This window comes from Paraburkholderia sp. XV (genome assembly GCF_020177535.1).
GTDB lineage: Bacteria > Pseudomonadota > Gammaproteobacteria > Burkholderiales > Burkholderiaceae > Paraburkholderia > Paraburkholderia caribensis.
In genome coordinates this window covers 1-57014 of the sequence record NZ_JAGUUD010000025.1, presented here as the reverse complement: position 1 = coordinate 57014, position 57014 = coordinate 1, and the positions used below count along the sequence as shown (strand labels likewise).

Sequence of the window (57014 nt, the reverse complement as noted above, 5' to 3'; positions counted from 1 at the left end):
GCTCATCTATCTGATCGAACGCGGCACGCCCGAGCAGGCGGCGCTTGCGCGCGAGGCAATCGAACAAGGCGGCACGGACCGCTTCGACGAAATTTTCGAGGCCATCACGCATTCCGGCGCGCTGGATCACACGCTCGAATGCGCGAAGCAGGAAGCGCAGGCCGCAGCCGCAGCAATTTCTTCGTTTCCCGATTCCATTTACAAAGAAAGCCTGCTAGAATTATGTTCTTACTCGACGACGAGGCAGTCTTAATCGAGACTGACACGCCGGATTAGTCCGGATCGAGTGATCTGCAGTACCAAATCGGGGTGTAGCTTAGCCTGGTAGAGCGCTACGTTCGGGACGTAGAGGCCGGAGGTTCGAATCCTCTCACCCCGACCAGAATTTAAGGCTCGTAAGTAACTGATTGAATTGGGAAACCAAGCCAGTCAGGGACTTACGAGCCTTTGTCTTTTTCGACATCGTCAATCTACCTTGTCAATTCGCGTGTCAAAATGTGCGGATGGACGACATGACGAAGCTGCCTCCTGGACTAGAACCGCATCCCCAAAGCGGTATCTATCAACTCCGTATCGGCATCCCCAAGCACCTTCGACACCTGTTTCCTCGCACGCGTAGCGGCAAGCTGGCGACCGATGCTTATAGAGCCAGCCTCAAGACCCGCAACCGCGCTGAAGCGATCACCATCGCACACCGGCTGATAGCCGAACACCGAGTCCGGTTTCAGGCGCTGGAGGACAGTACGCGCCCCGCGCCATTCGTCCCGCTGTCAGAAGAGCTAGAGGCCTATATCGCCCAGGCCGTACAAAACTTGGTCTTGGCGCTGGATGAACAAACCCGTGTCAATCCGCTATTGGTTGGCGCCTACAGAGGCCAACGCTCCAATACCGCTGTGACGACATGGGATCAAACGGGGGACTTCCTGACCCAAGAGCAGGCTGTAGCAGCGCAACGGTTTGACCAGGAACAGGCCTGGGCTTGGAAGGCAGCGTTAGCTCGAGGAGACTTCTCGGCCACCCGTGAGTACGCAGACTTCGTTTGTGACCCTCTGTCTATTCGCGTGGAATGGGACACGACCGACGGTCGGCTGGCACTTCAGCGCATCACGCGGACTTTGGTTAGGGCCATGGATGCAGTGGCACAAAGAAGCCATGGTGAACCCGTAGATACGCCGCCTGCCCCCGTTATCCCCAAGGGACTCACTCCCGACGACGAGCCCGCAAAGAAGACTCGGGAAGCACCCAAAACCGTTTGGGACATGGTGCCGTCCTGGCAGCAGTGGAACGGGTATGCCGAGACAGACAACCCTGTAAAGCGCACCCGGAAGGCGCTAGAGTTATTCGAGGAAGCGTGCGGCACAGTCCCCTTGAGCGATCTGACGCGAGCGACCGGAGCAGCCTTTGTCAAGTTCCTGTTGGACAGCAAGGCGCGGGGCTTCGGAGCCAAGACCGCTCACAATCACTACACGTCCGTAAATGCTCTAGTGAACACGGCGGTAAAGGATGGCATCCTCGACCGCAACCAGTTCACGGTTTCGTTCGATAAGACCAAGGGCGCGAAGAAACGCGAAGGATGGACCGATAACGAACTGGAGCTATTGTTCGGGGCGCCTCTGTTCTCCGACCGTATGGAGCAGGTACACCACTGGGAAAATGTAACCCCCGAAGATGGTCGAGCTGCCGTGCTGCTGCTTCTGCATACCGGGGCTCGCATAGGTGAGATAGCGCAATTGCGTCGCGAGGACTTCCAAACTCGCCACGGCATCAAAACCGTTCGTATCACCGCTGAGGCCGGGACTGTCAAGACCGACGAATCGGAGCGTATCGTCGCGCTAGCTTCTCACTTGCTCGCGGACCCATGGTTCTCCGCGTGGCATGAGAGGATCGCGGGTAGTGCGGGCGGTGCGTTCCCGTCATTGAGCGGTCGAGCAACCGCACCGGGTGACACCTTGGGTAGATGGTTCTTGGAGCTTAGGCGCTCCCTCGGGTTGCCGACTGGTCGCCTTCACGGATCGCACAAATTTCGTCATTGGATACGCGGGGCGCTGGCCGATAAGGGAATCGGCACCGAAACGGCTGACTCAATCACGGGCCACGCCGCGCACGGCTCTAGCGGTCGAGTGGACTACACCAAGGCAGCAAGCCCCAAGACCATGCGCGAGGCTCTAGACAGTCTTGAATGGCCTAGGATCACGGCAACACCTCGACCTTAACCCATGCCTGAGCACCCCTTTACCACGTAAGCGCCCGCGTCGGCGTGTGTCAGTGCATCAGCCCCGGCCGATACGGCGGCACTCAACACACCGGCTCGCATCGCCATCCCTGAAAAAATGGTTCGGCCACGCTGCGTTGGTCGAACCCGGCATCATTTAATGGTTGTAAAAACCGGACGAATCCCTCTTAACGAGCGACAGCCGTGTCGGCGCCAAGGCGCTTCAGGCCATCGACGAAACCGCCCACGTAATCCGGGCTGAATTCGAATATCAAACCTTTGCGGACCTCCTGCGCGACCGTCACCGGCTTGTAGCCATCGCTCGTCGATTCGTATTTCGTCAGCGCACGGCCCGCGAAAATCCGGATCGGGCGATTCTGGCTATAGGCTGCCTTGACCTCCTGAACGGGCAAGGCAATCATCTGGGTCCACGAGGCCCCGCTACCGGTGCTTTTGAAGCATTCTAGGTTTTTGATCGTTTCACCGTTCATGTCGGACACGTGGTCTAGCGACTCGTAGGTGCCATCGTCCGTAACCAGCCAGAACTCAATGCCCTGGCCCGCATGGAATCCGTGATAGCCGTGCTCGACCTCGTTGTCGGTCGGGCAGCGCTCCTCCGGATGGTTCGTGCGCCATGCATTCACGAAACCACCGTTCACGATCACGCCAGCGACGATCCGGTATGCCTGTGCATGCCCGGCCGTGTTGTAGTTCGTCGAGACCAATTGCAGATTCAGATCGAGCCAGCCGTGGAAATCCGGATCATTGATGAACTGCTGTCGGTAAAACTGTGGTGCCGCATACGTCCGAACCATGTTGCAGCCGTTGCAGCCGGGATACCCCGTCTTGACCGCGACCTTCGCGGCGACTTGTTCCCGAGTGAGAGGTGTCGTATTGACTGCGCAGCCCGACAGCGCAATGACGCCCGTGAGCGACGCGGCAAGCAGAAGCTTCTTCATTGTTGATCCACGAAATAAAAAGCGATGCGCAGCGGCGGACAGCATCCTGTCCGCGGCATGGATGACAACAAATGGATGGGGAGCTTGAGCCTGACGCGCGATTCAGGTCAGGCGCGTGAGCAGTGCGTCACGGCGAAATATTTCGACTTTGACTTCTCAATTTCTTTAGCCCCGAGGTGCTGTTTAGTTCTTCCGGTGCAAATTCCCATCGGAAAATTCCGTTATTTGTAGCTCTTATTGAGATAGATTGCTACGATATTCGTAGCGTGTCAACCGGCGGCACGGCGACGCCTGTGGACACCGTCCAGATCAGTCGATGTCTGTGGCAAGTCAGCTTCCCGCACGACGACCCAGAGACTCAAAGCATGCGAGGAACGATATGAAGTCGCTGATACTTTCCTATGGCCGATTGACCCGGGCTCCATTCATGGCGCGTGCGCTGGTGGGCCTGCTGACGTTTGCAGCAGCGGTTCTGATCGAGGTTTTTCTTGATGTTGTCTGGACGCATTTCCACATCAACCCCGCTATCGCTGACCGCTTCGTGCAGGCGATAGCCGCGCCCGTCGTAGGCCTGATGATTGCGCCCATGCTGTCTTTCCTCGCCCAGTTCTTTGATGGAGAGCGATCAGTCGGGCCACAGCCAAGCTGGCAATATGATCACTTCAGCAGGTGGGATGACGACGAAATATTGGATTTATATAAAGATCATGACAATCCAACGTATTCATGGATTCCGGGAAACCTTCACCATGACGACTCATGACGCTTGCGACACGATGTGGACCGCCTCTCACCAAAAAAGGATCAGCCATGAATGCCCTCATGCGAGAAATCGTCGAGGCAGCGAAGGAAAGCCCAAAGCTGTTTTTTGCACCGTTGGTCGGTGCCATTAAGGCCGTCCGTCGCGAGATGGATCATCTAAGTGGCGGCAACCTGCGCGAACCAAGGACCACCAGTTCCCGCTCGACCACCGACGATCAGCGCTGAAGCGAATTTCAGACGCGCACGGGCCGGTTTGCGCCAATTTTACGGCCACCAGCCCCTAAAACGCTACGATATTTGCAGTATGCAAAAGGACACATAGCTACGACATTCGTAACTCCGCTCACAGGGTTACGCAATGGCCGCAGCAGGACGTACCGTTTTCGGAGGCAGGCTCAAGGAAGCCCGCCTGCGCGCGGGCCTGTCGCAGAAAAAGCTCGGCATCGTCGCCGGCCTCGATCCCTCGGTCGCTAGCACCCGCATCAATCGCTACGAACTGGGTCTCCACAAGGTGGAGTATGTGTTTGCCTGCCAGCTTGCCGCCGCTCTATCAGTGCCCACCGCCTACTTCTATGCTGAGGACGATCAGCTCGCCGAATTGATTTTGCTTTATGGACAGGCCACTACGAAAGCACGATCGATATTGCTGACTATTGCTCGCGAATTGTAGATTATGGATATCTGCATTTCGCGGTCGGTTCGCTATTGTGCGGCACAACAATTCTGCGGGGATGGCAGGACTGCCAGATCTCTCAGAACCGACCATCATGCGACGGTCGAAAATTGCAGGTTGGACACTCAGGTGTCTGTGCTCAGCGGAAAGCAGTGTCGCGGGGTCGCCAAGCCGATGAATTCGATCGATGCCTAAGAAGTGAATGCCCTTCTGCCGAGAGAAAGGTGTTCGACGACGCGAATCCCGAATCGGACCTTACGGCAGTGTAGTGGGCCAGTCCCCCGAGTTTCTCGCAGTGTCCGTCAAACGGTGGTTTTCTGAACACCCATAGTGTCCTTTTTGGGGGCGCCGAAGCCGTTGATGAGTGTTAATATACGCGTCAACTTTTCAGTGTCCTGATCGCGTCAATGAATCAACGCATTGGGTACGCCCGCGTATCGACCGATGACCAGAGCCTAGATTTGCAGCGCGATGCCCTCATGCAGGCTGGGTGCGCGACGATCTACGAGGAAGCAGCCAACGGTAAAAGCGCGATCCGTCCAGAGTTAGAGCAATGCCGAAAGGCGCTGCGGGCTGGGGACATGCTTGTCGTCTGGCGGCTAGATCGACTTGGCCGCAGTTTGCCAGACTTGGTACAGATCGTCGCCGATCTTGAGCGGCAAGGTGTGGGCTTTGAGAGCTTGACGGAGAAAATCGAAACAAGCAGCGCGGCGGGCAAGTTGGTTTTCCACGTGTTTGCGGCGCTGGCTGAGTTCGAGCGTGGCTTGATCCGGGAGCGCGCGCAGGCCGGACTAGCGGCTGCTCGTGCGAGAGGCCGGTCCGGAGGCAGGAAGCCGAAACTGGACGAGCAGCAGGTGCGTGAAATCAAGGCGCTGTTGCGCGATCCAAGTATTCAGGTAGCCGATGTCGCTCGTCGTTATGGCGTGTCTCGAACAACCTTGTATAAGCACGTCGGTGTCGTAGCGCCAAGGCAATGAAGACACAGGATGCCCACAAAGAAACGCCCGGCTCAGGTGGGGGAATGAAAATCCACAGCACAGCGCAACTTTCTGCCTTGACTCGGCTGTTTTCCGCCGCGGTTTTCCGTGAAATGGCGACGAAAGGCCGATCCGGATTGTTCCGTCGACTGTTGGAACAAACCGATCTGATCGAGCATGTTGGCCCGTACGCGACTGTTGGCGACACCTTCGATTCCGCGTTCGATATTTTGAAAATCGCGGGGCACCGTGACGAATACATCTATCGAGCAGCGATCAGTCAGAAAGTGTTGATGGGAACACACTCGCTCCGTACTGCCTCAATGCTCAATGAGTTTCGTGTCGGTAGCTGCAAGGCTGACCTCGTCATCTTGAATGGCACTGCGACCGTCTATGAGATCAAGTCGGAGCGGGATTCGCTTGCGCGGCTTGCTAATCAGATCGAGAACTACAAGCGAGTTTTCGCCAAAGTAAATGTAATCGCGAGCGAAAGCCATATCGAAGGCGTTCTAGACACGATTCCCGACGATGTGGGGGTGATGTGCCTTTCCAAGCGCTATCAGATTACGCCGGTGCGCGAAGCGGTAGACTGTCCGGCGCGAATTTGTCCTGTGACTGTGTTCGAATCTCTGCGCCTGGCCGAAGGGATCGCAATCTTGCAGGCGATGGGCGTGGCAGCACCCGAGCTTCCCAATACGCAGAAGCATGCCGCGGTGCGTGACCTCTTCGCCAAGCTCGACCCCGTTGCGCTACATGCAGAGATGGTTCGGACGCTTAAGCGGACGCGTGATCTTGCGCCGCTCGGCGACCTTGTCGATCGTTTGCCGAGGTCCTTGCACGCTGCGGCGTTGTCGGTATCGGTGCGCCGTTCTGATCATTCGAGACTGATTGATGCTATAGCGACCCCGCTGCGCGCGGCCACGACTTGGAGCTGATCGACGTATGTACCATCCCTATTTCCGCGGAAAGCAATTTGAGCTCATCACGATCCGCGAGATGGCGAAGTTGCTCGCTCAAAAGAACTTCATACCTGTAATTGAGCCGGTACGCGAATCGCTCGGCGGCCTTAAGAAGACCTTGAGTACGGTATGCGACGCAGGCGGACAAGCAATTGTTATCGTGAACCCCTATCACGGCGACCATCAGGACGACGGCGCGAGCATCACTGGCCTCCTACAAAAAGACTTTAAGGGCGTGGACAAGATCTCCGCTGGAATCCTGTTGCGTAGCGACACGACGGTCGACGAAGTAATGGCCTGCTATGGTCAACACGCTGATCATCATCCTGTTCTGATCCATGCGGGCTTCACTGAGCCCAAGGCGTTGGCGGCCAAGTTGGAAGTCGACATGCCCGGTCTCACCAACGTCTTCATCGAAGACCATGCCAAGCTGCTCTATCGGAAACATTTCGATCAGAGCACACGCATTCTCGTGCGTGACGGATTTAAGCGGCTGCGCAATGCCGATTATCCGGCGATGGAGGAGTTCTCCGATCTCCATGTTACCTACGGCGATCTCGGCATGACGGGTTTTGGCGATTTCCTGATCGTCGGCGACGTCTACAGCGAAGGTGGCGGTCCGGCCTATGCCGTAGCAATCCACCTGACCTTCATAGATCCTGAAAAGGACGATGTCATGTACATCTACCACTTCGTCTCGGACACGAAGGACACGCCGACTGACCCCGCTGGCAAATTCGCCCAGGCGTTGGCCAAGTTGATAGCGAAGTTGGACAGCGGAACCTCGCATATTCTTGAGACTGATGCGATTAAGGAGTTCCGTGAGTTTCACGCTAAGGGTCATTTCCCGGGTCTTGGCTACGTCAAAAAGCTTTCGATGAAACATCACATCGAGACGCTTGCCGACTATCTCAGTTGAGCTACATGGCAACGCGTTTTTGCTGCCCGGAATGCTTTGATGATCGCGCCCTGCGCGATCAGCTTTTCCCTTCGCTCGATCCTCGTCATGGGACATGCGATTTTTGCGGGACCACGGATACCCAGCTCGTTGAGCCAAGCAAGCTCGCCAACTATTTCGAGCTGCTAGTGAATGTCTATGAGCCGAGTGCGGAAGGGAAGTCGCTGGTCGAATGGATGAAGGATGACTGGCAGCTCTTCAGCCATCAACGCATGGACATTGCCCACGCTAAAGAGCTTCTCGGTGAGATTCTCGATGACGGAGAGATCGTCCGGAACAGCTTTGCCCCGTCGGCAAGCTATATCAGCGAAGGCCTTGCGCAGTGGGACAAACTGCGCGACGAGATGATGTATGCAAATCGCTGGTTTCTCGATGTCGCCATCGACCTAGATCGTCTCCGCCAACTGCTTGACATGCTCCTTGCACCGAAATTGCCCCAGCAGTGGTATCGCGCGCGAATTCGTACCGAGGATCGGGTTTTCCCGGTCGAGGAGATGGGCGCACCGCCGAAGCGGCGCTCGTCACATGGCAGGGCCAATCCGGCGGGTATTCCTTACCTTTATCTGGGATCGCTTCCGGACACGGCTGTTGCCGAGATAAGGCCCCATACTGGCGAGTTTGCTTGTGTCGCGGATTTCATAGTCCCCGAAATCAAGGCTGTGGACTTGCGCAATCCGCGTAAGCTCGTGTCGCCTTTCATCCTTACCGACGCGAGCGAGATCGGCCAGCTGCGTGCCGATTTACCTTTTCTTGAACGTCTAGGTGAGGAGTTGACGCGACCGGTTCAGCCGGCGGGGGCGGCGATCGACTATATTCCGAGCCAGTATCTTTGCGAATTCATTAAGAAGAGCGGCTTTGACGGCGTCGTTTATCGCAGTTCCGTTAGCGAGGGCATCAATCTCGCGTTGTTCAATCCAGCAAAGGCGGTTGGTGGGAGCGTGGCGCTCTACAACGTGACCAAGGTGTCGGTCCAGGTGGCTACCGCCTAAGAATCTCTGCGCATAAGCACATGGTTGACGCTGGTTACGCTTAGCGGCAGTTCGTCCCCATGACGACTTACACGTTCGTGTTGCGTTCACGCCCACCCGCCTCATCGCGATTTCCGCGTCTATGGCGAACTCATTAGGCACGTGACTTTGAATGAATGCGTGTTGGTTGGAACGACCAAGAGACGACGGTTTGGTTGCGAACCCGAAGCGCGTGCAATCGGCTCCGAGCGTTGAACTGCCGCTAGCGCAGCCATACCCACGCAAGATGGTTTCTCGGCGAGCTACTCACACCAGACGATGTGTCCCGCGCGAATCCAAAAATGCGAGCGGCAACCGTCGTTGAGATATACCGAAGGATGTAAAGTTGGCCGTTGGCGAGCGTCGACCGTTAGGTCCCACCTTGGCTTTGCTTCCCTGATCAGCAATAGCTCGATTTTCCTCCCGCATCCGCAGGGGCACAGAAAGCCTACGCACCAGTCTTCGCCGTCTTCGCGAGCGAGAAACACCGTGCGCTGAGAGAAATTGCGCGGCAGACTATCGCCCTGCACGGTCCTAAGGCGCCATCCCGTTCCGGCCGCGTCGAAATAGCGAAAAAAATCGCGAATTCGTGCGCCAATAGCGCGAATCTGTCCACCGATGAAACTAAGGAAATTCACTTTGCCAGCCTCCGCCTTGGCAACGCGAGCTCCGGCAGGCCAAGGAGAGGCTCCCTTGAGCCGCGGATCGCGGTGCTGTTTTTCGTCCATTGGAAACAATCTTCGGAAAAGTGATCCTCGTCGCCTTCCGCAATGCTAAAAAGCGTTCTTGCGAACGCGTGATTGCCGTCGGTGCGAATCGTATAAACGCGAGCGAGGAACTCCATCACGGCGAAAGAGCCGGCGCGCATGTTCAAGCTGATTACAGCAGGCGCTTCCTCTTGAACACCCTTGATATAGCCCGCGTGAACCTCGTGACGATGATCGTCAGGGGCTGTGCTGCGAAGATATTCGGCCCGCAGTGTTTCGGGCGAATAGACACCTCGGTCCCGCAAAGTCGGGCCACCGGGGCGTACGTAGTCAACCCGGCCAAGAACGTCGACTATCGACTGCTGCGTGCCGTCGGATCTCGTTGGGATCGATACGCCGACGTCGACTAACGGGATCGCATAGGCCGATGCTATTCGATCCGCATAGTGTCTTGCCTCGTGCGTATCGGTACAGGAGAAAAGCACGTCACTTTCTGCTGCCGAAAGGACGGCCCGGCGCGACCCGATTTTTGCATCGATAGGGATTGCAACACCGACGCCTCGGTGCAGTTCGATCGAACGCGCGAAGGAGTCGACTTTGCTCTGATGCGTATTCGCGTCGTCAAGTGTCGAGTTGAGGATTCGGTTTAAGTTTTTGTGCTCGACCGTGTCATAGTCGATCAAGATCACATGTCCGAAGCCGAGCCGCGCGAGTTGTTCTGCGACAATCGAACCAGTACCGGAGACGCCAATCACGCATGCCGTTAGTCGGCTGAGTTCGCGGGCCATATCGCTCGTGAATGCCAGCGCGCGTTTGCCGCTCGAGCGATCTGCCCACCAATACCGGATGTCGTCGCTCGCGCAGGTAACGAACTCCACTGGGCGGGGTACCAGATCGGGCGAATAGAGACGCGCAAGCACGGCACCGTCGGGCGTCATGATGGCGCTTCCGTGCAGTTCACCGAGCGCCTGAAAGAGCCCGGGCATCGTCGAACGATCGCTTGCATCGTCGAGCGAGGAAAACGCAAACAAGCCGCCGGGATGCGAATGCAGGAGGATGAGTGCGAGGTCTTCACTTTCGGCTCGGTCGATCGCGTCTTCGATATACGATCCCGGCCACGTTATGAAGTCCTTTTCGCGCCGGCACGCCGAATGCGAAATGAGTAAGGCTTCGCGGGCAATCAAGCGAGTCCGTTCCGTCCCAGTTTTGACGCAAAACAGGATCGCGGCCGACTCGAGATCATCGCCGGGAAATAGATGACGTCGCACCTGGTGATAGACGTCATCCGTAATCGCCAGTGTAGAAGCCGCGTTCATGCGCCCACCTCGCGCCGCAATGACGACTCAACCAGGGCCAGATGCGTGATCACATTGTCGGTCGCCGGCAGCCACGGTGCAGCGTTTCCGCGGTGGCGAGACCACCGTTGAAACTCCTGCTGCCCGATCGTCACGCGGGCCTCCGTATTGGGGATCGGTGCCTTCGACTCGAGTTCGACAATAGGGCACAGATAAAACATGTCGAGTTGGGCCGCTGGATACGTAGGAGGCACTTCGATCGCCAACGTGACTCGAGCGGCCGAGTAGCCGTCAGGCATCGGGTATCCCTGGATCAGTAACCAGCGACGCTCCCCGTCCTTAACCGTTTCCCAGTTGACGAAGTGCGCGTCGAGAAATGTTTCGTCGATTTCCAGAAGTGCGAAGTCTGTGCGCAGTTCGGCCTGTGCTTCGCCGTTCGACACGTCTTTCGGAGTCAGCCGCAGTTTTTCAACTCCCGGCGTGCGCATATCGATGACAGTATCGAGCTGAACTTCGCGCTTTTGTTCGCCCTTTACCTTGAGATAGATGTGCCAGCCCTGTGTGACGTCGAAACCTGCGTCAATCATGGCTTGCCGAACGGTGATCTCGGGCACATGCAGGGCGAGGCGCACACCCTGCACATTCAGCAGCCAGGTTGCCTCACGACTGTAAAAGACCTCGATCCCCGGCATTGCGAGATCAATCAACTCTCGGCGACCGACTTCTCGATCCGCTGCATCTGTCCGTTCGAGAAAGAGCGATTGCTCGTGCGGGATTTCGCCCAGAGCGCGAACTTGAGCTCCTGAAATCACGCGGCACGGCCAGTCGAACCGATTGCCGTTAATGCGGATGCGATAGGAAGCATCGGCGTCAACGACGATAAAGCGCGCCCCAGATTGGATTTCAAGGACTCGATCCAAGCCCACGTCTTCGAGGATTCCGTCCTCCCCAAACAAGAGCACCGAAGCGTCCTCAACGCTTGCGACATGCGCAGCCGAGGCAATTTCGCGCCCCGTCGCGGCAGTGCTCGCCAAATATGCAGATCGAAACTCGAAGTCCAGCCCAGAGACCAAGATCTCCACCCCACCGTGATCGGGGTGAGCCCGGTGTTGCTCGACAGCGATACCTTCGTTCGGGTGGTTCATCGTGGCCTCCGATAAGCCAAAAGTGATGTTGAAATCAACAATAACACATTATTTTCTGTTGTGTAAACATGTATCAAATCATGTTTTTTTGTTTCTCAGCGTTGACTTAGGGGACGAAAACCCATAAATTCAAGGCATTCCGGAGCCTTTCCGGGCGTTAGAAGCAGTCACTTTTCGAATCGAGGCCATCATGTCAACCGCTACCCGTACGTCTGCAGCCAGCAAAAAAACGCTCACGCTCGTCCTAAACGACGCTGAGATGGATGTGCTCGAGTCGCTCTCGAGCGCGCGTTCGCTGAGCAAGGTAGCGGTGCTTCGGCAGGCTCTTCGCCTGTACCAGACGGTTGATCTGCGGCAGCAAAGAGGGGAAAAGCTTTTTTTCGAGAACGAGAGCAGTAAGGAAAAGGCCGAGTTGATGCTTCTGTGAGGTAGCGGTGATCCTCCTTCGAAATCGCATCACCGGCGCCGAAGTGGTTGGCGAAATCGCGAGTCCAATCAACGCAAGTGACGTGGAGTGCTATGTCACGCAGTGGAAGCCGATTTCGGACAGGAAGATCGAAGAACTGAAGGCCGCGGGAAATTACACGCGAGAAGGTGTCGCTGAACACAACGTGGAGGACGCTCACTGGGAGTGGCCCGAGAAGGTGCGAGATCGCGCCGGGCAGCTACAGTGGAACTCCTATGCGCTTCGCTGCGAAGGCCGCACGCAAGGACTAATGTTCGTAAACATGGTCCATCGCTGCCGCTTGGAATCGCAGAAGAATATGCATATGGTGTACATCGATCTTCTTGCCACAGCCCCTTGGAATAGAAGGCGCTTGTCTCCGGCACCGCTATATCGCGGAGTCGGCGACACACTGATGCTTGAAGCCATTCTGTTAAGCAGCGAACAGGAATTTGGCGGACGCATCGGTCTACATGCGTTGCCGAATGCAGTGGACTTCTACCAGAATCAGTGGGGCATGGTGTGCCTGGGGCCGGACCCTAACTATCACGAGCTACACTACTTTGAGTTGACGACGGAGCAAGCGACCGAGATTCTTCGCTCGTGAACGCTGCGATAAACCGGAGAACGACATGACTGTTCGTAGTCGTCCGTCACTAGACTGGTATCGCCGTAAGGTTTTTGCGATCGAGGACCATGACTACATAATTGGTCCCCCACTTTTGCAGGAAAATTCGGTCGAACCAGAGGTTTCGGACCCACCCTTATCCATAGCATTCGGTTCGCTGCTGCGCCTCGAGCGTCGCGGACGCGAGCTGTCTGTGGCAGCACTAGCCCAGCAACTCGACGTAGACGAAGACGAAATACGCAGTATCGAACATGATCCGCGCTACAAGGCCCGGCCTCGTACGATCCAACAGATAGCAAGCTTCTTCAAACTGCCCGCGAAGGAAGTGATGAAGCTGGCTGGCGCCGCGTCAGCTAATGATGAGCGTTTCGTCGAACACGCTATGCTTTTCGCGGCGCATTCTGACGACATGGGCGCATTGACTGCGGAAGAGAGGCATCTGCTGCAATCGTTCGTAGCGTTCTTGCGAGACAACAAATAAAGGGGGCGTCTTGAGGGAGCTTGTCGGGGGGAAGGAGCAGCGAGACATTGAAAAACTCGTTATCAAAATACTCCGTGATCTAGGCAACCCTGAGCCCCCGCTCAGTCTTGACAACGTGCGCGCCCTGTTGACGCTGGACTTGAAATACTATTCCTCGATGGACGTGACTCCATTGGCAGAGTTTGCGCATCGTATCAAGGTGGCCGGAAAGCAATTGGTAGCGCGTCCTTCGCTCATCCTGGAAGTCGTGCAGAAGGCGAAGCTCAGTGGCCTTTGGTTGCCTGACAATCGACGCATATTCATCGACAAAGAACAGCCCAAACTCAAACACCGTTGGATCGAAGCGCATGAGATCGCACATAGCTTTATCCCGTGGCATCGCGAGTTTCTGTTGGGGGACGACGAATTAACGCTCGATCCGACGTGCCGGGAAACGATCGAAGCAGAAGCCAATTTCGGCGCTGGCAGGCTCATTTTTCTCGGTGAGCAGTTTGCTTCCGAAGCGAGAGACCTTAACCCGACTTTCAACAGCATTCAGTCCATACAGGGTCGGTACAAGAATTCGTTAACGTCCACGTTTTGGCGGTTCGTCGAGGATCGGGACCCTCAGGCCATGTGCTTTGGCCTCATCAGCCAGCATCCCCACCATCCCGATATTGGGCGCGGCCCCAACGGAGAGTCGGTCCAACGATTCGTCGTTTCTCATGGCTTCAAGACGCGATTTTCCAACGTGTCGGCCAACGATGTGTACGCCCTAGTTGCACAAAATACCTCGTGGAACCGCAGAGGGCCAGTAGTCCAAGGGAGCGTTCGCATGATTGACGCTAACGGCCAAGCTCTCGATTTCGTCCTCGATGGTTTTTGCAATTCCTATCAGGTTCTTACTTATGGCATCGCCATCACGTGACGTTTCAAGACTGCAACGCACTTGTGAGGTGTAAGGAATTGCATCCTGACTTGCGAGTGGAATTTGAGAAGCCGTGCTAGCGCGCTTAGGCGGCAACCAATGCAGGGGAAATGGAGATGCGGAAGGCTGATTGAGGCGATGAGCAGTCGATTCCGATCGCCGGTCAAGTGTCCGAAACGGGTCGCACCTAGCCGGTCACCCTACTTCGATACCATTTGAATGCGAAGCCTGTCAGGCGGTAGCCGGCCAGGAGAGACGGCCGCACGATCGCCCTAAATCGTTGCCATTCTGGACGAGCAAACACAGGGACGTACGATCCGAAGCAAGAACAAGCCGCGCGCCGTGCCGACGACTCGATTGCGGTATCTCTCGATACACGTTTGCATACCGATGGTTTGCCAGGGACCCGCGAAGCGGGGCGCAGGGCCAGGCGGCCCGAAGCTCTGCCCGCCTTGCGGGCAGATGGGGGAGCCGCCAGACGCTGGGCGCCCCAGCGCCCAGAGGCCGCCCTAGCGGCCGGCAGTCTGGTGGGGGCGGAGCCCGAGCGCTGGGCGAAGCCCGGCTACCTGCTTGTTTTAGGTGCCCACTTGTGGGCACCGGTGAGGTCGTCCAGACCTCAAAAACAAGCAGGTAGCCGGGCTTTGACCGGCGCTCCCCCGAGGGTCGCGAAGCGGCCCGCTGGAAGCCGCGCCAACGAGCGCGGCTGTGAAGGCAACTGGAGGGAATCGAGGCGGGCGTCCAGCCCGCCAGCAAAGGGTATCCGGCCCTCTCGGGCCGGACGCCGAAGGCGCCTTTGTGGTCGATTCCCGGAGGGCGCAGGGGCCGGCATCGGCCCCGCAGTATTGTCTGTATTATTGTGTATGATCCAGTACATGCTTCACACAAGATCGAGCACATAACGCGTATGGATAATATCGACAGACAGGCCGCGTTCCGCGAAGCCATGGCAAAAGACAAAGAGCGCCGAGAGCAGACTCAGGCCGCGCGGGCTCGGCTGGCGGAAATCGTTGAAACGACCGGGGGCAATATGCGTGCTCGCGGAAGAATCAAAGAGGAAAAAGCCTTAAATTGGGTGTACAGATGGGGCTGGTCGACGCCAGGAATTATTGATTTGTGGTGCGGCGCGGCGAATAGAAACACGTCCACAAACCTAGTGAAGAAGGGCCTTCTGAAGAACACAGAAACGGGCTGGGACGGCACCAAAAACCGGCCCAAAAAGATACTTACCCTGACCGATCTGGGCCTCAGTTTTGCAGTGGAAAAAGCCACTAACTTGGTCAAGTACAAGGGTAGCTTTAGCAGCATAAATCTGCTCCATCTGAGGCATTATTTTTATGCCCAGTTGATGACACTGAACGCCGTCTCAAACGGCGAGATTATCGACTTCCAGACCGAGGCCGAATTCAACGAAAAATCGGAGAAAAACGAGAAACGCCCCGACGTGCTGTGGCACCTGCCAAGTGGGGAAGTCACAGGGGTTGAGGTCGAGTTGACCGAAAAGCATGGCCATGACCTGCTCAAGTTCGTCGACGACTCCACCATGCAGCTGTACATGGACGAAGCCCAAACGGGCCGCGCTCCGCTGTTCACCAGGTTGATCATCGCAAGTACCAGCCAAGGCATCCTCAAACGCTATCAGGCAGCGTTTGCGCCAGGTCTGGAGACCCGGCAACCGGTAAAAAATGAAGCAGGCCGCTGGGTTTCTCGGCCAAGCGGCTGGAAAATCCCGCGCGACATCGTTGGCAAAATCTCGTACCGACTTCTCGACTAACTTGGAGGAAAACAGGCGCCTTCCGTGGTAAGCTGACGGCCAGTTACCTTGTCAATTCGACGCGCGTTTGACATTGACGAAATGCCCGGAAAGCCTTATTCCGTGGTCGATACAGAGAGGTTCGAATCCTCTCACCCCGACCAGATTTTAAAAAAACCGCGCATTGCGCGGTTTTTTTTCGTCCGCCGTACGGACAAGTGGCAATGGCGGGCTGCCGCGCGGTTAAAGATCGCGCGAGATTTCAAGCTGTCCGTCTGCCCGCTGAGGGCTCGCAGCCCCTCTGCTATATTCTCCCCATCCCTCCCCTTCTCTTATTCACGTCGCGTGGAACAACTTCCCTTATGGGCGCAAATAGGCGCCGTCGTCCTGCTTCTCATCTGCTCCAGCTTCTTCTCCATTACCGAGACAGCGATGATGGCGATCAACCGCCATCGCCTGAAACATCTCGCGACCAAGGGCGCGCTCGGCGCGAAGACCACCCAAGGCCTGCTCGCTCGCACCGATGAGTTGCTGAGCGCCGTCCTGATCGGCAACAACCTGTTCAACACGATCATCCCCGTGCTCACCACGTCGATCGCGTTGCACACATTCGGCAGCAATAACCTCGTGCTGTCGATTGCGACGGGTATCGTCGCGTTTCTCATCATCGTGTTCGCCGAAATCACGCCGAAGATAGTAGGCGCGACGTTTCCGGAAAAGATCGCGCTCCCCGCCAGCCTGCTGATCGCGCCGCTCATGCGCGTGTCAAAGCCGCTGATCTGGTTCGTGAACCTGTTCGCGAACGGCATATTGCGCGTGCTGCATATCAATACCAAGGGCGCGCACGACCAGCGGCTGTCGACGGAGGAACTGCGCACCATCGTGCTCGAGTCCGGCAGCTTCATGCCGACCAAGCACCGCAGCATCCTGCTGAACCTGTTCGACCTCGAAAACATCACCGTCGACGACGTGATGATCCCGCGCCGCCGCATCGAAGCTCTCGACTTCGACGCGCCATTCGAGCAGATCCTGCATCAGCTCGAAACCTGCTATCACAACAAGCTGATCGTCTATCAAGGCGATTTCGACCGCGTGCTCGGCGTGCTGCACGTGCGCAAGACGCTGTCTGCCCTGCACAACCAGGAACTGGAACGCGACACGTTGCGCGAACTGCTCGCGGAGCCGTACTTCGTGCCGACGGGCACGCCCGTTTTCCAGCAACTCCAGTTCTTCCAGGAAAGCCGTCATCGCACGGCACTCGTGGTCGATGAGTACGGCGAACTGCAGGGACTCGTGACGCCCGAAGACATCATCGAGGAACTGATCGGCGAATTCACGACGTCCGTGCCGCGTAGCGCCAGTTCGCGCGGCGGCTGGAACGAAGAAGGTGAATGCATCGTCGCGGGCAGCATGCCGCTGCGCGAGTTGAACCGCTGGCTGCAACTGAAGCTGCCGACGGACGGCCCGAAAACGCTGAACGGATTGATCCTCGAAATTCTCGAGGAAATTCCTGAAGGCGATGTGTGCGTGAAGATCAACGACATCAAAATCGAAGTTCTGCGCAGCGACGATCAGGCAATCAGAACAGTTAAGATTTTTCGCCCCGGTCCCGCGCCGGGTTCGAAGATCAAGCGGCTCGTCGGCCGCTGAACGCGTACCTCGCCAGCACCTACCTGGCCATTCGGCCGAATAGCGGCCCCTTGCGCGATACCGGATGATGAAGCCGTCATGTTTTACAGGCGGCTCGCAGCCGGCTTTCCATGCGCACTTCCCTCACCGCAGCGCCCGCGCCCAACGTCGTCACGAACAGGCGCGCACATCAACCCGCCACGAATGACGCGGACAGTCCGCCCGCCGTGCGGCTGCTCGCCGACACGCTACAGGAAGCCGCGCGTCTCAACGCATCGGATCTGCACATCGAACCGATGGAGCACGGCTGGCGGATGCGTCTGCGCGTCGACGGGGTGCTGCATGAGCTGGCACGACCGCCCGCGCATCTGCGCGACGCGTTTATCACACGCGTGAAAGTGCTGGCGCGCATGGATATCGCGGAGCGGCGCGTGCCGCAGGATGGCCGCTTACGCTTGCCGATCGCGACGGGTCGCGTCGAAGACTATCGCGTCAATTCGCTGCCTACGCTGTTCGGCGAAAAACTCGTGCTGCGCAGGCTCGAAGCGTTGCCTGCCGATCTCTCGCTCGACTCACTTGGACTCGCGCCAGGACAGCGCGACATCGTGGACCGGTCGATCCGCTCGCCGCACGGGCTCGTGCTCGTCACGGGTCCGACGGGCAGTGGCAAGACGATGTCGCTGTACTGCTTCCTGCAACTGCTGAATGCCGAGTCGCGCAATCTCTGCTCGGTCGAAGATCCAGCCGAAATCCAGCTTGCGGGCATCAATCAGGTCAGCGTGCGCGAGAAGGCCGGGCTGACGTTTGCCGTCGCGCTGCGCGCGTTCCTGCGACAGGACCCGGACGTCATCATGGTCGGTGAAATCCGCGACGAAGAGACAGCCGACGTCGCCGTCAAGGCAGCGCAAACAGGACACCTCGTCCTGTCGACACTGCATACGAACGATGCGCCGGCGGCCATTGCCCGTTTGATCGACATCGGCGTCGAGCCGTACAACCTGGCGGCGGCGCTGCGCCTCGTCACGGCGCAGCGGCTCGTGCGGCGTCTGTGCCCCGCATGCCGGCGCGCGTCGTCGGAAACGTCCGCCTCGCTACGCGCGGCCGGCGTGCCCGACGATCAGATCGCGCACTGGCACCCCTACGTTCCACACGGATGCGAAGCGTGCCATGGGATCGGCTTTCGCGGACGCGTCGGCATTCATCAAACCATGCCGGTTTCGGACGCGATGCGCGAACTCATCGTCGCGCGCGCCGGCACGCATGAGATCGCACGGCAGGCGCATATCGAGCGCGTGCCGACCTTGCGCGAAGCCGCGCTGGCCCGTGCTTTCGACGGCACGACGAGCCTCGCAGAAGCATTGAGCGCAACGGAGGTCGCATGACGTCTACGGCCATCCAGGAACAGCGCTTCGAGTGGCGCGCGTTCGACGCGCAAGGTATGCGCCGGCGCGGAACGGTGATCGCGCCAGACCTCTCGACGGCGCGCGCGTTGCTGAAGCAAGACGCGCTGTATGCCGTCGAATGGACTGCACGCGGGGCAGCACCTCAGCCCAAAGCACGCGCCGCCGACGTCACGTTGTTCACCCGTCAGCTATCGAGTCTGCTGCGCGCCGGCTTACCGCTTGCGCCATCGCTCGAACTGTTGGCGCATGCATCATCGAATGACCACGCGCGAAGCAAAGGCATGCCGCGCATCGTCCACGCGCTGGCGCGCGACATCACCGCGGGCGTGGGCTTTTCGGCGGCGCTTGCCCGTCACCCGACGCAGTTCGGCGCGCTGTATTGCCAGCTGGTCGAAGTCGGCGAGGCGTCGGGCGCGCTGCCAACGGTCCTTGCCCGCCTCGCCGACGACCGTGAGCGCGCCGCTGCCCAGCGCGCGAAAGTGCGCGCTGCGCTCACTTATCCCGTTGCGATCCTGTTGCTTGCGCTCGCGATCACCGCCGCGCTGCTCGTGTGGGTCGTCCCGACGTTCAAGCAGATCTTCGACGGTTTCGGCGCAAAGCTGCCCGCGCCGACGCAACTCGTACTCGCGATGTCCGCCGCGGCTGGCCGCTGGAGCGTGCCGCTCGCCTCGCTCGCGTGCGTGTTCGTATTCGCGGTGCGTCGCGTGCTGCGGCGCTCGGAAGCCGCTCGTCTGCAGTTCGCCCGCGCGGCGCTGCGTCTGCCCGTCGCCGGTGCGCTGCTCACCACGCTGTGCGCGGCGCGCTGGAGCCGCGCGCTCGGTACGTTGCTGTCGGCAGGCACGCCGCTCGCCGACGCATTCGATTCGCTCACGCACGCAACGGGCAACCCATGGTTCGATCGCGCGACCGTCGCGATCTCAGCGCAACTGAGGCGCGGCGTGCGACTCGCGCCCGCCATGCGCGAAGCGCAATGTTTCCCTGAAGAAATCGTGCAACCGGTCGCCATCGCCGAAGAATCGGGCACGCTGGATACGATGCTGCTCGATGTCGCGTCGCTGAGCGATCGTCAGGTAGACGAAAAGATCGCGGGGCTCGCGAGCCTGTGCGAGCCGCTCGTGATCGTCGTGCTGGGCGGGCTGGTCGGCGGTCTGGTCGTCGCGATGTATCTTCCCATCATCCAACTTGGCAACGTGGTGTAGTAGCATCGCAGCCGAATCCAGACAATCGATCATGCCGACCACGCTCACGTCCGTGTCAGAACCTTCCTTCAGCGGCCCGCTCGTCCGTTTCGCGGACAGCCTCGGCGCGGCTTTCGGCACGCTGCCGCCGGGCGCGCAGATCGCCTTCGCGATCGCATTCGGTCTGGTGATCGGCAGCTTCCTGAACGTCGTCGTGCACCGCTTGCCGATCATGCTCGAGCGCGCATGGCGCGCCGAAGTGAGCGAAGCGACAGACCACGCATTCGATGAAGACGGCCTGCCCGAGCGCTACAACCTCTGGTTGCCGCGCAGCGCATGTCCGCATTGCGGCCACGTGCTGCGGGCGTGGGAGAACATCCCGGTGCTCAGCTATCTGGTGTTGCGCGGCCGATGCTCGCACTGCAAGACGCGCGTGAGTTTTCGTTATCCGCTGCTCGAACTGTCGAGCGCGGCACTGGCGCTGGGCGCGCTCATCTCGTTTGGCGCAACGGGCACGGCGCTCGCTGCGTTCGCCCTATGCGCGACACTGCTGGCAATGAGCGCAATCGATATCGACACACACCTGTTGCCTGACTCGATGACCTTGCCATTGCTCTGGGCCGGCCTCATCGTCAATTTCAATAGCGTGTTCGCGAGCCTGCATGATGCCGTGATCGGCGCGATCGCAGGCTACCTGGCGCTGTGGTGCGTGCATTGGGTGTTCAAGATCGTGCGTGGCGTCGAAGGCATGGGTTATGGCGACTTCAAGCTGCTCGCCGCGCTCGGCGCGTGGCTCGGTTGGGCCGCACTGCCGCAGATCATTCTGATTGCCGCGGTGACGGGCGCCGTGGTCGGTCTGGTCGCGACATGGATCGGGCGCATGCGTTTCGAAGAGCCGCTGCCCTTCGGTCCGTTCCTCGCGGCAGGCGGCGCGGTCACGCTGTTCGTCGGCACGCCGCTTTATATGGCTTTGGGAGGCTGACGCATGTTTGCTGTTGGACTCACGGGCGGCATCGGCAGCGGCAAGTCCACGGTCGCCGATCTGTTCGCAAAACGCGGCGTGACGCTCGTCGATACCGACGTGATCGCGCATCGCATCACGGCGCCGCAGGGTCTCGCCATGCCGTCCATCGCAACGGAGTTCGGTCCGTCGTTCGTCGCCGAAGACGGCTCGCTCGATCGCGCCCGTATGCGCGCGCTCGTCTTTAGTGACGAGACGGCGCGCAAACGACTCGAAGCAATCACGCATCCGTTGATCCGCGCGGAGACCGAGCGTCAGCGTCAGCAGGCGCCCGGCCCATATGTGATCGTCGTCGTGCCGCTGCTCGTCGAGTCGGGTAGCTGGAAAACGCGTGTGAATCGCGTGCTGGCCGTCGATTGCAGCGTCGAAACCCAGATCGCTCGCGTCATGCGCCGCAATGCGTTCACGCGCGAACAGGTGCTCGCGATCATCGCGCGGCAGGCGACGCGCGAAGCGCGACTCGCCGCCGCCGACGATGTCATTGTCAACGACAACCGGTCGCTCGAAGAACTCGACGTTGACGTCGGTCAGCTTCATCGCACGTATGTTTCGCTCGCGGGCGCGTAAGCCGTGAGCGATTCTGTTCATTGTCCGTAGCGTGCGCGCATGTTGTCGGGAACGGCATTTACACGCAACGAATGCGCGCAACACCGCTCAAAAATTGACAGAAGCTCGCTAAAAAAGTGTGTGATTGCTAGGGTAGTCTCACGGCATTAGAATGTCCTGCAATTCCGTCACCGACCACGCCCGAGGCGAGCCCGCTTGATCCTTTACGAGTATCCCTTCAACGAGCGAATCCGGACGCTGCTGCGCCTCGAAGATCTGTTCGAGCGTTTCACGTTCTTTCTGACTCAGGAAGATGCCAGGGAACATCACGTCGCGCTGACTACGCTGTTCGAAATTTCGGAAGTCGCGGGCCGCGCGGATCTGAAGTCCGATTTGATGAAGGAACTGGAGCGGCAGCGTCAAACGCTCGCTCCGTTTCGCGGCAATCCCGGCATCGAGCAGAACGCCCTCGAAGCCGTCCTCGGCGAAATCGAACAGACGCTCGCCGGGCTGACGCAAATGCAGGGCAAGACTGGGCAGCATCTTGCCGATAACGAGTGGCTCGCCAGCATCCGCAGTCGCGCCATCATCCCGGGCGGCACCTGCAAGTTCGATCTTCCGTCGTACTACGCGTGGCAGCAGACGCATCCCGACCAGCGTCGCCAGGACATCGCCAAGTGGGTCATGCCGCTTCTGCCGCTGCGCGACGCAGCCGCCATCGTGCTGCGGCTCGCGCGCGAATCGGGACAGGCTTCGAAAGTGATGGCCATGCAGGGCAGTTACCAGCAGATGCTGTCGGGTCGCACGTATCAACTGATGCAGGTGCGCGTGGCGCCGGAATTGCGGGTGATCCCGGAGGCCAGTGCCAACAAGTACATGTTGTGGGTGCGCTTCACCGTGCAGGACGGCGATCTGCGTCCGCGCGCGGTCGATGTCGACGTGCCGTTCCAGTTGACGCTGTGCAGTCTTTAAACTGACGCAAACGGCCTCATTTAATTGATTTCACTGTTTGCGATTGAACGTTTGATCGAATGGTCACTGTAGTCAAATGCCCAAGCTGCGGTAGAGATGTCCGCTGGACTCCCGAGAACCGCTTCCGTCCCTTCTGTTCCGAGCGCTGCAAGCAGATCGATCTCGGCGCGTGGGCTGCCGAGAAATATAAGATCGGCGGCACCGACGAAGAGCCGCCCACCGACGACACACCCGGCGAGCACCGCTCGCACTGAACGGGAACAGCGCGCGCCGCCCTCGCCGCTATTCATGGTAAGGCGGAAGCCGCACAGGCGACTCCGCGCCTTCAACTCACTCCGCCGCGAGCCACTCCAGCACGGGGATCGTCGCGGGCAACAGCGGCGACACCTGCGCCGGCAGCGTCTGCCACGCGAACGCCTGACCTTCTCGTCCGTGCGGCTCGCCGTGCCACGCCGTCACCTTGCAGAAATAGAGACGCACATACGCGTGCGGATAGTCGTGCTCGAGCACGTGCCAGCGGTGACTCGCCTGCACGTCGATGCCGAGTTCTTCATGCAATTCGCGCGCGAGCGCGGCTTCCACCGTTTCGCCCGGCTCCAGCTTGCCGCCCGGAAATTCCCAATAACCTTCGTACGGTTTGCCGGCGGGCCGCTGCGCGAGCAGATAGCGGCCATCGGGCTGAACGAGCACGCCGACGGCCACTTCCGTGACGGGACGGCCGGCCTCGTTCACCTCGCCCGCGTGGCTTTGCGCGGCGTCGCTCATGCTTGTGCCCGCTTGCCGGACCAGTCGCGCGCGAACTGCCACGCGACGCGCCCCGAGCGCGAGCCGCGCTCCAGCGCCCAGATCAGCGCGTCACCGCGTGCCGCTTCGACGTCGGCGTCATTGCAGCCAAAGTGATGCAGCCAGTGCGCGACGATGGACAGATAGTCGTCCTGCTTGAACGGGTAGAAGCTGACCCACAAGCCAAAGCGCTCGGACAGCGAGATCTTTTCTTCGACCACTTCGCCCGGGTGAATCTCGCCGTCGGAGGTGTGCTTGTACGTCTCGTTGTCGCTCATGTACTCGGGCAGCAGATGGCGGCGGTTCGACGTCGCGTAGATCAGCACGTTGTCCGACTGCGCGGCCACTGATCCATCCAGCGCCACTTTCAGCGCCTTGTAGCCCGATTCGCCCTCTTCGAACGACAAATCGTCGCAGAACACGATGAAGCGCTCGGGGCGCGCCGAAATCAGATCGACGATATCGCCCAGGTCGTGCAGATCGTCCTTGTCGACTTCGATCAGACGCAGACCGTCCTTCGAATACGCGTTCAGGCACGCCTTGATCAGCGACGATTTGCCCGTTCCGCGCGCGCCCGTGAGCAGCACGTTGTTGGCAGGTTGCTTGCTCACGAACTGCTTCGTGTTCTGCTCGATCAGGTTTTTCTGCCGATCGATATTCTGCAGATCGTCCAGCGAAATCAGCGAGATCGCGGGCACCGGCTGCAGGTAGCCGCGCCCCTGGCGCTTGCGCCAGCGGAATGCGACAGCCGCGGACCAGTCGATTTGAGGCGCAGCCGGGGGAAGCATCGCTTCGAGGCGCACCAGCACGGCTTCGGCGCGGGTCAGGAATTGTTCGAGTTTATCCATGTCGTGATCGGCGCAATTCAGGAACGGTAGTCGGCGTTGATGCTCACGTAATCATGCGACAGATCGCACGTCCAGATCGTCGCTTGCGCATCGCCACGGCCGAGCACGACGCGAATCAGGATTTCGGCCTTCTTCATCACGCGCTGTCCGTCTTCTTCCTTGTAATCGGGGTTGCGTCCGCCCGCTTTCGCGACCAGCACATCGTCCAGATACAAGTCGATCTTGCCGACGTCGAGGTCCGTCACGCCCGCATAGCCGATCGCAGCCAGAATGCGGCCGAGGTTCGGGTCCGATGCATAGAACGCCGTCTTCACGAGCGGCGAATGGCCGATCGCATAAGCGATCTGACGGCACTCGGCGACACTCGATCCGCCTTCGACCTGCACCGTCATGAACTTCGTCGCGCCCTCGCCATCGCGCACGATCAGTTGCGAGAGCGTCTGCGCCGTCTCCGTCACGGCGTCGCGCAACGCGACATAGGCGGGCGAATCCGTGGACGTGATCGCGGGCAGGCTCGACTTGCCCGATGCGATCAGGATGAACGAGTCGTTGGTCGACGTATCGCCGTCGATCGTCACGCAGTTGAACGAGCGGTCCGCGACATACTTGACGAGTTCGTCGAGCACCGGCTGTGCGACGTTGGCGTCGAATGCGAGGAAGCCGAGCATCGTCGCCATGTTCGGCTTGATCATGCCCGCGCCCTTGCTGATGCCCGTCAGCGTGACCGTGTGGCCGTCGACCTTCACCTGACGCGACACGGCTTTCGGCAGCGTGTCCGTAGTCATGATGGCCTGCGCCGCGTCGTACCAGTGCGCAGCCTGACGGTTCGCCAGCGCGGCGGGCAACCCGGCTTTCAGACGATCGACAGGCAGCGGCTCCAGAATCACGCCCGTCGAGAACGGCAGCACCTGCTCAGGCGCAATACCCGCGAGGCGCGCGAGTTCGTCGCACGTCTCACGCGCGTGTGCCATGCCCGGCTCGCCTGTGCCCGCGTTCGCATTGCCCGTGTTCACGACCAGCGCGCGAATACCCTTGCCGCCCTTGCGCACGCGCTCCAGGTGCTCGCGGCACACCGTCACGGGCGCTGCGCAAAAGCGGTTCAACGTGAACACGCCCGCGACCGTCGCGCCTTCGTCGACGGAAATGACGAGCACGTCCTTGCGGTTCGGCTTGCGGATATTCGCCTCGGCCCAGCCTAGCGTGACGCCGGCGACGGGATGGAGTTGAGCGGGATCGATCGAGGGGAAATTGACAGCCATGTTTGCGACCTGTCGAGACTGAAATGCCGGCGGACGCCGGCATTGGGGATCAAAAGTGATGGCGCCAGATGGACCTGCGCCACCGCGAAATCACCAGCAATGCACGCTTCAAACGACGCGGCGCGCTTACCGCGCGCCGCCTTCGTGTGTCACGCAATCTTGCCGTGGCACTGCTTGTACTTCTTGCCGCTGCCGCACGGGCAGGGATCGTTGCGGCCGACCTTCGGCACGTTGTCGCCGGACAGCGGCGCCGCGGCACCCTGGCCGTGTGCCATTGCATCGCCGATCATCGCGGCCGCCGCATTCGCCGCGACGGGCGCCGCCGCCACAGCCGCGCCGCCTTCCGCGTAGTCGGCATGACGGAACTCGACGTTGTCGACCAGATGGCTGCCTTGCTCTTCCATCTGCTCGGCGGCCAGTTCCAGCTGTTCCGGCGACTGGATCTGCACATTCATCACGATGCGCGTGACTTCCAGCTTCACCGAGTCCAGCATTGCAGCAAACAGTTCGAACGCTTCGCGCTTGTACTCCTGCTTCGGATTCTTCTGCGCATAGCCGCGCAGATGAATGCCTTGACGCAGGTGGTCGAGCGCAGCGAGGTGCTCGCGCCAGCTGCGGTCCAGCGTCTGCAGCATGACCGAGCGCTCGAACGCGCTGAACGACTCGCGGCCAACCTGCTCCACCTTCGATTCGTAAGCCTCATCGGCTGCGGCCGTCACGGCTTCGAGAATCTCGTCGGCGTCGATCTGCTGCGACTCGTTGATCATCTCCTGGACGGCGAGATCGAGCTGCCAGTCGTTGCGCAGCACTTCTTCGAGTTCTGGCACGTCCCACTGCTCTTCGATGCTGCCCGCCGGCACGAACTGATGGACGATGTCGCTAATCACGCCGTGACGCATCGCGCCGATGGTTTCGGTGATGTCGTGCGCTTCGAGCAGTTCGTTGCGCTGCTGGTAGATCACCTTGCGCTGGTCGTTTGAGACGTCGTCGTATTCGAGCAGTTGCTTGCGGATATCGAAGTTGCGCGCTTCGACCTTGCGCTGCGCAGATTCGATTGAACGCGTGACGATGCCCGCTTCGATCGCCTCGCCTTCCGGCATCTTCAGGCGGTCCATGATGGCGCGCACGCGGTCGCCCGCGAAAATGCGCAGCAACGGATCTTCCAGCGACAGATAGAAACGCGACGAGCCCGGATCGCCCTGACGGCCCGCACGGCCGCGCAGCTGGTTGTCGATACGGCGCGATTCGTGACGCTCGGTGCCGATGATGTGCAGACCGCCCGCGGCCTTCACCTGATCGTGCAGCGCCTGCCACTCGTCGTGCAGTTTCTGGATGCGGCCCGCTTTTTCGTCTTCGGGGATTGAAAGATCGGCTTCGATGAACGCCGCCTGCTTTTCGGCATTGCCGCCGAGCACGATGTCGGTGCCCCGGCCCGCCATGTTGGTCGCGATCGTGACGCGCTTCGGACGGCCCGCTTCCGCGACGATTGCCGCTTCACGCGCATGCTGCTTCGCGTTCAGCACTTCGTGCGGCAAACCGGCCTTGTTCAGCAGTTGCGACAGCAGTTCGGAATTTTCGATCGACGTCGTGCCGACCAGCACCGGCTGGCCGCGCTCGTAGCATTCGCGGATGTCGCGAATCACGGCGTTGTAGCGCTCCATCGCCGTCTTGTAGATCTGGTCCTGCTTGTCGATCCGCTTGGGCGGCCGATTGGTCGGAATCACGACCGTCTCGAGCCCGTAGATCTCGTTGAACTCGTACGCTTCCGTGTCGGCCGTACCCGTCATGCCGGACAGCTTCGCATACATGCGGAAGTAGTTCTGGAACGTGATCGAGGCGAGCGTCTGGTTCTCGCTCTGGATCTTCACATGTTCCTTGGCTTCGACAGCCTGATGCAAGCCATCCGACCAACGCCGGCCCGCCATCAGACGGCCCGTGAATTCGTCGACGATCACCACTTCGTTGTTCTGCACGACGTAGTGCTGGTCTTTGTAGAACAGCGTGTGCGCGCGCAGCGCGGCGTACACGTGGTGCATCAGCGTGATGTTCTGCGGCGCGTAGAGGCTTTCGCCCTCGCCGATCAGGCCCCACTCGGCGAGCAGGCGCTCGGCCTTTTCGTGCCCTGATTCCGTCAGGAACACCTGGCGCGCCTTTTCGTCCAGCGTGTAGTCGCCCGGCTTCTCGACGCCCGTACCGTCCGCCTTCTCCTCGCCGATCTGGCGGTCGAGCAGCGGCGGCAGCGCGTTCATGCGCACGTAGAGTTCGGTGTGATCTTCAGCCTGGCCGGAAATGATGAGCGGCGTACGCGCCTCGTCGATCAGGATCGAGTCCACTTCGTCGACGACCGCGAAATTCAGCGCCCGCTGCACGCGTGCATCGGTCTCGTAGACCATGTTGTCGCGCAGGTAGTCGAAGCCGAACTCGTTGTTCGTGCCGTACGTGATGTCCGCGGCGTACGCCTCCTGCTTCATGCCGTGGTCCATCTGCGACAGATTGATGCCGACGGAAAGGCCGAGGAAGTTGTAGAGACGCGCCATCCACTCGGCGTCGCGTTGGGCGAGGTAGTCGTTCACCGTGACGACGTGCACGCCGCGCCCCGAGAGCGCGTTCAGATACACGGGCAGCGTCGCGACGAGCGTCTTGCCTTCGCCGGTGCGCATTTCCGCGATCTTGCCGTAGTGCAGGACCATGCCGCCGATCAACTGTACGTCGAAGTGCCGCATTTTCAGCACCCGCTTGCTCGCCTCGCGGCAGACAGCGAACGCCTCGGGCAGCAGCTTGTCGAGTGACTCGCCGCTGCTCACGCGTTGCCGGAATTCCGTGGTTTTCGCGCGCAGTTGATCATCCGTCAATTGCTCGATCTGCGGTTCGAGCGCATTGATCGCCGTGACGGTCTTTTGATATTGCTTGACGAGCCGCTGGTTGCGGCTGCCAAAAATCTTTTGTAGAAAACCGGTGGTCATCGGATCGTGGTTGCGTCGCGGCTTCGGCGGGGGTTGCAAGGCCGGTTTTTACACCCTTTCACCTTGTTGCAACTCGTTGTCGGAGGGGCCTCGGCGGCTTAGGTCCAAGAGTAAATTCGAATCACGGATTTTAGCACGCGCCCCCGGGTACGCCTGTGTCAGCGGCAAGATGGTTGGCCATCCGGCCAGGGCAAGCGCGCTGCGGATGTGACCATCCCGCATGCTGCGAGGGGGAAGTTACGCGCCATTGCCGCACGGTACAATCCCGACATCGAGCACGCGCGGGGCGCGGGCTGTTACCAGAACCCCAGATGAGCCGTTTCTCACCGTTTTCAAGGCAGTCGCTCAAGCCCGGCCCGAAGCTGGGCTCGAAGGCGTTCAGCGTGCGCAGGCCGCAGGCGGTAGTCGAGGTCCTGAACCGCACCGATGCGTTCGCTGCGCTGCGCGCGGGCGTCGAGCAGATCGCCGCACTGGAGCGCGACCTCACCGAATTGCTACCCGACTATCTGGCGACGAGCGTCGAGCCCGGCTTCATCAAGGACGGCGTGCTGGCGCTGTTTGCGGCCCACAATGCGCTCGCCGCGCGGCTGCGGCATCTGGAACCGCGTCTGCTATCGGATTTGCAGCAGCGCGGCTGGCCCGTCAATACGCTGAAGATTCGCGTGCGTCCGCAGGCCGTGAAAGAGCCGCCGCGCGTGAAGCAGGCGCGCATGTCGCGCGTGGGTGCGGACGCGCTGCACGAACTGAGCGAATCGCTGGAGCCGTCGCCGCTGCAGGAAGCGTTGGCGCGCATGGCGGCACGGCATCGGAAGTGACTGCGCAGATAAATCGCGCGCTGAAATGAAAAAAAGCGACCGTACAGGTCGCTTTTTTGTTTCGGCCCCGTTGTCACCGGGGCAGACTGGCCTCAGGCAAACGCCGTCTGCGTGTCGTACGCAAAACCGCGCGGCGCCTTCTGCGGATCGTCGAAGGTGACGATCTCGTACGAATCTTCATGCGCCAACAGTTCGCGCAGCAGCGCGTTGTTCAGGCCATGGCCCGACTTGTACGCGTCATAGGCCGCGAGCAACGGGTGACCGACCACGTACAGGTCGCCGATCGCGTCGAGCATCTTGTGCTTCACGAACTCGTCGTCGTAGCGCAGACCGTCGTTGTTCAGGATGCGGTACTCGTCGAGCACGATCGCGTTGTCCATGCTGCCGCCGCGCGCCAGACCCAGCTCGCGCATCATTTCGACTTCATGCGCGAAACCGAACGTACGCGCACGGGCGATTTCACGCACATACGACGTGTTCGCGAAATCCACTTCGAGCGCCTGGCCCGTCTTGTCGACGGCGGGATGGCGGAAGTCGATCGTGAACTTCAGCTTGAAGCCGAAGAACGGGTCGAGCCGCGCAAACTTGTCGCCGTCGCGGATTTCGACGGGCTTGGTGACCTTGATGAACTTCTTCGCTGCGTTCTGTTCCTCAATGCCCGCCGACTGGATCAGGAACACGAAGGACGCGGCGCTGCCGTCCATGATGGGAATTTCTTCAGCGGTGACGTCGACGTACAGGTTGTCGATACCGAGGCCCGCACACGCGGACATCAGGTGCTCGATCGTCGACACGCGCGCGCCGTCTTTCTGCAACACCGATGCGAGGCGCGTATCGCCGATCGCCATCGCGGACGCGGGGATGTCCACCGGCGTGGGCAAATCCACGCGGCAAAACACGATACCCGTGTCCGGCGCCGCCGGGCGGAGCGTCAGGTCGACCTTACGGCCCGAATGCAGGCCGATGCCAACCGTTTTGACGATCTGTTTGATAGTGCGCTGCTTCAACATGGTGGTCTTCTATTCGATTGAAAATCCCAATCAGGACTTTTTAATTCATAGCACGAATTATACTCCAATCGTTTCCGGAGCGTCGTTGCGCTGACGTTTCAATCTGTTTCTCTACGTTACCTAATCGGGAAGCGTGACGGGCCGATGCCCGGAACGGAGGCGTTTCCGGTCATCGGCCCGCGTTACGGCCTGTCACAACAGCGTCACGAAAAGCGTTGCCGCAGCGCAACAAACCACTCTGCGCGGCTGCGACGAAGCTTCAAGGCCGTGTCATGCCTGGCTCAACGTCGCGAGAATACTGGCCGCATCGCTCACTTCGAACTTGCCGGGTGCCTCGACGTGCAGCGTCTTGACCACGCCGTCGTCGATCACCATCGCATAGCGCTGGGAACGGATTCCCATGCCGCGCGCCGACAAATCCTGCTCCAGACCGAGGGCTCGGGTGAAAGCCGCGCTACCGTCCGCCATCATGCGCACCTTGCCCGAGGTGTGCTGATCGCGTGCCCACGCGCCCATCACGAACGCGTCGTTGACGGATACGCACCAGATCTCGTCGATACCCGCAGCACGCAACTTCTCTGCCTGCTCGACATAGCCCGGCACGTGCTTCGCCGAACAGGTGGGCGTGAACGCGCCCGGCAATCCGAAGATCACCACGCGCTTGCCCGCCGTCTGCTCGCGCACGTCGAAGCTGTTCGGCCCGATCGTGCAGCCCTCGCGTTCGTCTTCGATCAGTTCGTAAACGGTCGCCTGGGGAAGCTTTTCACCTACCTGAATCATGCTCGTTCCTTCGCATCGATGCGGAGCATCGCTCGCACGGTCTCGTGCCGCAGTGGAGTAATCATCTGGCGACAGTGACCCGATCCGCTTCGCAACTACGAAGAGGGCACTTGTCCATGCCGCGCGCAATCCAACGCGGCCTTTTTGCCATTCCACCCGCCACGCTCGTGCAATTCTGCTGCGCGCAATCACCCACCAGCAAGATTACGCCGCAGAAAGCCCGCTCCTGCGTGAATCTCAGTCCGCCTGCTTGCGCAGGAAGGCCGGGATGTCGTACGTGTCGACGCCCTTTTCCTGCAGCGCCTGCACGTGCGAAGCAGCCGTATCACGCGAGGTGCGCCACACTGCCGGCGTATCCAGCGAACCGTAGTCTGCCGTCGCTGCGTGATGCGGCGTGTACGCATGTTGCATTGCGCCAACCGGCTGGTTGTCCGTGCCCGTGCGCAGCAGCGTCATCGGCGCCGATTGCTGCTTCTTCGCAGCGCGGCCCAGACCCGTTGCCACCACCGTCACGCGCAGCGCATCGCCCATCGCGTCGTCGTACACCGCGCCGAAAATCACGGTCGCATCATCAGCAGCATAGCTCTTGATCGTGTTCATGACTTCGCGCGTTTCGGACAAACGCAGCGAACGGCTCGACGTAATGTTCACCAGCACGCCACGCGCGCCCGACAGATCGACGCCTTCCAGCAGCGGACTTGCAACAGCCTGTTCCGCCGCCAGACGCGCGCGATCGACGCCGGCCACCGTCGCCGTGCCCATCATCGCCTTGCCCTGCTCGCCCATCACCGTCTTCACGTCTTCGAAGTCGACGTTCACCAGACCGTCGACGTTGATGATTTCCGCGATACCGGCAACTGCGTTGTTGAGCACGTCGTCAGCGCACTGGAAGCACTTGTCCATCTCGGCGTCATCGCCCATCACCTCGAACAGCTTGTCGTTCAGGACGACGATCAGCGAGTCGACGTGATCCTCCAGTTGCTGCGAACCGGCTTCGGCGACGCGCATGCGCTTGCCGCCTTCGAACTCGAACGGCTTGCTGACGACACCAACCGTCAGAATGCCCATTTCCTTGGCGATCTGCGCGACCACGGGCGCTGCACCCGTGCCCGTGCCGCCGCCCATGCCTGCCGTGATGAACACCATGTGCGCGCCACGCAGTGCGTCCGCGATGCGCTCACGTGCTTCTTCTGCTGCCGAGCGGCCCATTTCCGGCTTGGCGCCTGCGCCCAGACCCGTGTTGCCCAACTGGATGACGTTCGGCGCGCGCGAGCGCGACAGCGCCTGAGCGTCCGTGTTCATCACGATGAAGTCGACGCCTTGCACGCCGCGATTGATCATGTGCGTGACTGCATTGCCGCCCGCACCACCGACGCCCACCACCTTGATGATGGTGCCGTTGGTTTCCGTTTCCAGCATCTGGAATTCCATGTTGCCTCCGTCAAGAAAAAAAGAACCACTTCCTCGGCCGTTATTCGGCAGGAGATCGGGCAACCTCCTGTCGCGCGCCGGCCGCCGTCACCGGCGCGAATTTCCCTTTTGCTTCGAATTCTTTTAGAAATTGCCGAGGAACCAGTCCTTCATCCTCGTGAACACCTGACCCATCGATCCCGACTGCACCGCGACCTTGCGACCACGCATGCGCTGCGAGCGTCCTTCGACGAGCAGACCCATTGCCGTCGAATAACGCGGATTGCGCACCACGTCCGCGAGACCGCCTGCATACTCCGGCACGCCGATGCGCACCGGCTTCAGGAAAATGTCCTCACCCAGCTCGACCATGCCAGGCATCATCGACGCGCCGCCCGTCAGCACGACGCCCGAGCTCAGCAGTTCTTCGTAACCCGACTCGCGCACCACCTGCTGCACGAGCGAAAACAGTTCTTCGACGCGCGGCTCGATCACGGCCGCGAGCGCCTGGCGCGACAGCGTGCGCGGACCGCGCTCCCCGAGACCCGGCACTTCGATCATCTCGTCAGGATCGGCGAGCGCCTGCTTCGCGATGCCGTAGCTGACCTTGATGTCTTCGGCATCCGGCGTCGGCGTGCGCAGCGCCATCGCGATGTCGCTGGTGATCTGGTCGCCGGCAATGGGGATCACAGCCGTGTGACGGATCGCGCCTTCGCTGAAGATCGCGATGTCCGTCGTGCCGCCGCCGATATCGACCAGCACCACGCCCAGTTCCTTCTCGTCTTCCGTCAGCACCGCGAGCGACGACGCGAGCGGCTGCAGGATCAGATCGTTCACTTCGAGTCCGCAGCGGCGCACGCACTTGACGATGTTCTGCGCCGCGCTCACCGCGCCCGTCACGATGTGCACCTTCACTTCGAGGCGAATGCCGCTCATGCCGATCGGCTCGCGCACATCTTCCTGACCGTCGATGATGAATTCCTGCGTCAGGATGTGCAGCACCTGCTGATCGGTCGGAATGTTGATCGCCTTGGCCGTCTCGATCACGCGCGCGACGTCCGTCTGCGTCACTTCCTTTTCCTTGATCGCGACCATCCCGCTCGAATTGAAGCTGCGGATATGGCTGCCGGCGATCCCGGTGAACACGTTCGTGATCTTGCAGTCGGCCATCAGCTCGGCTTCTTCGAGCGCGCGTTGAATGGACTGCACCGTGGCCTCGATGTTCACCACGACGCCTTTCTTGAGCCCCTTCGATTCGCTCTGGCCGAGTCCGATCACCTCGTAATGACCTTCGCCCTTCAACTCGGCGACGATGGCGACCACTTTCGCCGTGCCGATGTCGAGGGCTACCAGCAGATCTTTATAGTCTTTACTCATAGCGTGCTCATTGCGTGTGATGTCCTGTTACTTCTTGCCCTTGTCGGGTTCCGTAATGAAGCGCATGCCTGCTGCACGAATGGCGAAACCGTTCGGATAACGCAAGTCCGCATATTCGATGTCCTTCCCCCAACGTTGCGTCACCGCGCCCCATGCCGCGGTGAGCCGCTTGCAGCGGTCGTAGAGCGTGTCCTGATTACGCTCGCGTCCAATTTCGACCTGCATGCCGTTCGACAGCTTCACCGTCCACGCGAAACGCGGCGACAGCGTCACTTCATCCGGCGTTGCGCCGACGGGCGCAAACCACTTCCTGAAGTCCTGATAACGCGCGACAACTTCCTTCGCGGACCCGTCCGGGCCCTCGAAGGCGGGCAGCTCTTCGTCTAGCTCGCCCTGGTTCGCGGTGAACACCTCTCCGTCGGTGCTCACCAGCTGATCGGCTCCCCACGTGCCGAGCGGCTTGTACTCTTCGAGCGTCACCGCGAGCGCATTCGGCCACACGCGGCGCACGCTCGCGTGACGCACCCACGGCATCTGCTCGAACGCCTGGCGCGCCGTGTCGAGATCGACGGTGAAGAAGTTGCCCTTCAACCGGCCGACCACGCCCGCGCGCACCGTCGGCGAGTTGATGTGCTCCGTATCGCCGTCGATACGGATCTCGCGCAGCGTGAAGTTCGGGCGCTGAATCAGCCAGTAACCGCCCGCCGCCAGCAGCACGAGCAGCAACAACGCATGCAATGCGTTGGCGGCGAGATTGAGCTGGCGAACGTTGTTCCACATGATCCGGGCGCTATCCTTTAGTTCTCGATCAGTCCTTGAGCGTCAATGCAAGCACCTGCACCACCAGCTCCTGGTAGCTGATGCCGACCGCACGCGCCGCCTTCGGCGGCAACGAGTGGTCAGTCATGCCGGGCGCCGTGTTCACTTCCAGGAAATACGGCTTGCCTTCTCCGTCCAGCATGAAGTCGGCGCGGCCCCAGTCGGTGCAACCGAGCACGTCGAACGCCTGGCGCGCGATCTTCTTCAGGCGCGCTTCCTCTTCAGCCGCGATGCCGCAGGGAATCAGGTACTGCGTGTCGTTGGCGATGTACTTCGCGTGATAGTCGTAGAACTCGCCGGCGGGCACGATGCGGATGATGGGCAGATCGAGATCGCCCGCGATGCACGCCGTGTACTCACCGCCGCCTTCGATGCTCTTCTCCACCACGACGATCTTGTCGAACTTCACCGCTTCTTCGAGCGCGGGCACGAGCGCATCGGCCGTCTTCACCTTGATGACCGCGACGCTCGAGCCTTCGCTGGCCGGCTTCACGAACAGCGGCAAGCCGAGCTTCGCCACGATTTCGTTCGCGCGCGCGGCGTAGTCGTCGCCGCGCAGCACGGCTTCGAACGGCGGCGTGGGCACGCCGAGCTGTTGCCACACGAGCTTCGTGCGGAACTTGTCGAGACCGAGCGCCGAACCGAGCACGCCGCTGCCCGTATAACGGATGCCGTAGAAATCGAGCGCGCCCTGAATCTGGCCGTTCTCGCCGTAGCCGCCATGCAGCGCGTTGAACGCGCGCACGAAGCCTTCGTCCTTCAACGCCGCGAGCGGACGCTCGGACGGATCGAACGGATGCGCGTCGACACCCGCATCGCGCAGCCCTTGCAGCACGAGACGGCCGGAGTTCAGCGACACTTCGCGCTCGGCGGATACACCGCCGAGAAGGACCGCGACCTTGCCAAAAGATTTAGGATGGATACTGCTCATTTCGCACCTTCATTTCCTGCAAGCCGACCCGGCACACCGCCAATCGAACCTGCGCCCATCGTGATCACCACATCGCCGTCGCGCACGATTGCAGCGAGCGCGTCCGGCACTTCATCTACTGTTTCGACAAACACCGGCTCGACCTTGCCCGCCACACGGATCGAACGCGTGAGCGAACGGCCGTCCGCGGCGACGATGGGCGCCTCGCCCGCTGCGTAGACTTCCGTCAGCACGAGCGCATCGACCGTCGACAGCACCTTGACGAAATCCTCGAAGCAGTCGCGCGTGCGCGTGAAGCGGTGCGGCTGGAATGCGAGCACGAGGCGCTTGTCGGGGAATGCGCCACGCGCCGCCGCAATCGTCGCGGCCATTTCCACCGGGTGATGACCGTAGTCGTCGACGAGCGTGTAGGCGCCGCCGCCCGTCACGCTCACTTCGCCGTAGCGCTGGAAACGCCGGCCGACGCCGTTGAAATCCGCGAGCGCTCGCTGGATATCGGCATCTTTCACCTCGAGTTCAGTCGCAATCGCAATTGCGGCCAATGCGTTCTGCACGTTGTGCAGGCCAGGCAGATTCAAGATGATGTCGATGGGCGCCGCGTCTTCGCGCATCGCCGTGAAATGCATCTTGCCCTCGCGCGCCTCGACATTGACGGCGCGCACCTGCGCGTCGGGCGCAAAGCCGTAGCGGATGATCGGCTTCGACACGAACGGCAGGATCTCCTTCACGTTCGGATCGTCGACGCACAGCACCGCAATACCGTAGAACGGCAGACGGTGCGTAAATTCAATGAACGCCTGCTTGAGTCGCGCGAAGTCGTGGCCGTAGGTGTCCATGTGATCGGCGTCGATGTTCGTGATGACTTCGATCACCGGGAACAGGTTCAGGAACGACGCATCCGATTCGTCCGCTTCGGCGACGATGAAATCGCCCGTGCCGAGGCGCGCATTCGCGCCCGCGCTGATCAGCCGTCCGCCGATCACGAAGGTCGGATCGAGGCCGCCCGCCGCGAGCACGCTCGCCACCAGCGAAGTCGTGGTCGTCTTGCCGTGCGTGCCGGCAATCGCGATGCCCTGCTTCAGGCGCATCAGTTCCGCGAGCATCACCGCGCGCGGCACGATGGGAATACGGCGATGGCGCGCGGCCAGCACTTCAGGGTTGTCGCTGCGCACGGCCGTCGATACGACGACGGCGTTCGCGCCTTCGATGTTCTCTGCGTCGTGACCGATCGCGATGCGCGCGCCGAGCGCAGCGAGGCGCTCCGTCACCGCATTGCGCGACAGGTCCGAACCGCTCACCTGATAGCCGAGATTGACGAGCACTTCGGCGATGCCGCTCATGCCCGCGCCGCCGATCCCGACGAAGTGAATGTGTTTGACGATATGTTTCATTGCTGCTTTCCTTCCGGGCTCAGGCTCGGTGTCACGCCTGCCACCGTTGCGCAGATCTGCGCGACCTGTTCGGTGGCATCGGGTTTCGCGAGCGAGCGCGAACGCTCCGCCATGTCCGCGAGCGACGCTCGCGTCTGGCTGCGCAACCAGTCAGCGAGGTTATCCACCGACAGATCGCGCTGTTGTACGAGCAGCGCCGCGCCGTGATCGGCGAGAAACGCTGCGTTAGTTGTCTGGTGATCGTCGACGGCGTACGGGAACGGCACGAAGAATGCCGCCACGCCCACCGCCGCGATCTCGGCGACCGTCATCGCGCCCGAACGGCAGATCACGAGATCGGCATTCGCATAGGCGCTCGTCATGTCGTCGATGAACGGCACGAGTTGCACGTCGTCGCCCGTCGCGATGCCGGCTGCTTCGTAGTTCGCGCGCAATGCGTCGATGTGTTTCGCGCCCGCCTGATGCACGACGCGCGGACGCTCTTGCGGTGCGAGTCGGGCCAGCGCGCGAGGCACCGCTTCATTCAACGCCGCCGCACCCAGACTGCCGCCCACCACCAGCACGTTCAGCGGACCACTACGCGCGGCGTAGCGTGCTTTGGGTGCTGCCGTGCGCGCAAGTTCCTCACGAATAGGATTACCCGTCCACTCCGCATGCGGCAACGCGTCCGGAAACGCGACCAGCACGCGCTTTGCAAGCTTCGCGAGCACCTTGTTCGCGAGACCGGCGATCGAATTCTGTTCGTGCAGCACGAGCGGCGTGCCGCTCACTGCCGTCATCACGCCCGCCGGGAACGTGATGTAGCCGCCCATGCCGAGCACGACATCGGGCTTCACGCGACGCAGCACCGAGAGACTCTGCATGCACGCGCGCAGCAGATTCACGGGCAGCATCAGCTTGGTCTTCATACCCTTGCCGCGCAGGCCGCCGAACTGCACGTACTCCATCGGAATGCCGTGTTTCGGGACGAGCGTCGCTTCCATGCCGGCGGGATTGCCGAGCCACACGACGCGCCAGCCCCACGCCTGCATCAGGTGCGCGACGGCGAGACCCGGGAACACGTGTCCCCCGGTGCCTCCCGCCATCACCATCAGCGTGCGTTGTTGCTTCGTCATACCTTGCCCCCGCGCATGAGGACCCGGTTTTCGTAATCGACCCGCATCAGCACCGCCACCGCGACGCAGTTCAGCAAAATGCCCGAGCCGCCGTAGCTGACGAGCGGCAGCGTGAGACCCTTGGTAGGCAGCAGGCCGAGGTTCACGCCCATGTTGATGAAGGTCTGCGCGCCGAACCAGATGCCGACGCCCTTCGCGACCAGACCTGCGAACGTGCGGTCGAGCGCGAGCGCCTGACGGCCGATCTCGAACGAACGGCGCACGATCCAGTAGAACATCAGGATCACGACGAGCACGCCGACGAAACCGAGTTCCTCGCCGATCACGGCCAGGATGAAGTCGGTATGCGCTTCGGGCAGATAGTTGAGCTTTTCGACACTGCCGCCGAGGCCCACGCCGAACCACTCGCCTCGGCCAAACGCGATCAGCGAGTGCGTCAATTGATACGCCTTGCCCTGCGCATAGCGGTCGTCCCACGGATCGAGGTACGCGAAGATCCGCTCGCGGCGCCACGGCGACGCCCACACGAGCAACGTGAATGTACCGACAGCCGTCGCCACCAGTCCGCCGAAAATCTTGCCGTTCACGCCGCCGAGGAACAGCAGACCCATCGCGATCGCCGCGATCACCATGAACGCGCCCATGTCCGGCTCGAGCAGCAGCAGCATGCCGACCACGCCGACGGCGAAACCCATCGGCAGAAAGCCCTTGGCGAAGCTGTGCATGTATTCCTGCTTGCGCACCGTGTAGTTCGCCGCATAGATCGTCACGGCGAGCTTCATGATTTCCGACGGCTGCATGTTCGTGATGCCGAGCGGAATCCAGCGGCGCGCGCCGTTCACGCCCTTGCCGACGTGCGGAATCAGCACGATCACGAGCGCGACGAGCGCGATCAGGAAGAGCTTCGGCGCGTACTTGTCCCACGTCGAGATGGGAATGCGGAACGCGATCACGCCCGCGACCGAGCCCATCACGACGAAGATGAGCTGGCGCACGAGAAACGCGTAGTCGCGATACGACGCATACTTCGGCGAGTCCGGCATGGCGATCGACGCCGAGTACACCATCACGACGCCGAGACCCAGCAGCGCGACGACGACCCACAGCAGCGAGTGGTCGTAGTCGAGCATCCGCGAGCGCAGCGGACGCACACCGTTGACGGCGCTCGACAGCCCGCCCGTGCGCGACGTGCGCTCGGCCGCCGCGCCACCTGCGGAGCCGCGCTGCTTGCCGAGTTGCGACCCGAAGCGTTCCGTCCAGCTCATATCATCGTCCCCCGTTCGGCAGCGATGTCTTCGACCGCGCTCTTGAACACGGCGGCGCGGTGCGCGTAACCCTTGAACATGTCGAAGCTGGCGCACGCGGGCGACAGCAAGACGGCGTCGCCCGGCTGCGCGATCGCGCTGGCTGCGCGCGTCGCTTCTTCGAGCGTCGCGTGATCGGTCATTGCGATGCCCGTATGCGCGAGCGCCGCGCGAATCTGCGGCGCGTCGCGGCCGATCAGCATCACCGCGCGGCACCAGCGCATCACCGGCTCGGCGAGCGGATCGAACTCCTGACCCTTGCCGTCGCCGCCCGCGATCAGCACGACGCGCTGCGCGAGGCCGTCAAGCGCCGCGACCGTCGCGCCGACATTGGTGCCCTTGCTGTCGTCGACGTAATCCACACCGTCGATCGACGCAATCAGTTCGACGCGATGCGGCTCGCCGCGATACTCGCGCAAACCGTGCAGCAGCGGCGCGCCGGGCAGACCGATGGCGCGCGCGAGCGCGAATGCGGCCAGCGCATTCGTCGCGTTATGCAAGCCGCGGATACGCAGCGCGTCAGCGGGCATAAGACGCTTCAGCCCGATGTTCGGCGGCGTCGTGGATTCGCTCTTGCGACGGCGCGTGGGCGTGGGCTCGTCGGTCGCGTCGCGGTCGTGCGCATCGACGAGCCAGACCATGCCGCTTTCGCGCATCAAGCCGAGGTCGCCGTCGCGCGCCGGTTCGCCGACGCCGAACGTCACCACCTGCGCGCCGCCTGGCTGCGACGGCGCGAGCGCCATCACGCGCGCGTCGTCGCGGTTGAGCACGCGCACCGTGTTCTTGCCGAAAATCTTGCCCTTAGCCGCAGCGTAAGCATCGAGACCGCCGTGCCAGTCGAGATGATCCTGCGTGATGTTCAGGATCACGGCGGCGTCCGGCTCGAACGTGTGCGCGGTTTCCAGCTGGAAGCTCGACAGTTCGAGCACCCAGACGTCGGGCAGCGCGGTGTTGTCGATTGCTTCCGTGAGCTTGTCGAGCGCGGCCGGGCTGATGTTGCCCGCGACCGCGACCTTCTTGCCCGCGCGCTCGCACAACAGGCCCGTCAGACTCGTCGTGGTGGTCTTGCCGTTCGTCCCCGTGATCGCGATCACCTTCGGCGCGTAGCCGCTTTCGCCGAGCGTGCGCAACGCCTGCGCGAAGAATTCGAGTTCGCCCCACACGGGGATGTCGCGGTCGCGCGCGGCGGCGATTAGCGGCAGGAGATCGGCGGCGAGCGGCGACAAGCCGGGGCTGATCGCAACCAGCTCCACGCCTTCGAGCAGCACCTCGGAAAACGGCCCGCCGACGAAATTCCCCTCGATGCCATGCGCTTCGAGCGCAGACAGGTTCGGCGGCACTTCGCGCGTGTCGGCAATGCGCAGGCGGCAACCATGCCGCGCGCACCAGCGCGCCATCGCGAGGCCCGATTCACCGAGCCCCAGCACGAGCACCATCGGCTTTTGCCGATCCCGAAACTTCTCGCCAAACATCGACTGCTTCCCCTTGCTTTGCGACTTGCTTGCGACCTTAAGTACGACTCGAATGCGGCTTAACGCAACTTGAGCGTGGACAAACCGAACAGGCACAACATCAGCGTGATGATCCAGAAGCGCACCACCACTTGCGTTTCCTTCCAGCCCGACAATTCGAAGTGGTGATGCAGCGGCGCCATCTTGAAGATGCGACGGCCTTCACCAAAACGTGCCTTCGTGAACTTGAACCACGTGACCTGCAACATCACCGACACCGTCTCGGCGACGAAAATCCCGCCCATGATGAACAGCACGATTTCCTGACGCACGATCACGGCGATCGTGCCGAGCGCGCCGCCCAGTGCGAGCGCGCCGACGTCGCCCATGAACACCTGCGCCGGGTGCGTGTTGAACCAGAGGAACGCCAGGCCTGCCCCGCCCATCGCCGAGCAGAAAATCAGCATTTCGCCCGCGCCCGCAATGTGCGGGAACAGCAGGTATTTCGAATAGACCGCGCTGCCCATCACGTACGCGAACACGCCGAGCGACGAGCCGACCAGCACGACGGGCATGATGACGAGGCCGTCGAGGCCATCGGTGAGGTTCACTGCGTTGCTCGAACCGACGATCACGAAATACGTCAGCGCGATAAAGCCCCACACGCCGAGCGGATAGGTCATCGATTTGAGGAACGGCAGCAACAGGTCGGCGCGGGCGGGCAGGCCCATCGAAAGACCGCTGCGCACCCACGCCATGAACAGGTCGAACACGCGCACGTTGCTCGCTTCCGACACGCTGAACGCGAGATACACGGCTGCGAACAGGCCAATCACCGACTGCCAGAAATACTTTTCGCGCGACGACATGCCGCGCGGGTCCTTGTAGACGACCTTGCGATAGTCGTCGACCCAGCCGATCACGCCGAAGCCGAACGTGACGAGCATCACGATCCAGATGAAGCGGTTGGTCAGGTCGGCCCACAACAGCGTGGACACGGCGATACCGATCAGTATCAGCACGCCGCCCATCGTCGGCGTGCCGGATTTCACGAGGTGCGTCTGCGGGCCGTCCTTGCGCACGGCCTGGCCGACTTTCATCTGCGCGAGCTTGCGAATCACCCACGGGCCGCAGACGAGCCCGATCAGCAGTGCGGTGATCGTCGCCGCGACTGCACGAAACGTCAGATAACTGAACACGCGCAAAAAGCCTACGTCGTTCTGCAGCCATTGCGCCAGCGCCAGTAACATACTTCTGTCCTTCTCTTTCAGTGTGCGCCGGGCGCGTTGCCCGGTGCAGCGGGTTGTGGACTCGTAACGGCGTCCACCACGCGTTCCATTTTCATGAAGCGCGAGCCTTTCACGAGATACGTCGCAGCCGCGCCGTAACCGGCCTGCTGCAATTGCGCGACGAGCGCAGCCGCGTCGTCGCAATGGTGTGCTTCGCTGCCGTACGCGGCGCAGGCATCGCGCGACGCATCGCCCAGCGCATACAGCGCGTCAATGCCGCGCGCCTTCGCGTACGCGCCGACTTCGCGATGAAACGCCGGGCCGTTGTCGCCGACTTCGCCCATGTCGCCCATCACCAGCACGCGCGGCGACGGACGCTCAGCGAGCACGTCGATGGCGGCGAGCATCGAATCGGGATTGGCGTTGTACGTGTCGTCGATCACGGTTGCGCCCGCCATCGCGCCGAGTACCGCGCGCTTCACCTGCAAGCGGCCCTTCACTGCGCCGAATGCTTCGAGACCGCGCTTGATCGCTTCGAGCGAAACACCCGACGCCAGCGCAGCCGCCGTGGCTGCCAGCGCGTTGTGCGCGTTGTGCGCGCCGAGCACTTGCAGCGTGACGTCGAGATGGCCTTCGGGCGTATCGATGCTCAACTGATTGCCGTCGAGCGTGCCTTGGACTGCAGCTTCCGTCGTGCGTTCGTTCGTGTTCAACGCGAAATCGACGATGCGATTGCCCGTTGCCGCGACGCGCCAGATACCGGCGTAAGCATCGTTGGCCGGGAACACAGCGACGCCTTCCGGCTTCAGCGCGTGAATCACGCTCGCGTGTTCGAGCGCGACCGCCTCGACAGTCGCCATGAATTCCTGATGCTCGCGCTGCGCGTTATTGACGACCGCGACAGTCGGCTCGGCAATCGTGCCGAGCAGCGCCGTTTCGCCCGGATGATTCATGCCGAGTTCGACGACGGCGAGCTGATGCGCTTCGTTCAGGCGGAACAGCGTCAGCGGCAAGCCGACGTCGTTGTTGAAGTTGCCAGCCGTCGCGAGACGCGATTGTTCGCCGACAGCCGCCGCGAAGATCGACGAGATCATTTCCTTGACTGTCGTCTTGCCGTTGCTGCCCGTCACCGCGACGAGCGGCATCGTAAAGCGGCGACGCCAGCCGTTGGCCAATGCGCCCAACGCCGTGCGCGTGTCGCCCGTTACGCGCAATGCGGGCACGTTGAAGTTGTCCGGCGTGCGGGTGACGAGCACCGCGCTCACGTCGCGCGAGGCGACGTCGGCGAGAAAATCGTGCGCGTCGAAACGGTCGCCCTTTAGCGCGACGAACAGATCGCCGGGACCGCACGAACGGCTGTCCGTCGAGACGCGTTCGAATGCGACCGACTCGTCGCCTGTTACTTTGGCGCCAGGAATCAGCGCGGCGGCTTCACGCAGCGTGAACATCATGATTCGCCACCTCCGCGTGCATGCGTGACGCGAGCAGCCAGCGCGAGCCGCGCGTGATCCTGGTCCGAGAACGCGCGCTTCTTGCCCATGATTTCCTGCGTCGATTCGTGCCCCTTGCCCGCCAGCACGATGACGTCTTCGCGCGCCGCGCAACGCACGGCTTGCAGGATCGCGCTCGCGCGGTCTTCGATGCGGCGCGCCTTCGACGCGTCCTTCATGCCGGCCGCGATCTGCTCGATGATTTTCTGCGGATTTTCGCTGCGCGGGTTGTCGCTCGTCACGACCACGCTGTCGGCGCAGCGCTCCGCGATTTCACCCATCAGCGGGCGCTTGGTCGCGTCGCGGTCGCCGCCGCAGCCGAACATGCAGATCAGCTTGCCGCCGCGCGCATCCGCGATCGGGCGCAATGCCGTCAAGGTCTTTTCCAGCGCGTCCGGCGTGTGCGCGAAGTCGATCACGACGAGCGGCTCATCGTTCTGCAGGCGGCCGCCGAGGCGTTCCATCCGGCCGTTCACCGATTCGAGCTTCGCCAGTTGCGCGACAGCGGCGTCGAACGGCACGTCGGAGGCGAGCAGCGCGCCAAGCACGCCGAGCAGATTGCTCACGTTGAACGTGCCGAGCGTGTTGACTTCGATGTCGGTGTTGCCCCAGTCCGACGCGATGTGAAACGCCGTGCCCGTCGCCGTCGCACGCACCTTGGACGCGACGATCGACGCGTCGGCCTGCACGTCGGCGTGCGATTGAAGCGCGTAGGCGATGGTCTTCGCGTGGCCTTTGGTGCTCGCGATCATGCGACGGCCCGCTTCGTCATCGGCGTTGATGACGGCGGCCTTCAGTTCCGGCCACGCAAACAGGCGCGCCTTCGCCGCTTCGTAGGCTTCGAACGTGCCGTGATAGTCGAGATGATCTTGCGTGAGATTCGTGAACACGGCGACGCTGAACGCGGTGCCGTTCACGCGGCCCTGATGCAGCGCGTGCGACGACACTTCCATCGCGACCGCTTTGGCGCCCGCGGCGCGCAACTGCGCGAGGTTGCGTTGCAGTTGCGGCGCGTCGGGCGTCGTGAAGCCTGTGTACACGAGGTGGCCCGGCATGCCGCTGCCGAGCGTGCCGATAATCGCGCACGGCTGGCCAAGCGCCGTCAACGCGGCCGAAATCCAGTTCGTGCACGACGTCTTGCCGTTCGTGCCCGTCACGCCGATCACGCGCATCGCGTCGCTCGGATCGCCGTACCACGCACTCGCGATCGTGCCCGCCAGTTCGTTCAGGCGCGGCACCGCGAACGTCGTCGCGGGATCGATATCCCCCGTGAAGTCTTCTGGCTGAACGAGCACGGCAGCCGCGCCGCGCTCGATCGCGTTCGCGATGAAAGGGCGGTTGTCGGCGCCGTCAACGGCGTACGCGAGGAAAACGTCGCCGGCCGCGATTTTGCGGGTATCGGCGTGCAAATGCGCACCTGGCTGCACGCGTGCGCGCAGCCAGGCTAGCGCGTCAGCAATCTGCTGTTGCGCTGGATGAGAAGAACGCAGCGCACTCATCTGACTACTCCGGGGCGGTTCTTCGTACTGTCTGAAATCTGCAGCTTCTTCGGCGCGGCATGCGTCGAAAGTCTCTTTGCACCGTTTGCACCATTCGCGGCCGGCTGCGACGCGGCGGCGGGCTTCGCGGGATTCGTTTCGTCCGATACGACCATCTGCTTGACGGGCTGATCGGGCGGCACGTTCAGCGAGCGCAGCGTGTCGCCGACGATCGACGAAAACACCGGGCCCGACACCTGGCCGCCGAAGTGGCTGCCCGCCGTCGGTTCGTCGACGGACACGGCCACCACGATGCGCGGATTCGGCATCGGCGCCATGCCGACGAACGACGCGCGGTACTTGCTGTGGTCATAGCCACGGCCCACGTGCTTGTACGCCGTACCCGACTTGCCGCCGACGCGATAGCCGGGCACCGCTGCATCCGGCGACGTGCCGCCCGGCGAGACGACCGTTTCGAGCATCGCGCGAACTTCGCGCGCGGTGGTCGGCGCGAAGACCTGCGTGCCTGTTGCCGGCTGGTCTTTCGGCGTGCGGAAAATCGACACGGGCAGAATCCGGCCGTCGTTCGCAATGGCCGTGTAGGCGCGGCCTAACTGAAACAGCGACACGGACAGACCGTAGCCGTAAGACATCGTCGCCTGCTCGATACGGCGCCAGCTCTTCCAGGGGCGCAGACGACCCGCCGCCGCACCCGGGAAACCGACCTTCGGCGCCTGGCCGAGACCGATGCCCGTGTACATGTTCCACATCTCTTCGGGCCGGAGCTGCATGGCGATCTTCGTCGCGCCGATGTTGCTCGACTTCTGGATCACGCCGCCCACCGTCAGCACGCCGAAGCCCGAGTCGTCGGTGATGGGCGCGCCGTCCAGCACGAAACGGCCGCCACCCGTATCAACCAGTGTAGTCGGCGTAACGCGGTGCAGATCGAGCGCGAGCGACACCGTGAACGGTTTCATGATCGAGCCCGGCTCGAACGTGTCGGTCAGGATGCGGTTGCGCAACTGCTCTCCCGTCAGATGCGAGCGATCGTTCGGGTTATAGGTCGGGTAATTGACGAGCGCGAGCACTTCGCCCGTTTGCACGTCGATGACCATCGCGGCGCCAGCTTTCGCCTTGAACTTCTGCACGGCCGCTTTCAGGTTGGTGTACGCGATGTACTGGATCTTGCTGTCGATCGACAGATCGACGTCCTGACCGTTGTGCGGCACAACCTGCTCGTCCACGTCTTCAATGATGTGGCCGAGACGGTCCTTGATGACGCGACGGCTCCCCGCCATGCCCGCGAGCAGCTTCTGGTCGCCCAATTCGACGCCTTCCTGGCCCTCGTCTTCGACGTTCGTGAAGCCGATCAGGTGAGCCGTGATTTCGCCTTCCGGATAAAAGCGCTTGTACTCGTTGCGCTGATAGATGCCCGGAATGTTCAGCGCTTCCACTTTCGCGGCCACTTCGACGGGCACCTGGCGCTTCACATAGACGAAGGTCTTGTCTTCCGACAGCTTCTTGCGCAGCTCCGGCTGCGTCATGTCGAGCAGCTTGGCGAGATCGGCGAGCTTGTCCGCGCCGAGGTCGTCGGGCACCGACTCGGGAATCGCCCAGATTGCGCGCACGGGCAGGCTCGTCGCGAGCACGAGGCCGTTACGGTCGAGAATCTTGCCGCGCGTGGCGGGCAACTCCAGCCGGCGCTGATAGCGGCTTTCGCCCTGCTTCTGATAGAAACCGTTGCCCGGGCCCTGAATCCAGAACGCGCGCGCCGTCAGCGCGACGAACGCCATGAAGAGCAGGAACACGACGAGCTTCGAGCGCCACATCGGCAGGCGCACCGAGAGAATCGGATTCGCCGAGAACGCGACGCTCTTGTTCTTGTTCGACGATTTCTTCATCGCGTGGCTCCACGAGCTTTCGCGGCCGACGCCGGGGTCGGCGCCGAGACCGGGATCGGCGCGTCTTCGGCCTTGGCGGAGCCGGCTTCGAGCGTCAGATATTGCGTGCGTCCCGTGGTCGCGCCCTGCATCTTTAGAGAATCGGTCGCGATCTGCTCGATGCGCGAGGTCTTCGACAGCGCGCTCTGCTGATATTGAAGCTGCGAATAGTCCTGCTGCAGCTGGCGCTCCTGCGATTGGGCGCGCTGCAACTGGATAAAGAACTGACGCTGCTGATTGGTCGCGTTGACGACCGAAAGCGCACAACCCATCACGACGATCAGCAGGAAGATATTGAGACGGTTCATGGCGCGATCCGCTCCGCGACGCGCATCACGGCGGAACGGGCGCGCGGGTTCGCGGCGACTTCGGCGTCGCTCGCGAATACGCGGCCAATCAGTTTGAGCGGCGGGCTCGGCAGGTCGACGGCGCGGATCGGCAGACGGCGGTCGACAGCAGGCGCATTCGAGTGCGCCTGCATGAACCGCTTGACGATCCGGTCTTCGAGCGAATGAAAGCTGATCACGACCAGCCGCCCCCCTTGCTCCAGCAACGACAATGCTGCTTCTAGTACGACTTGCAGCTCCGCAAGCTCTTGATTGATGTGAATCCGTATAGCTTGAAAGGTGCGGGTTGCCGGGTCCTTACCCTTCTCACGGGTTTTGACGACGTTAGCCACGATTTGGGCAAGCTCGCCCGTGCTGACGAGAGGCCCAAGACGGTCGGACTCTGCCCGGCGAGCAGCAAGCGCCTTTGCAATCTGAAAAGCAAACCGTTCTTCCCCATAATCCCGTATCACCTCCGTCATTTCCTGCACCGTGGCCCGCGCCAGCCAATCCGCAGCGGACTCGCCGCGCGTCGGGTCCATCCGCATGTCGAGCGGGCCGTCGGCGCGGAAACTGAAACCCCGCTCCGGGTCGTCGAACTGCGGCGACGACACGCCCAGATCCAGCAACACTCCCGACACACGCCCTACCCCGCGCTCGCTCATCGCGTCGCGCAGTGATGCGAAACTTTCATGCACGATCTCGAAGCGCGGATCGGCGATCTGCTGCGCGGTGGCAATGGCGAGCGGGTCCTTGTCGAATCCGATCAGGCGCCCCGACTCGCCCAGCTTTGCCAGCACCGCGCGGCTGTGGCCGCCGCGCCCGAACGTGCCATCTATATAGATACCGTCCGCGCGCGTGACGAGCGCATTCACCGCTTCTTCGAGCAGCACCGTGCGATGCTGCAATTCGTTACTCATCGCAGGCGCCATATCTATTACCTGCGGTCAAAATGTGAAGTTCTTCAGAGACTCGGGCATGCCCTGCGACATCGCCGCCTGTTCCTGCGCGTCGTAGGTTTCCTTGTCCCAAATCTCGAACCGGCTTCCCATTCCCAGCAACATCACTTCTTTTTCCAGCTTCGCCGCCTGGCGCAGCTCGGGCGCGATCAGCACACGGCCAGCCGTGTCCAGATCGACATCCGCAGCACTGCCGAGAAAAATGCGCTGAAACCATTTGGCTTCCATCGGCAGCGCGACGATCTTGGCGCGAAAGACTTCCCACTCAGGGCGCGGAAACAGCAACAGGCAGCCGTCCGGGTGACGCGTAATCGTCACTCGGCCTTCTGCCTGTCCTTGCAGCGCATCACGATAGCGAGACGGGACGGACATCCGCCCCTTCGCATCGAGTGTCAGCGCTGACGCCCCTTGGAACACTTCACTCCCCTCTTTTCAGGGCGCTGAAAGATGTCGCCCGATTCTGGAAATTTACCGAAGAAAGCGCGTTGGATCACACAAAAATACACTTTCTCACACTGTCTCCCACTTTAGAGTAACCCCCAACACGGGTCAAGGGAGAGTCGCGGTTTTTTGACGAATTTTGTTTGCTAGAACAAGGACTTAGCGACGCCTGCTCAGGTGACGCCTAAAAATGGAAAATCGTTATAAATGAATGAACTAACGAAACTTGTGAAGGTGATACGTGAAAAGTGCGAGGGAAGAGCGTGGAATAAAAGCGTTCGTGATGGGTGAAAAGCGCGGGAAGACGGAAGATTTGGAGCGAATTTCCAAGGGCGACGCGGGGTGCGCCGCCCACTTCGAACAGTTTTGCTTTAAGCCAGGCTACACGTGATACGCCGTGCGGGTCATGATCTTCGACGCGGCCCGCATCAGCGCGCGCGCCGGGAACGGTAACTCGACGCCGCCCGCATCCGTTGCGGCCTTGCCGTGCGCGGCTTCATCGATACGCATTTGTTCGACGATCGCACGCGACTCGTGATCGCCTTCCGGCAGCGTGGTCAGATGGCCATCCAGATGTAGTTCCACCTGCCGCTCCGTTTCCGCCATGAAGCCGAGGCTCACGCGATCACCAAGTCGGCCAGCCGCAAGACCGATTGCAAGGGCGCCAGCATACCAGAGCGGATTGAGCAGGCTTGGACGCGAATTGAGCGCTTCGAGGCGCTTGTACGTCCACGCCAGATGATCTTCCTCTTCGCGCGCGGCGTGCTCGAAGGCCTGCTTGAGCGCGGGCGAGCGCGTTGCCAGTTTTTGCGCCTGATACAGCGCCTGCGCGCACACCTCGCCGACGTGATTCACGCGCATCAGTCCTGCTGCGTGCGCGCGCTCTTCATCAGTCAGCTCGACTGGCTCTGTCGAAGCGGGCGGCACGGGTAGCGGACGCGACATGCGCGACACCCCGGTCATTGAGCGTAAACCCCGATCGAACTCATTAATCAAATCATCAAGCAGCATTCTGGCCTCCACGACGCGGCGTCCGGAACGCTTCGCGCAAAGCCTTGCCCAGCGAGACTTTGCGGCCGGTGGCAAGAAAAATTCCGAAGCGTCTCCGACGGCCGATTCTGGATTTTAGATCATGTTGCGTAAACGAAACAGCGGCCGGATGGCTGCCCTGCTTTTTCTTTGTGCGCTTAGGTGTCTTTGTTACATTACGTGGCAACTTCTCGAAGAAGTTACGCAAGGTCGCGACACAGATAAATACTTGCCTTGCTTGAAAATAATTCGCAATTCCTTGGAGATCTTTCGATGAAAAAGTCGCTTCTCGCTCTTGCAGCATTGGGCGCGTTTGCTGGCGTCGCTCACGCTCAGAGCAGCGTGACGCTGTACGGCATTATTGATGAAGGTTTTAACTACACGAACCACGTGCAGGCAGCAGCCGGTGCTGGCCGCACGAACCAGAGCCTGTACAACCTGTCGAGCGGCGTTCTGCAAGGCAGCCGTTGGGGCCTGCGCGGTACTGAAGACCTCGGCGGCGGCCTGAAGGCCGTGTTCGTGCTGGAAAGCGGCTTCGACGTGAACAGCGGTAAGTCGGGTCAGGGCGGCGCGCTGTTCGGCCGTCAGGCTTACGTTGGTCTGTCGAGCCAGTTCGGTACGGTTACGCTGGGTCGCCAGTACGACTCCGTGGTCGACTATGTCGGTCCGCTGGAAGCCGGCGACCAGTGGGGCGGCTACATCGCGGCTCACCCGGACGATCTGGACAACTTCAACAACGCAAACCGCGTGAACAACGCAATCAAGTTCACGAGCGCGAACTACGCCGGCCTGACGTTCGGCGGCATGTATAGCCTCGGTGGTGTTGCAGGTGCGACGGGCCGCAACCAGATCTGGTCGGTGGGCGCTGGCTACAACAACGGCCCGCTGGTGTTGGGTGCTGGCTACTTGAACGTCCGCGATCCGAATACCTCCTTCTGGGGCAACGTGCCGAGCAGCGGCGCGAACCCGACCAACAACATCGGCAAGGTTACGGGCGTCCAGAGCAACCCGGTCATCTCGGGCTTCGCTTCGGCTAACTCGTACCAGGTCGCTGGCGCGGGTGGTGCGTACACGTTCGGCGCAGCAACGGTCGGCGTGACGTATTCGTTCATCCAGTTCGGCAACCTCGGCACGGAGAACGTCACGGCTCCGGCTTACCGCGGCTCGGCAACGTTCAACAACGGCGAAATCAACTTCAAGTATCAGTTGACGCCGGCTCTCGTTCTGGGCGCAGCATATGATTACACGCGCCTCGCTTCGTTCAACGGTCATGGCGGCGCGCACTACAACCAGGGCGCACTGGGCGCAGACTACTTCCTGTCGAAGCGCACGGACGTCTACCTGATCGGCGTGTACCAGCATGCTTCGGGTACGGACTCGACGGGCCAGCAAGCAGTTGCTTCGATCAACGGCCTGACGCCGTCGAACTCGAACAACCAGTTGACGGCTCGCGTTGGTATCCGTCACAAGTTCTAATAAGTTGTGAAAGCGTAGTTACCCTCGAGGGCGCCTTAGGGCGCCCTTTTTTATTGGTGCTTGCGATGCCTTTGGTCGCTTGCGCCAATGCAAACAAAAACGGCCCAACGGATTGCACCATTGGGCCGTCCCTGATTTGAGGCGCTGACTCTCACATCTATCTTCGCGCCACAGGTCTCCTCGCCTATAACCTTGCTCGCGCCGACGCGTTACGCCCGGCCGTCACGCAATTCGCGCCGCAAGATCTTGCCGACATTGCTCTTCGGCAGTTCCTTGCGAAACTCGACGAGCCTCGGGCGCTTGTAGCCCGTCAGCTGAGTCTTGCAGTACGCGAAGATGTCGGCGTCGGTGATCGCGTCGTCCTTCTTCACGATGTAAAGCTTCACCGCTTCGCCCGAATGCTCGTCGGGCACGCCGACAGCCGCCACTTCGAATACGCCGGGGTGCCTGGCGACCACGTCTTCGATCTCGTTCGGATAGACGTTGAAGCCCGACACGAGAATCATGTCCTTCTTCCGGTCGACGATCTTCACGAAACCATCGTCGTTGACGGTTGCGATGTCGCCTGAACGGAAGAAGCCGTCAGACGTCATCACCTTTGCCGTTTCGTCGGGCCTGTTCCAGTAGCCCGCCATCACCTGCGGACCACGGATGCACAACTCTCCCGCCTGGCCGGGCGGCAATTCGTTGCCGTCGTCGTCGCGGATCGAGACTTCCGTCGACGGTAGCGGCAGGCCGATCGTGCCACTGTATTCAGTGACTGTGGTCGGATTGCAGGTGACGCACGGCGACGTCTCCGACAATCCGTAGCCTTCGACGATCGGCGCACGCGTGCGCTCGTACCAGCGGTTCGCGACGGCTTCCTGCACGGCCATCCCGCCGGCATTTGCAACCAGCAGATTCGAGAAATCGAGCTTCCCGAAATCGGGATGATTGAGCATCGCGTTGTACAGCGTATTCACGGCGGGAAACGTCGTGATTTTGTAGCCTTGCAGCGACTGGATCATGCCGGCGATATCGCGCGGATTCGGAATCAGCACGCCGAGGCCGCCCGTGCGGATCGTCAGCAGACCGCAAACCGTCAGCGCGAACACGTGGTAAAGCGGCAGTGCTACAACGGTCACGAACTGATCGATGTCACCGCGCTTCTTGCGCGCCGGCTCCACCCACACATGCGACTGCAGCACGTTCGCGACCAGATTGCGATGCAGGAGCGTGGCGCCCTTGGCGACACCCGTCGTGCCGCCCGTGTACTGGAGAAACGCGACGTCGTCGGGACTCTGCTTCACAGGTTTGAACTTGCTGCGCGCGCCGTCGGAAATGGCATCGTTGAAGCTGACGTGGCCCGGCAGAGTCCATGCGGGGACCATCTTTTTCACGCGACGTACGACGAAATTGACGATCAATCCCTTCGCACCCATCAGATCGCCCATCGACGCGACGACGATATGTTTGATCGACGTATTGCGTACGATCGCCTGCAACGTCACCGCGAAGTTCTCGAGAAGGATGATCGCTTCCGCGCCGCTGTCCTTGAGCTGATGCTCGAGCTCGCGCGGCGTGTAAAGCGGGTTCACGTTCACGACGACGTAACCCGCGCGCAGGATCGCCGCGAGCGCGACCGGATACTGCAGGACGTTGGGCATCATGATGGCGATACGCGCACCGCGCGCAATGCCCTTCGACTGGAGCCAACCGGCAAGGCGCGTCGACAGGCTGTCGAGTTCGCCGTACGTGATCTGCTTGCCCATGCAGGCAAACGCCGGCTTTGCGCGATATTCGCGGAAGCTCTCCTCCAGCATGTCGGTGACCGACTCGTATTGCGTCGGATCGATCTCTTTTGGCACGCCGGGCGGATACGACTTCAGCCAGACTTTTTCCATACGGCGTCTCCTCCGTGATTTTCGAATGGTCGTGCTAAAAGCCGCATCGTAGCATGCGCACACGTGCCGACATTCGGGATAAGCCCCCAGTTAGACGGTGCACTCGAAAGCGCACGGACCGGGCACGAAGGCGCAGCGGTCGCGTTCCCGCCGCGCGTGCGAAAAGCCACTCAGGCTCGTTCGACCTCGACGAGACAGTCGTAGAAGGTGGCGGAGCCGCCCAGGTCGGTCAACGCCTGGCTCGTGACCTGGTTGGCGTTGCGACCGTCCGGCGCGAGCTTTTTCCACCAGATCGACAGGCCGACGACGAGTCCAACGCGTGCCTTGTCGGTCACGCGGGCGCGCGCTTGCATCGAACCGCGATCGTTGAAGATGCGGACCTGATCGCCGTCGTTGATGCCGCGTTTGCTTGCGTCGGCGGGATGGATATCGAGATGCGGCTCGCCTTCCGTCGCACGCAGGCTTTCGACGTTCACGAACGTGCTGTTGAGGAAATTGCGCGCGGGCGGCGAGATCATCGCGAGCGGATAGCGGGCCGCGAGTTCAGGTGAGCCGTCTGCCGACTCATAAGGCGGCAGATAATCCGGCACCGGTTCGAGGCCCAATTGCGCGAGTCGCTCGCTATAGAACTCGCACTTGCCCGATGGTGTGCGAAAGCCGCCATTCGCAAACGGCGCATCGGGGACATTCAGCTTTGCCCAGCCGTCGCGCTTGAGCGTCTCCCAGCTGTGGCCTTCCAGCATCGGATCGTTCCAACGAAACGCCGACGACGCCACCGCCTCATCGCTTTCATACAGCGCCGGCTCGTCGAGGCCCATCGCGCGCGCGATACCGCGAAAGATTTCCGTGTTCGGCCGCGCGTCGCCGACGGGCGCGATCGCGGGCAGGTTGACCATCACGTGCGTGTGCCCGTAAGACTTATGGACATCGAGATGCTCGAGCTGCGTCGTAGCGGGCAGCAGCAGATCGGCATAGTCGGCCGTGTCGGTCTGGAAGTGCTCGAGCACGATCGTGAACAGATCTTCGCGCGCAAAGCCGGCGGCGACGCGCTCGGAATCCGGCGCCACCGCGACAGGGTTCGAGTTGTACACGACGATCGCCTCGACCTTCGGCCCGAATGCGGCGTCACCCGAATGGCAAAGCGCGTCGCCGATAGCGTTCATATTCACGACGCGCGGCTGTTTCGAAGGCCAGCCCGGCATCAGGTCGGGCCGCGACAACGCGTGTGAATCGACAGGCGCCCAGCCGGACGACGACAACAGCGCACCGCCCGCACGCTCGCGCCAGGCGCCCGTCAACGACGGCAGGCAAGCGATTGCGCGAACGGCGTTGCCGCCGCCGCGTACACGCTGCATGCCGTAGTTCAGGCGAATCGCCGACTTTTTCGTGCTGCCGTAGAGACGCGCCAGATCCACGACCACCTGCTCGTCGATTCCACAGATCTCAGCGACGCGCGCAGGCGGATAGTCGAGAGCGCGCGCTCTCAGTTGATCGAATCCAAGCGTGTGATCAGCGATGTAGGCGCGATCGAGCATGTCTTCTTCGATCAGCACGCGCATCATGCCCAGCGCAAGCGCGCCATCCGTGCCCGGCTTGAGCGCAATGTGCTGATGGCATTTTTCAGCAGTGAGCGAGCGGTATGGGTCGATTGCGATCAGGCGCGCGCCGTTGCGCTTCGCCTCTTGCGCCCGCGTCCAGAAGTGCAGATTCGACGCGATCGGGTTTGCGCCCCAGATCAGAATCACCTCGCTCTCGGAGAAAAACTCCGTGAGCATCCCGAGGCTTGCGCCGTATGTATATTTGAGACCCGCCGCGCCAGCCGCTGCGCAAATGGTCCGGTCCAGTTGCGACGCGCCGAGCTTATGGAAAAAGCGCTGCGCGATGCTGTCGCCCTGCACGAAACCCATTGTGCCGGCGTAGCTGTACGGCACGATCGCTTCCGGCGCACGGCCGGCGATTTCCGACAGACGCTCGCCGGCGAGGCGCAGCGCTTCATCCCAACTGATCGGCTCGAAGCGCCCTTCGCCTTTTCGACCGATCCGCCGCATCGGCGTCGTGAGCCGGTGTGGATGATGCACGCGATCCGCATAACGGCTGACCTTCGTGCACAGGACGCCTTGCGTCGGCGGGTGATCCGGTTCGCCGACAACCTTGATCGCGCGGCCGTTGTCGACGGTTACGCGCATTGCGCAGGTATCGGGGCAATCGTGCGGACAGACGGCGCGGGCGAATTCAGCGGGAGCGTTCATGTTTGTATCGAGGGACTGCGCGGATGAAGGTGTTGATTTTATTACGTTCCGGCGTCCGGATCCGACACATGGCCGTCAAAAATGGGGATCGGCGTAGAATCGATTTTGATCTTCTCCGGAATCGACTGTCCGGATCAACTGCACACACAGCCAGACACTCAATCCATCATGAAACTGCTTCCTGAAATCCAAGCCGCTCGCGGCGAAATTCAGACTCTCCGACGAACAATCCACGCCAATCCGGAGTTGCGATATGAAGAGACGCAGACAGCGTCACTCGTCGCCAAGACATTGGCTGGATGGGGTATCGAGGTGCATGAAGGCATCGGAAAAACCGGCGTGGTCGGTGTGCTCAAGCGCGGAACGGGGACGAAATCAATCGGCTTGCGCGCGGATATGGACGCGCTGCCTATCCAGGAACTGAATACCTTCGATCACCGCTCGAAAAACGAAGGGAAGATGCATGCGTGCGGTCACGATGGACATACCGCGATGCTGCTGGGCGCGGCGCGCCATCTCGCAAAGCACGGCGATTTCGACGGGACGATTGTGTTCATCTTTCAACCGGCGGAGGAAGGCGGAGCCGGTGCGCAGGCGATGATCGACGATGGGCTGTTCACGCGCTTTCCGGTGGACGCCGTATTTGGCATCCATAACTGGCCGGGCATGCCCGCGGGACATTTCGGCGTCACCGAAGGTCCGATCATGGCGTCGAGCAACGAGTTCCGCATTGAAATTAAAGGCGTCGGCTCGCATGCCGCTTTGCCGCATAACGGTCGCGATCCCGTGTTCACGGCTGTGCAAATCGCGAATGGCCTGCAAAGCGTCATCACGCGCAACAAAAAGCCGCTCGATACCGCCGTCCTGTCGATCACCCAGATTCATGCCGGTGATGCTGTCAACGTCGTGCCGGATTATGCATGGCTTGCGGGGACCGTTCGAACTTTCACGACAGAGACGCTCGATCTGATCGAAACGCGGATGCGAAAGATCGTGCAGAGCACGGCTGAAGCCTACGAATGTTCGGTCGAGATGACCTTCCATCGCAACTATCCGCCGACGATCAATAGCGGGAAGGAAGCGCGGTTTGCTGCGGCGGTGATGAAGGAAGTCGTCGGAGAGGAGAAGGTTGACGATACCGTCGAACCAACGATGGGCGCAGAAGACTTTTCGTTCATGCTGTTGGCGAAGCCCGGCTGCTATGCGTTCCTCGGAAACGGCAACGGTGGACATCGCGAGGCCGGGCATGGTGCCGGTCCCTGTATGCTGCACAATGCTAGCTACGATTTCAACGATGACCTGCTGCCGGTCGGGGCCACGTACTGGGTGCGGTTGGCGCAGCGTTTTTTAGCTGAGGCTTAGGGCGTGCCAACGTAGCATGGGTATGCGAAGGGACGCGTTTACTGCTCCGCCGATGGCGTGCGGTCCGCGATGTGAGCACAAAGTGGCCGCGGGTCGGCCAAGCTGACGATCGCCCCGCCTGGTGACGGTTATGCAGGTTGATGCCGTCCGGAGATGGCGGGGATAGACAGATCTGGGCCGTTGCGGTTTGGCAGGGCCGCTGGCTCGACGTTAAAAACATGCGCCGGAAACGCCAAGACCCCGCTTTTGAGGGCGGGGTCTTGTCTTGGGTAAGGAGCCTGA

At 61.3% G+C, this 57014-nt stretch carries 53 protein-coding genes and 1 tRNA gene (1 of these 54 running past the window's edge); 25 read left to right on the top strand and 29 right to left on the bottom strand.

The window, feature by feature from the left end; all coding sequences use genetic code 11:
* From KFO72_RS15300 to KFO72_RS15290, 3 genes are all read left to right on the top strand, one after another.
* Positions 1 to 253 carry the 3' portion of a polyprenyl synthetase family protein gene (locus KFO72_RS15300; protein WP_225032492.1) on the top strand. Its footprint begins 740 nt before the window's first position, so the window shows 253 of its 993 coding nt (coding positions 741-993); the start codon falls outside the window, past its left edge; the stop codon is at positions 251 to 253.
* 52 nt (positions 254 to 305) lie between these two features.
* Positions 306 to 382 (top strand) — tRNA-Pro (locus KFO72_RS15295).
* Positions 383 to 512: 130 nt separating this feature from the next.
* Positions 513 to 2213 (top strand): DUF6538 domain-containing protein, encoded by a 1701-nt coding sequence (locus KFO72_RS15290; RefSeq protein WP_225032491.1) that lies wholly within the window; start codon positions 513 to 515, stop codon positions 2211 to 2213.
* Positions 2214 to 2400: 187 nt separating this feature from the next.
* Here the strand turns inward: KFO72_RS15290 and KFO72_RS15285 are convergent, their stop codons facing one another.
* Positions 2401 to 3216 (bottom strand): hypothetical protein, encoded by an 816-nt coding sequence (locus KFO72_RS15285; RefSeq protein WP_225032490.1) that lies wholly within the window; start codon positions 3214 to 3216, stop codon positions 2401 to 2403.
* A 334-nt stretch (positions 3217 to 3550) separates the two neighbouring features.
* On the opposite strand from KFO72_RS15285, the gene KFO72_RS15280 reads away from it, so the two are divergent.
* From KFO72_RS15280 to KFO72_RS15250, 7 genes are all read left to right on the top strand, one after another.
* On the top strand, positions 3551 to 3934 hold the full coding sequence (locus tag KFO72_RS15280) for a hypothetical protein (RefSeq protein ID WP_225032489.1): 384 nt from the start codon (positions 3551 to 3553) through the stop codon (positions 3932 to 3934).
* A gap of 47 nt (positions 3935 to 3981) precedes the next feature.
* Positions 3982 to 4158 carry a hypothetical protein gene (locus KFO72_RS15275; RefSeq protein ID WP_225032488.1) on the top strand — a complete coding sequence of 59 codons (177 nt, stop codon included), beginning with the start codon at positions 3982 to 3984 and terminating at the stop codon, positions 4156 to 4158.
* Positions 4159 to 4291: 133 nt separating this feature from the next.
* Entirely contained in the window at positions 4292 to 4603 is a 312-nt protein-coding gene (locus KFO72_RS15270; protein WP_225032487.1) for a helix-turn-helix domain-containing protein, read from the top strand.
* Between the two features lie 410 nt (positions 4604 to 5013).
* The gene (locus KFO72_RS15265) at positions 5014 to 5583 is read left to right on the top strand and encodes a recombinase family protein (RefSeq protein ID WP_225032486.1); all 570 of its coding nucleotides are present in this window, start codon (positions 5014 to 5016) and stop codon (positions 5581 to 5583) included.
* A gap of 44 nt (positions 5584 to 5627) precedes the next feature.
* The gene (locus KFO72_RS15260) at positions 5628 to 6518 is read left to right on the top strand and encodes a sce7726 family protein (protein WP_225032485.1); all 891 of its coding nucleotides are present in this window, start codon (positions 5628 to 5630) and stop codon (positions 6516 to 6518) included.
* Between the two features lie 7 nt (positions 6519 to 6525).
* The gene (locus KFO72_RS15255) at positions 6526 to 7461 is read left to right on the top strand and encodes a sce7725 family protein (protein WP_225032484.1); all 936 of its coding nucleotides are present in this window, start codon (positions 6526 to 6528) and stop codon (positions 7459 to 7461) included.
* A gap of 5 nt (positions 7462 to 7466) precedes the next feature.
* Positions 7467 to 8489, top strand: a complete 1023-nt coding sequence (locus KFO72_RS15250; protein WP_225032483.1) for an RES family NAD+ phosphorylase — start codon at positions 7467 to 7469, stop codon at positions 8487 to 8489.
* A gap of 281 nt (positions 8490 to 8770) precedes the next feature.
* On the opposite strand, the gene KFO72_RS42540 is transcribed toward KFO72_RS15250, so the two are convergent.
* From KFO72_RS42540 to KFO72_RS15235, 3 genes are read right to left on the bottom strand one after another with little or no spacing between them, the layout of a single operon-like run.
* A complete protein-coding gene (locus tag KFO72_RS42540; RefSeq protein ID WP_225032482.1) occupies positions 8771 to 9235 on the bottom strand; it encodes a DUF6527 family protein in 465 nt (154 codons plus the stop codon).
* Positions 9142 to 10530 carry a ThiF family adenylyltransferase gene (locus KFO72_RS15240; protein ID WP_225032481.1) on the bottom strand — a complete coding sequence of 463 codons (1389 nt, stop codon included), beginning with the start codon at positions 10528 to 10530 and terminating at the stop codon, positions 9142 to 9144. The genes KFO72_RS42540 and KFO72_RS15240 overlap by 94 nt, the downstream gene beginning before the upstream one ends.
* On the bottom strand, positions 10527 to 11654 hold the full coding sequence (locus tag KFO72_RS15235; RefSeq protein WP_225032480.1) for a multiubiquitin domain-containing protein: 1128 nt from the start codon (positions 11652 to 11654) through the stop codon (positions 10527 to 10529). The genes KFO72_RS15240 and KFO72_RS15235 overlap by 4 nt, the downstream gene beginning before the upstream one ends.
* 190 nt (positions 11655 to 11844) lie before the next feature.
* Between KFO72_RS15235 and KFO72_RS15230 the strand changes: the two genes are divergently transcribed.
* The 12 genes from KFO72_RS15230 (at position 11845) to KFO72_RS15175 (ending at position 22868) form a co-directional block, all read left to right on the top strand.
* A complete protein-coding gene (locus KFO72_RS15230) occupies positions 11845 to 12081 on the top strand; it encodes a transcriptional regulator (RefSeq protein ID WP_105777684.1) in 237 nt (78 codons plus the stop codon).
* 7 nt (positions 12082 to 12088) lie between these two features.
* Positions 12089 to 12706: a GNAT family N-acetyltransferase gene (locus KFO72_RS15225; RefSeq protein WP_225032479.1), complete on the top strand. Its 618-nt coding sequence runs from the start codon at positions 12089 to 12091 to the stop codon at positions 12704 to 12706.
* 25 nt (positions 12707 to 12731) lie between these two features.
* Entirely contained in the window at positions 12732 to 13208 is a 477-nt protein-coding gene (locus tag KFO72_RS15220; protein WP_225032478.1) for a helix-turn-helix domain-containing protein, read from the top strand.
* Positions 13209 to 13218: 10 nt separating this feature from the next.
* Positions 13219 to 14115, top strand: a complete 897-nt coding sequence (locus tag KFO72_RS15215; protein WP_225032477.1) for an ImmA/IrrE family metallo-endopeptidase — start codon at positions 13219 to 13221, stop codon at positions 14113 to 14115.
* Between the two features lie 904 nt (positions 14116 to 15019).
* A complete protein-coding gene (locus tag KFO72_RS15210) occupies positions 15020 to 15886 on the top strand; it encodes a hypothetical protein (protein WP_225032476.1) in 867 nt (288 codons plus the stop codon).
* Between the two features lie 324 nt (positions 15887 to 16210).
* The gene (locus KFO72_RS15205; protein ID WP_054929034.1) at positions 16211 to 17515 is read left to right on the top strand and encodes an HlyC/CorC family transporter; all 1305 of its coding nucleotides are present in this window, start codon (positions 16211 to 16213) and stop codon (positions 17513 to 17515) included.
* Positions 17516 to 17625: 110 nt separating this feature from the next.
* Positions 17626 to 18876 carry a GspE/PulE family protein gene (locus KFO72_RS15200; protein ID WP_225032475.1) on the top strand — a complete coding sequence of 417 codons (1251 nt, stop codon included), beginning with the start codon at positions 17626 to 17628 and terminating at the stop codon, positions 18874 to 18876.
* Complete coding sequence (locus tag KFO72_RS15195) at positions 18873 to 20096, top strand: type II secretion system F family protein (protein ID WP_225032474.1); 1224 nt, start codon at positions 18873 to 18875, stop codon at positions 20094 to 20096. The genes KFO72_RS15200 and KFO72_RS15195 overlap by 4 nt, the downstream gene beginning before the upstream one ends.
* 31 nt (positions 20097 to 20127) lie before the next feature.
* Entirely contained in the window at positions 20128 to 21057 is a 930-nt protein-coding gene (locus tag KFO72_RS15190) for a prepilin peptidase (protein WP_107202176.1), read from the top strand.
* A gap of 3 nt (positions 21058 to 21060) precedes the next feature.
* Positions 21061 to 21663 carry a dephospho-CoA kinase gene (gene coaE, locus KFO72_RS15185; protein WP_225032473.1) on the top strand — a complete coding sequence of 201 codons (603 nt, stop codon included), beginning with the start codon at positions 21061 to 21063 and terminating at the stop codon, positions 21661 to 21663.
* 195 nt (positions 21664 to 21858) lie between these two features.
* A complete protein-coding gene (gene zapD / locus KFO72_RS15180) occupies positions 21859 to 22614 on the top strand; it encodes a cell division protein ZapD (protein WP_007747120.1) in 756 nt (251 codons plus the stop codon).
* Between the two features lie 59 nt (positions 22615 to 22673).
* Entirely contained in the window at positions 22674 to 22868 is a 195-nt protein-coding gene (locus KFO72_RS15175) for a DNA gyrase inhibitor YacG (protein WP_054929038.1), read from the top strand.
* 76 nt (positions 22869 to 22944) lie between these two features.
* Here the strand turns inward: KFO72_RS15175 and KFO72_RS15170 are convergent, their stop codons facing one another.
* From KFO72_RS15170 to secA, 4 genes are all read right to left on the bottom strand, one after another.
* Entirely contained in the window at positions 22945 to 23379 is a 435-nt protein-coding gene (locus KFO72_RS15170) for an NUDIX domain-containing protein (protein WP_036002473.1), read from the bottom strand.
* On the bottom strand, positions 23376 to 24245 hold the full coding sequence (locus tag KFO72_RS15165) for an ATP-binding protein (protein ID WP_054929039.1): 870 nt from the start codon (positions 24243 to 24245) through the stop codon (positions 23376 to 23378). The genes KFO72_RS15170 and KFO72_RS15165 overlap by 4 nt, the downstream gene beginning before the upstream one ends.
* Before the next feature lie 17 nt (positions 24246 to 24262).
* On the bottom strand, positions 24263 to 25504 hold the full coding sequence (argJ, locus tag KFO72_RS15160) for a bifunctional glutamate N-acetyltransferase/amino-acid acetyltransferase ArgJ (protein ID WP_054929040.1): 1242 nt from the start codon (positions 25502 to 25504) through the stop codon (positions 24263 to 24265).
* Between the two features lie 149 nt (positions 25505 to 25653).
* The gene (secA, locus tag KFO72_RS15155) at positions 25654 to 28467 is read right to left on the bottom strand and encodes a preprotein translocase subunit SecA (protein WP_054929041.1); all 2814 of its coding nucleotides are present in this window, start codon (positions 28465 to 28467) and stop codon (positions 25654 to 25656) included.
* A gap of 311 nt (positions 28468 to 28778) precedes the next feature.
* Between secA and KFO72_RS15150 the strand changes: the two genes are divergently transcribed.
* A complete protein-coding gene (locus KFO72_RS15150) occupies positions 28779 to 29282 on the top strand; it encodes a DciA family protein (RefSeq protein ID WP_054929042.1) in 504 nt (167 codons plus the stop codon).
* 92 nt (positions 29283 to 29374) lie between these two features.
* Here the strand turns inward: KFO72_RS15150 and lpxC are convergent, their stop codons facing one another.
* From lpxC to KFO72_RS15055, 19 genes are all read right to left on the bottom strand, one after another.
* Complete coding sequence (gene lpxC, locus KFO72_RS15145; protein WP_054929043.1) at positions 29375 to 30292, bottom strand: UDP-3-O-acyl-N-acetylglucosamine deacetylase; 918 nt, start codon at positions 30290 to 30292, stop codon at positions 29375 to 29377.
* A gap of 270 nt (positions 30293 to 30562) precedes the next feature.
* Complete coding sequence (locus KFO72_RS15140; RefSeq protein ID WP_054929044.1) at positions 30563 to 31072, bottom strand: peroxiredoxin; 510 nt, start codon at positions 31070 to 31072, stop codon at positions 30563 to 30565.
* Positions 31073 to 31309: 237 nt separating this feature from the next.
* Positions 31310 to 32503, bottom strand: a complete 1194-nt coding sequence (ftsZ, locus tag KFO72_RS15135; RefSeq protein WP_007747082.1) for a cell division protein FtsZ — start codon at positions 32501 to 32503, stop codon at positions 31310 to 31312.
* 123 nt (positions 32504 to 32626) lie between these two features.
* Positions 32627 to 33859: a cell division protein FtsA gene (gene ftsA / locus KFO72_RS15130; RefSeq protein WP_007747080.1), complete on the bottom strand. Its 1233-nt coding sequence runs from the start codon at positions 33857 to 33859 to the stop codon at positions 32627 to 32629.
* A 27-nt stretch (positions 33860 to 33886) separates the two neighbouring features.
* Positions 33887 to 34639, bottom strand: a complete 753-nt coding sequence (locus KFO72_RS15125; protein WP_054929045.1) for a cell division protein FtsQ/DivIB — start codon at positions 34637 to 34639, stop codon at positions 33887 to 33889.
* Between the two features lie 28 nt (positions 34640 to 34667).
* Positions 34668 to 35609 (bottom strand): D-alanine--D-alanine ligase, encoded by a 942-nt coding sequence (locus KFO72_RS15120; RefSeq protein ID WP_225032472.1) that lies wholly within the window; start codon positions 35607 to 35609, stop codon positions 34668 to 34670.
* On the bottom strand, positions 35606 to 37000 hold the full coding sequence (gene murC, locus KFO72_RS15115) for a UDP-N-acetylmuramate--L-alanine ligase (RefSeq protein WP_225032471.1): 1395 nt from the start codon (positions 36998 to 37000) through the stop codon (positions 35606 to 35608). The genes KFO72_RS15120 and murC overlap by 4 nt, the downstream gene beginning before the upstream one ends.
* Positions 36997 to 38115, bottom strand: coding sequence for an undecaprenyldiphospho-muramoylpentapeptide beta-N-acetylglucosaminyltransferase (murG, locus tag KFO72_RS15110; RefSeq protein WP_054929048.1), 1119 nt, complete (start codon positions 38113 to 38115; stop codon positions 36997 to 36999). The genes murC and murG overlap by 4 nt, the downstream gene beginning before the upstream one ends.
* Positions 38112 to 39380 (bottom strand): putative lipid II flippase FtsW, encoded by a 1269-nt coding sequence (gene ftsW / locus KFO72_RS15105; RefSeq protein ID WP_054929049.1) that lies wholly within the window; start codon positions 39378 to 39380, stop codon positions 38112 to 38114. Before ftsW ends, murG begins: the two co-directional genes overlap by 4 nt.
* Entirely contained in the window at positions 39377 to 40891 is a 1515-nt protein-coding gene (gene murD, locus KFO72_RS15100; protein ID WP_225032470.1) for a UDP-N-acetylmuramoyl-L-alanine--D-glutamate ligase, read from the bottom strand. Before murD ends, ftsW begins: the two co-directional genes overlap by 4 nt.
* 59 nt (positions 40892 to 40950) lie before the next feature.
* Positions 40951 to 42120 (bottom strand): phospho-N-acetylmuramoyl-pentapeptide-transferase, encoded by a 1170-nt coding sequence (gene mraY / locus KFO72_RS15095; RefSeq protein ID WP_007747064.1) that lies wholly within the window; start codon positions 42118 to 42120, stop codon positions 40951 to 40953.
* Between the two features lie 17 nt (positions 42121 to 42137).
* On the bottom strand, positions 42138 to 43550 hold the full coding sequence (locus KFO72_RS15090) for a UDP-N-acetylmuramoyl-tripeptide--D-alanyl-D-alanine ligase (RefSeq protein ID WP_060599650.1): 1413 nt from the start codon (positions 43548 to 43550) through the stop codon (positions 42138 to 42140).
* Positions 43547 to 45088: a UDP-N-acetylmuramoyl-L-alanyl-D-glutamate--2,6-diaminopimelate ligase gene (locus tag KFO72_RS15085; RefSeq protein ID WP_225032469.1), complete on the bottom strand. Its 1542-nt coding sequence runs from the start codon at positions 45086 to 45088 to the stop codon at positions 43547 to 43549. Before KFO72_RS15085 ends, KFO72_RS15090 begins: the two co-directional genes overlap by 4 nt.
* A complete protein-coding gene (locus tag KFO72_RS15080; protein ID WP_054929053.1) occupies positions 45085 to 46968 on the bottom strand; it encodes a peptidoglycan D,D-transpeptidase FtsI family protein in 1884 nt (627 codons plus the stop codon). Before KFO72_RS15080 ends, KFO72_RS15085 begins: the two co-directional genes overlap by 4 nt.
* On the bottom strand, positions 46965 to 47315 hold the full coding sequence (ftsL, locus tag KFO72_RS15075) for a cell division protein FtsL (protein WP_054929054.1): 351 nt from the start codon (positions 47313 to 47315) through the stop codon (positions 46965 to 46967). Before ftsL ends, KFO72_RS15080 begins: the two co-directional genes overlap by 4 nt.
* Positions 47312 to 48265, bottom strand: coding sequence for a 16S rRNA (cytosine(1402)-N(4))-methyltransferase RsmH (gene rsmH / locus KFO72_RS15070; protein ID WP_054929055.1), 954 nt, complete (start codon positions 48263 to 48265; stop codon positions 47312 to 47314). The genes ftsL and rsmH overlap by 4 nt, the downstream gene beginning before the upstream one ends.
* Before the next feature lie 15 nt (positions 48266 to 48280).
* On the bottom strand, positions 48281 to 48709 hold the full coding sequence (mraZ, locus tag KFO72_RS15065) for a division/cell wall cluster transcriptional repressor MraZ (protein ID WP_009771045.1): 429 nt from the start codon (positions 48707 to 48709) through the stop codon (positions 48281 to 48283).
* 405 nt (positions 48710 to 49114) lie between these two features.
* Positions 49115 to 49744, bottom strand: coding sequence for a 2-polyprenyl-3-methyl-6-methoxy-1,4-benzoquinone monooxygenase (gene coq7 / locus KFO72_RS15060; RefSeq protein WP_054929056.1), 630 nt, complete (start codon positions 49742 to 49744; stop codon positions 49115 to 49117).
* Positions 49734 to 50066 carry a hypothetical protein gene (locus tag KFO72_RS15055; protein WP_148654553.1) on the bottom strand — a complete coding sequence of 111 codons (333 nt, stop codon included), beginning with the start codon at positions 50064 to 50066 and terminating at the stop codon, positions 49734 to 49736. Before KFO72_RS15055 ends, coq7 begins: the two co-directional genes overlap by 11 nt.
* On the opposite strand from KFO72_RS15055, the gene KFO72_RS15050 reads away from it, so the two are divergent.
* Positions 50036 to 51238, top strand: coding sequence for a porin (locus tag KFO72_RS15050; RefSeq protein ID WP_054929057.1), 1203 nt, complete (start codon positions 50036 to 50038; stop codon positions 51236 to 51238). The two genes, KFO72_RS15055 and KFO72_RS15050, sit on opposite strands and share 31 nt — an antisense overlap.
* 209 nt (positions 51239 to 51447) lie before the next feature.
* Here the strand turns inward: KFO72_RS15050 and KFO72_RS15045 are convergent, their stop codons facing one another.
* Positions 51448 to 53121 (bottom strand): long-chain fatty acid--CoA ligase, encoded by a 1674-nt coding sequence (locus tag KFO72_RS15045; protein ID WP_225032468.1) that lies wholly within the window; start codon positions 53119 to 53121, stop codon positions 51448 to 51450.
* Positions 53122 to 53291: 170 nt separating this feature from the next.
* Positions 53292 to 55370 carry a molybdopterin-dependent oxidoreductase gene (locus tag KFO72_RS15040; protein WP_225032467.1) on the bottom strand — a complete coding sequence of 693 codons (2079 nt, stop codon included), beginning with the start codon at positions 55368 to 55370 and terminating at the stop codon, positions 53292 to 53294.
* Between the two features lie 168 nt (positions 55371 to 55538).
* Here KFO72_RS15040 and KFO72_RS15035 point away from each other — a divergent pair, with 168 nt between their 5' ends.
* Positions 55539 to 56732, top strand: coding sequence for a M20 aminoacylase family protein (locus tag KFO72_RS15035; RefSeq protein ID WP_054929060.1), 1194 nt, complete (start codon positions 55539 to 55541; stop codon positions 56730 to 56732).
* The last annotated feature ends 282 nt before the right edge of the window (positions 56733 to 57014 follow it).

Excerpts from the sequence above, each read along its gene's own strand:
- KFO72_RS15290 (WP_225032491.1), top strand. The coding sequence starts at position 513 with ATGACGAAGCTGCCTCCTGGACTAGAACCGCATCCCCAAAGCGGTATC.
- KFO72_RS15285 (WP_225032490.1), bottom strand. The coding sequence starts at position 3,216 with ATGCTGTCCGCCGCTGCGCATCGCTTTTTATTTCGTGGATCAACAATG.
- KFO72_RS15280 (WP_225032489.1), top strand. The coding sequence starts at position 3,551 with ATGAAGTCGCTGATACTTTCCTATGGCCGATTGACCCGGGCTCCATTC.
- KFO72_RS15275 (WP_225032488.1), top strand. The coding sequence starts at position 3,982 with ATGAATGCCCTCATGCGAGAAATCGTCGAGGCAGCGAAGGAAAGCCCA.
- KFO72_RS15270 (WP_225032487.1), top strand. The coding sequence starts at position 4,292 with ATGGCCGCAGCAGGACGTACCGTTTTCGGAGGCAGGCTCAAGGAAGCC.
- KFO72_RS15265 (WP_225032486.1), top strand. The coding sequence starts at position 5,014 with ATGAATCAACGCATTGGGTACGCCCGCGTATCGACCGATGACCAGAGC.
- KFO72_RS15260 (WP_225032485.1), top strand. The coding sequence starts at position 5,628 with ATGAAAATCCACAGCACAGCGCAACTTTCTGCCTTGACTCGGCTGTTT.
- KFO72_RS15255 (WP_225032484.1), top strand. The coding sequence starts at position 6,526 with ATGTACCATCCCTATTTCCGCGGAAAGCAATTTGAGCTCATCACGATC.
- KFO72_RS15250 (WP_225032483.1), top strand. The coding sequence starts at position 7,467 with ATGGCAACGCGTTTTTGCTGCCCGGAATGCTTTGATGATCGCGCCCTG.
- KFO72_RS42540 (WP_225032482.1), bottom strand. The coding sequence starts at position 9,235 with ATGGACGAAAAACAGCACCGCGATCCGCGGCTCAAGGGAGCCTCTCCT.
- KFO72_RS15240 (WP_225032481.1), bottom strand. The coding sequence starts at position 10,530 with ATGAACGCGGCTTCTACACTGGCGATTACGGATGACGTCTATCACCAG.
- KFO72_RS15235 (WP_225032480.1), bottom strand. The coding sequence starts at position 11,654 with ATGAACCACCCGAACGAAGGTATCGCTGTCGAGCAACACCGGGCTCAC.
- KFO72_RS15230 (WP_105777684.1), top strand. The coding sequence starts at position 11,845 with ATGTCAACCGCTACCCGTACGTCTGCAGCCAGCAAAAAAACGCTCACG.
- KFO72_RS15220 (WP_225032478.1), top strand. The coding sequence starts at position 12,732 with ATGACTGTTCGTAGTCGTCCGTCACTAGACTGGTATCGCCGTAAGGTT.
- KFO72_RS15210 (WP_225032476.1), top strand. The coding sequence starts at position 15,020 with ATGGATAATATCGACAGACAGGCCGCGTTCCGCGAAGCCATGGCAAAA.
- KFO72_RS15200 (WP_225032475.1), top strand. The coding sequence starts at position 17,626 with ATGCGCACTTCCCTCACCGCAGCGCCCGCGCCCAACGTCGTCACGAAC.
- KFO72_RS15195 (WP_225032474.1), top strand. The coding sequence starts at position 18,873 with ATGACGTCTACGGCCATCCAGGAACAGCGCTTCGAGTGGCGCGCGTTC.
- KFO72_RS15190 (WP_107202176.1), top strand. The coding sequence starts at position 20,128 with ATGCCGACCACGCTCACGTCCGTGTCAGAACCTTCCTTCAGCGGCCCG.
- coaE (WP_225032473.1), top strand. The coding sequence starts at position 21,061 with ATGTTTGCTGTTGGACTCACGGGCGGCATCGGCAGCGGCAAGTCCACG.
- KFO72_RS15175 (WP_054929038.1), top strand. The coding sequence starts at position 22,674 with ATGGTCACTGTAGTCAAATGCCCAAGCTGCGGTAGAGATGTCCGCTGG.
- KFO72_RS15170 (WP_036002473.1), bottom strand. The coding sequence starts at position 23,379 with ATGAGCGACGCCGCGCAAAGCCACGCGGGCGAGGTGAACGAGGCCGGC.
- KFO72_RS15165 (WP_054929039.1), bottom strand. The coding sequence starts at position 24,245 with ATGGATAAACTCGAACAATTCCTGACCCGCGCCGAAGCCGTGCTGGTG.
- argJ (WP_054929040.1), bottom strand. The coding sequence starts at position 25,504 with ATGGCTGTCAATTTCCCCTCGATCGATCCCGCTCAACTCCATCCCGTC.
- secA (WP_054929041.1), bottom strand. The coding sequence starts at position 28,467 with ATGACCACCGGTTTTCTACAAAAGATTTTTGGCAGCCGCAACCAGCGG.
- KFO72_RS15150 (WP_054929042.1), top strand. The coding sequence starts at position 28,779 with ATGAGCCGTTTCTCACCGTTTTCAAGGCAGTCGCTCAAGCCCGGCCCG.
- lpxC (WP_054929043.1), bottom strand. The coding sequence starts at position 30,292 with ATGTTGAAGCAGCGCACTATCAAACAGATCGTCAAAACGGTTGGCATC.
- KFO72_RS15140 (WP_054929044.1), bottom strand. The coding sequence starts at position 31,072 with ATGATTCAGGTAGGTGAAAAGCTTCCCCAGGCGACCGTTTACGAACTG.
- ftsZ (WP_007747082.1), bottom strand. The coding sequence starts at position 32,503 with ATGGAATTCCAGATGCTGGAAACGGAAACCAACGGCACCATCATCAAG.
- ftsA (WP_007747080.1), bottom strand. The coding sequence starts at position 33,859 with ATGAGTAAAGACTATAAAGATCTGCTGGTAGCCCTCGACATCGGCACG.
- KFO72_RS15125 (WP_054929045.1), bottom strand. The coding sequence starts at position 34,639 with ATGTGGAACAACGTTCGCCAGCTCAATCTCGCCGCCAACGCATTGCAT.
- KFO72_RS15120 (WP_225032472.1), bottom strand. The coding sequence starts at position 35,609 with ATGAGCAGTATCCATCCTAAATCTTTTGGCAAGGTCGCGGTCCTTCTC.
- murC (WP_225032471.1), bottom strand. The coding sequence starts at position 37,000 with ATGAAACATATCGTCAAACACATTCACTTCGTCGGGATCGGCGGCGCG.
- murG (WP_054929048.1), bottom strand. The coding sequence starts at position 38,115 with ATGACGAAGCAACAACGCACGCTGATGGTGATGGCGGGAGGCACCGGG.
- ftsW (WP_054929049.1), bottom strand. The coding sequence starts at position 39,380 with ATGAGCTGGACGGAACGCTTCGGGTCGCAACTCGGCAAGCAGCGCGGC.
- murD (WP_225032470.1), bottom strand. The coding sequence starts at position 40,891 with ATGTTTGGCGAGAAGTTTCGGGATCGGCAAAAGCCGATGGTGCTCGTG.
- mraY (WP_007747064.1), bottom strand. The coding sequence starts at position 42,120 with ATGTTACTGGCGCTGGCGCAATGGCTGCAGAACGACGTAGGCTTTTTG.
- KFO72_RS15090 (WP_060599650.1), bottom strand. The coding sequence starts at position 43,550 with ATGATGTTCACGCTGCGTGAAGCCGCCGCGCTGATTCCTGGCGCCAAA.
- KFO72_RS15085 (WP_225032469.1), bottom strand. The coding sequence starts at position 45,088 with ATGAGTGCGCTGCGTTCTTCTCATCCAGCGCAACAGCAGATTGCTGAC.
- KFO72_RS15080 (WP_054929053.1), bottom strand. The coding sequence starts at position 46,968 with ATGAAGAAATCGTCGAACAAGAACAAGAGCGTCGCGTTCTCGGCGAAT.
- ftsL (WP_054929054.1), bottom strand. The coding sequence starts at position 47,315 with ATGAACCGTCTCAATATCTTCCTGCTGATCGTCGTGATGGGTTGTGCG.
- rsmH (WP_054929055.1), bottom strand. The coding sequence starts at position 48,265 with ATGGCGCCTGCGATGAGTAACGAATTGCAGCATCGCACGGTGCTGCTC.
- coq7 (WP_054929056.1), bottom strand. The coding sequence starts at position 49,744 with ATGCTGCTTGATGATTTGATTAATGAGTTCGATCGGGGTTTACGCTCA.
- KFO72_RS15050 (WP_054929057.1), top strand. The coding sequence starts at position 50,036 with ATGAAAAAGTCGCTTCTCGCTCTTGCAGCATTGGGCGCGTTTGCTGGC.
- KFO72_RS15055 (WP_148654553.1), bottom strand. The coding sequence starts at position 50,066 with ATGCTGCAAGAGCGAGAAGCGACTTTTTCATCGAAAGATCTCCAAGGA.
- KFO72_RS15045 (WP_225032468.1), bottom strand. The coding sequence starts at position 53,121 with ATGGAAAAAGTCTGGCTGAAGTCGTATCCGCCCGGCGTGCCAAAAGAG.
- KFO72_RS15040 (WP_225032467.1), bottom strand. The coding sequence starts at position 55,370 with ATGAACGCTCCCGCTGAATTCGCCCGCGCCGTCTGTCCGCACGATTGC.
- KFO72_RS15035 (WP_054929060.1), top strand. The coding sequence starts at position 55,539 with ATGAAACTGCTTCCTGAAATCCAAGCCGCTCGCGGCGAAATTCAGACT.